Genomic DNA, 52,042 nt, shown 5'->3' with positions numbered 1-52,042 from the left:
ACGGCTACACGGCGAGATCGGACTCGTCCCACCCGTCGAGTTCGAAGAAGAGCACTACCGGCTCAACCCCGCGCCGACTACCGTCGACGCGTCAGTTCAGAGTCTCTACTGAACCCGGCACGCAACAACGACTTGGATTCACCGAGAACCCCGACGACCACGACCACGACCACGACCGGGGTCACCTCCAGTGACCACCCAACAGACTCCGGACGCCGAACCGGTGCCGATGATCTCCCCGTTCCCGGTCCCTGGCAAGTTGGTTCGACTGGCCTACCGCGAGCTGCATGTTGCAGTCAACGGCACCCCCGAACAGCAGGCGGCGCTCGGCAACCATGCCCTGCTTCCGCGGCCGTGGGAACCCGCCAGCTGTGGCGACCCCGGGCTGCGGCACGAGCTGTGGCGGTGGCTGGATACCGTGGTGATCTGGCTCAACCACGACTACACCTGGGACGCTCAGCAAGGCGGCATGATCCCCGCCTACTGGCCGCAGCACCCCCACCTGGTTCACGAGATCGCCGTGCTGGCTGATCAGCGTCGCCGCGCGGGTCTCGCCAAGACCTCCGACGCTCTCGAGGAGTGGCACCGCTACTGCCTGCCGTCATTCACCGACCGTATCCGGGCACGACTCCGCTCCCACTGCGACGATGACCATTCCCCGTGGCCAGCCCGACCCCGACACAACGAGCACACCAGCCAGGAACAGACCCGCCGCCGCGAGGACGCTTTCCTCGCCGACGTCAACGCCCTCCCCGAACGTCGACGAGCGCGCCAAAGCCCACCCACCGGGCCGCGGCTCGGCGTGGTGGATCTGGAGACCGGGGAACTGCGCAACCCCGATGAGCACTTCCCGCGCACCCGCACCCCGAAGGGGCCACGCACATGATCGCCACGAAGGAACGCGCCGCAGCTATGTCGCGTGCCCGCCGCGCCGTCAAGCTGCTGACCGAACACGCCCGCCCCGACGCACCAGGACGTCGGCGCCGCCCGCGACCGACTCAGCGAGTGCAACAACCTGCCTGAGCCCACCCAAGTCTGGGAAGCCGTCGACCGGCTCGAAGACACCGCCGCCCAGACATATGGCGTCCCCGACGTCGATCAGGCCCACGTCGCCGAACTGCAGTCGCCACCCCCAACAGTGGATCGATGCCGTGGGATGGGCCAGCGTGGAGCGGTGGCTGCCCGCGGACCTGATCGGCGCGTCTTTGCGGTTTCGCTCTGCCGCTGGCCGGGAACCGTCGGGGCGTGTCGGAGTGGGTGACCTACCAGCAGGCGGCGCTCATCCTGGGCTGCCATGTCTCGAACGTCCCCAAGCTTGTCGCGAGGGGCGAACTGATCTCCACAGGCAGACGCGGTCGATCCTTCTCCCGCGCGTAAGTTGAGGGACCTCGCGCGTCGCCGGGCCGCAGAGAACGAGGCGCGCACGGCTCGTCCACCCCGCAGATACCAGCGAGTGGACCACCGCCCGGACTTGGAGCACGAGTGGCTCGCGATCAGTCAGGTGGCCGCGCTCCTCGGGGTCACGAGGCCCGCCGTGGTCGGGCGTATCAACCGTGATCGGTTGCCGGCGGTCCGAAACGGTGGGCGGCTATGGGTCCGGCGGGATTTGCTTGAGCAGATCGAGGCTGCTCGACTGGCGCGCAAGACCAGGCGGCCATGAGCGCGGAACCCCTGGGGATCCCCAGGCGACCCTCGGGACCCACGAGGTTGGCTGCGCCTTTCAAAGTGCGCACCGGCCAACGGAGACACCGCTAGGTGCTGTGAACCGGTGTTCTGTGGACAAGCGCCACCAGTCTGCTGGCCGGCACTCCCGTGTCCGTGTGGCAGACCGGTTCCTCACCCGCGAGCAGGTCGCCGAAGAGCTGGCGATCAGCACGGCCCAGGTGTATGCGCTGCTACGTGGCAAGGACCTCCGCGCCATGAAGATCGGGGGACGCGGCATCTGGCGTAACAGTCGCGAGGACCTCGAGAACTACATCGAGCGTACCTACGACGAGACCGCCCGCTGGATCGATGCGCACCCGCTCACCGAGGACGACGACGTCGATCCAAGCCGAAGTTGACAGCATTGCTGGTCGGCCGCTCAGCGTGCAACGCAGGAGCAGGCACTGAGGCCCCAAGGTGACACTTCGTGCAACGCCCTGCTTGCAGTCTCGCCCAACTGCGGTGGGGTGGCGCGGAACCAGGGTGGTGTCGGTCAGAGCGCCGGGCTCCGCCCGGTCTGTCCGTCCATCCGTGGGCTCGGGGTGCGGCAGTCTTTCGCGGTGGAGTGGACGCAGCCTCTCGCGGCCGGTCCGGTTAGACGGCGGCGGCGTAGGCGGTGAGGAAGTGGACGCCGCGGCGGTCGAGGTTGCCTCGGGCGCGGTCGTAGTGCTCAGTGGTCCGTGGGTCGGCGTGATGAGCAAGGATCTGGGCGTCGCGAAGTGGGACGCCGGCGTCCAGGGCGTTGGTGATCGCGGCATGCCGCAGAGAGTGCGGGCTGGTGTGGCGGGATGCGGGCTGCTTTCGCGATTCGCAGAACCATCCGGTAGACGTCGCGGCGGTCGATCGGTCGATCTGAGAGCGGCCGGAGGAGCAGCGGTCCGGTAGTGCGTTCGCCCCGGCAAGCCTCCCGAACCCGTGACTGGGACAGTCAACGGCATGGTGGCGGGCTGGTCACCCTTCCCGACCAGGTGCAGGACGCGGTGGCCCCTCGGGGTCTCTGCGTACTCATCGATCCGGACCGCGGCGGCCTTTGACGCACGAAGGGCATTAATGCCCAGCAAGTAGGCCAGAGCGCCGTGGTGAACGGTGATGGTCTGGGCGACCTGGAGGAAGCGGATCAGCTCGAGTCGATCTAACCTTTGGGTTCGGGACTCGTCGCTATGGATCTTAGGTAACCGGGCGTAGACGGCCGGGTCGGCGGGGATCAGGCCATCGATGTGGGCGAACCGGAAGAAGCCGCGGACGCCGTGCATCATCGTGTTGGTCGAGGACGCCAGGAGACCGGCCTCGCCCAGGCTGCGGATGTAAAGCTCGACGTGAGCTCGCTGGATCCCGACCAGCGGGTCCAGGCCATTGGCCTCGCACCATTCGAACCAGCGGCGCAGTTGGTAGGAGTACAGCTCGTGGGTGTGCCCGGCGTACCGGGCTAGAAACGAGACTGCGGCCAATTATGCGGTGGTCATCGACATCGGCTGGAACGGCAAGAGCCGCGTTGGGTTGAACATGAAGCACCTCACGCGACGACGAGCACAAGGCCAGGCCGTGCTCGCCGCGGGCACAGCGAGGCACTCGAACACCTGACGCAAGCTCGAGCTACCGCCAGCTCGACGCCGACGCCGCACGGGCACCTGGCACGGGCCCGGGAGGGCACTGCGGGGCGACTCAAGAATTCCAGGGACTTGACCCAGCGCGGCCGACCTACCCCCGCACATCGACACTTCGGATCAGCCACTTCCCGGACCCGCGAAATCGTCGATACAACCCACCGCGCATCACCGGAAGACGACGAACTCGAGAGCCCTCGCATCCACCCCTTAACGACAGAGGGGCGCCGGTATGCAGCATCCCGAGCTGGCCCACAATGGTGGTGGTTGGACGTCGACACGGGCGACCGGGCTTGCCTTCCCGAGGTGGGAAGGCTCCGCGGGCGACAGCACCCCGAGTGCGCCGCGCGAAGCTGTGGCCGGAAAACTGGCGGAAGTCGGGCCGGCAGCCCTAGAGTCCCAGGTGACCACATTGCATCCACCGCCCCATAAATCCGTCGGCTTATGCCTACACACGTTCGCATCCTGCACCTGCCGCCAGCCAGCGCATCGTCCCTGACCCGCAGATCTCTGACCTGTGGGTTCTTGCGTTTCTAGGAGATGGTGAGGCGCCCGGTGAGGTGACCCCCCTGCCGCCAACTTCGAATCCTGGGCACCAGGTTTCACCTGACAACATGCGATACGGAGCGTGCAAGTCGCTGTAGGCACCCACGGCCGATGCCCTGACACGCGCACGGCCCCCTGAGCGCAAGCGCCCCTGAGACCAACAAATTGACACAGCTTGCCCCCCGCCATCACCCACCGACAGCCTCACAGCGACGAAGGCCGGGCGCACGTATGAGGCAAGCATCGAGTCATTGACGTGTGCAGCGCCGCCGCCTAGCCTGATCACCGTTCACCTAGCCCTTCGGCCCATCGGCCAGCCCGGTACCGGTGCGAGTCCCCAGGAGCAGTTGTGACCCCGCTTGGCCAGGAACGATTCAACCAACTCGCGATGGCCGTCCTCGAAGGGCAACCTGCGGGCGCGGACGATGCGCTCGCGGTGCTGCGAACGCCCGACGACGAGCTGCTGGGTCTCGTGGCCGCCGCCGGGCGGCTGCGCCGCGAGTACTTCGGCAACACGGTCAAGGTGAACTACCTGGTGAACCTCAAGTCCGGCCTGTGCGCCGAGAACTGCAACTACTGCTCGCAGGCGCTGGGGTCGACGGCGGAGATCCTTAAATACACCTGGTTGAAGCCCGACGAGGCGTTGGCGCAGGCCACGGCCGGGCTCCGGGGCGGCGCGTCGCGGGTGTGCATGGTCTCCAGCGGTCGGGGCCCGACGAACCACGATGTCGAGCGCGTCGCCGACATGGTGGGAGCGATCAAGTCCGCCCACCCCGGCGCGGAGATCTGCGCGTGCCTCGGCCTGCTCAAGGACGGCCAGGCCGAGCGGCTGCGAGCGGCCGGGGTCGATGCGTACAACCACAACATCAACACCGCCGAGTCCCACCACGAGAACGTCGTGCAGACCCACACGTACGCCGACCGGGTCGACACCGTCGGCAAGGTCAAGGAAGCCGGCCTATCTCCGTGCAGCGGCCTGATCGCGGGGCTGGGCGAGACGGACGAGCAGCTCGTGGAGGCGTTGTTCGCGCTGCGTGACCTCGGGTCCGACTCGATCCCGATCAACTTCCTGATGCCGTTCGACGGCACGCCGTACGAGAACACCTGGGAGCTGTCGCCGGCGCGGTGCCTCAAGATCTTGGCGATGGCGCGTTTCGTGTGCCCGGACCGGGAGATCCGCATCGCCGCCGGCCGCGAGATGCACCTGCGTTCGCTGCAGGGTCTGGCGCTGCACGTGGCCAACTCGCTGTTCCTGGGCGACTACCTCACCTCCGAAGGCCAGGACGCGGAGGCCGACCTCGCGCTGATCCGCGACAACGGCTTCGTGGTGCTCGGCTCACAGGAAGACCTGACCGCCGCGGGCGATGCATCACACAACCCGGCAGCACGCCGTCGGGGTGCCGGCACGGCCGTGCTGCCCAACGCCTGACCGTGGTCGAGGCGAGCGTCGAAGCCGAGCTCCTCGCGTGGGACCGCGAACACCTGTGGCATCCCTACACCTCGATGACCGATCCGACGCCGGTCCGGCTCGTCACCGCGGCGAACGGCGTACACCTGACCTTCGCCGACGGCTCCCGCATCATCGACGCGATGGCATCGTGGTGGTCGGCGATCCACGGCTACAACCACCCGGCGCTGAACCGGGCCGCGACCCGTCAGCTCGACTCGATGGCGCACGTCATGTTCGGCGGGCTCACGCACGAGCCGGCCATCCAGCTCGGGCAACGGCTCGTCGATCTGACGCCCGACGGTCTGGAGCACGTGTTCCTTGCCGACAGCGGTTCGGTGAGCGTCGAGGTCGCACTCAAGATGGTGCTGCAGCACCAGCGCGGCCTGGGGCGACCCGAGCGCACCCGGATGCTCACCGTGCTCGGCGGCTACCACGGCGACACCTGTGGCTGCATGGGCGTGTGCGATCCCGAGGGTGGCATGCACTCGATGTTCCGAGGTTCTGTGCCCGAGCACGTCTTCGCTCCCCGCCCTCCTGCTCTCGGCGCCGACATCGATGAGTGGGCCGCGTCGTTCCGCTCGGTCGCGGCCGCGAACGTCGATCAGCTCGCAGGCATCATCATCGAGCCGCTGCTGCAGGGTGCGGGTGGCATGTGGCCCTATCCGGCTGCCTGCCTGCGGGTGCTGCGCGAGGTCGCCGACGAGCACGACCTGGTGCTGGTTTTCGACGAGATCGCGACCGGCTTCGGTCGCACCGGCGCCATGTTCGCCGCCGACGCCGCCGGTGTCACCCCCGACATCATGTGTGTCGGCAAGGCTCTGACCGGCGGGTACCTGACCCTGGCCGCGGTGCTGTGCACCTCAGCCATCGCCCGCGGCCTCTCCCGCTCGGAAGCGGGTGTGCTGATGCACGGGCCGACCTACATGGGCAACCCGCTCGCGTGCGCGGTCGCGCTGGCCAACCTCGACCTGCTCACCTCGATCGACTGGGCCGCCAACATCGAGCGCATCTCCGGCCGGCTCTCCGACGGCCTCGCCGCCGCCCGCGACCTGCCAGGTGTGGTCGACATACGGATCCTCGGCGCCGTGGGCGTCATCCAGCTCGACCGACCGGTGGACGTGGTCGTAGCGACCGATGCAGCCCTCGCCTCCGGGGTGTGGATCCGGCCCTTCCGCGACCTGATCTACACGATGCCGCCGTACATCAGCACCGACGCAGAGCTCGATGCGATTGGGACTGCGCTGTGCGCCGCGGCGGTGGCCAGATGAGCCGTTGGGAGCAGTGGTTCGCGGAGCAGGCGACCGAGCGTGCCGCGGCCGGCCTGGCTCGCACGCTGCGCCCCCGGGGCCCCGACGACGACGTGATCGACCTGGCCGGCAACGACTACCTCGGCCTCTCGCGGCACCCGGCGGTCACGGCGGCCGCGGCCCAGGCGGCCCTTCTCTGGGGCGCCGGCTCCGGAGCGTCCCGATTGGTGACCGGGACGCTGGCGCTGCACACCACCCTCGAGGAGGAGCTCGCCTCGTTCCTGGGGATGCCCGCCGCGCTCGCGATGTCGACGGGCTACCAAGCGAACCTCGCGGTCGTCACCGCCCTGGCCGACCCTGACACCCTCGTCGTCTCCGACGCCCACATCCACGCCTCCCTCATCGACGCCGCCCGGCTCTCCCACGCGAGGATCGCTGTGGTGCCGCACAACGACGTCGCCGCCGTGGACACCGCGCTCGCGGCCGACCGCGGACGGCGAGCGCTGGTCCTGGCCGAGTCGGTCTGCTCGGTCCTCGGCGACGCCGCACCCCTTCTCGAGCTCGCCGAGGTGTGCGCGGCGCACGACGCGCTCCTCGTCGTCGACGAGGCGCACGGTCTCGGCGTCGCCGGCTCGAACGGGCACGGCCTGGTCCGAGACCTCGGTCTGGCCGGCCACCCTCACCTCGTGCTCACCGCGACGCTCTCGAAGTCCCTGGGCGCGCAGGGCGGGGCGGTGCTCGGCACCCCGGCCCTGATCGATCACCTCGTCAACCACGCACGGCCGTTCATCTTCGACACTGCCCTGGCACCGGCCTCCGCCGCCGGCGCACTGGCGGCCCTGCGCGTGCTGCGCCAGGACCCCGACCTGCCTTGGCGGGTACGGCGCCGCGTGACCGACCTGGCGTCCCTCCTCGGCGTGGCCGTCCCGGCCGGCGCGGTCATCTCCGTGCCGATGCCCTCACCACGCGTCGCACTCCAGGCCCAGGGCGAGTGCCTGGCTCGCCGGGTGCGGGTCGGCTGCTTCCGCCCACCCTCGGTACCGGACGGCATCTCCCGACTGCGGATCACCACGAACGCCGGCGTGCCCGACGATGACTGGCAGTTCACCACCGAGGTGCTGGCCAAGGTCATCGAGTCCCACCGATGACCGGCCGCATCGTCGTCGTCACCGGGACCGGGACCGGCGTCGGCAAGACCATCGCAACCGCCGCGCTGGCCGTCCTGGCCTCCGACCTCGGGACGGTGATCATCGTCAAGCCCGTGCAGACCGGCATGGGCACCGAGCACGGAGAGACGGCCGACGTAGAGGTCATCCATTCGCTCACCGGGTGCGAGGTACGCCAGCTCACCACCCTCGACGATCCGCTCGCCCCCGACACCGCCGCCCGCCTCCGCGACGTACGCATCCCGACAGTCGCCGACCACGCCCGCCAGATCCTGGCGCTCGCCGAGCGGCACGACCGGGTCCTCGTCGAGGGAGCCGGTGGCCTGCTCGTCCGCCTCGACACCAACGGCGGGACCCTGCTCGACCTCGCCACGGAGCTCGGCGCCGAGGTCGTCGTCGTGGTCTCGGCCGAACTCGGCACGCTCAACCATACCGAGCTGACCGTCGGAGCCCTCCGCACCCGGGGCATAGAACCCACCGGCCTGGTCATCGGATCCTGGCCGCCGGAGCCGGGGCTGGCCGAGACCTGCAACCGCGACGACCTACCCCGGGTGAGCGGCGTGCCTCTCCTCGCCGCCCTCCCCGCCGGCGCGTCAACACTGGATAGCAGCCGGTTCAGACGACTCGCGCCGACCTGGTTTAACTGACCGGGCGGCGGTCACCCATCAGCGCTACAAAGTCACCCATTGGCCACGGAATGTGCGCATCGCCGGGTAGTGGTTCCGGAAGAAACTTCATTGGTCAGGAGTGCACGTTGCCCCCGGCTGCTGGGTCGGCTCATGACCGGTCCGTGTCTCTGTTCGCGATCCACAGGCCACCGTCGGTTCGGTTGTTCGCGATGAGGAGGAACCTGGCCACGCTCGAACCGGTCGTCCTAACGGTGGGGGCCAGTGCGTTGGTGTTCGGGTGTTGGGTGCGGGTGGCGGTGGTCGGCTCCAGCGTCCTTGTTGCCGCTCAGCCGCTGCGTTGCGGGCGCCGTCGGCAGGCTTTCGTCGACGTCTGCGGTGACGTCGAGGCTCGCGCCGATCCGGTACCGCAGATCGCGGGCCGGACTGCCACCCAGTGTCGCGTCGGTGACCATGGCACGGGTCGCGGCCGGGATGTCGTGGCCGGCTTCGTGGGCCTGCTGCAGCATCGTGGCGGTGGCAGGCCAGTCTGGCTCGTGGACCAGCCGCGCATCCAGCTCGTCGGCGAGTGCTGCCCACCGCTGTGCTGGCGGCAGTTCGGCAGCGGCCTCGAGTCGCGCCCGGACGACGCCGGCAGAAGCGGCCTTGTCCGCGGCCACTGTCCTCGGGTCCGCATCCCAGGTCTCGACGGTGTCGCGCAGGAACCGGGCGGCGACCTCGTCGCCCACGTAGAGTCGCCTACCCAGCTGCTGGACTCCGTGCTCCCAAGCGGTGGGACGCCGAGCGGCTAGGACCTGGACCGCCTCCAATAGCGCTGCGGCGGGGTCCATGTTGCTAATCCGCTCTTCCAGCAGCACCTGGCCCAGGGATGCGGCGGAGTCGAGGGCGGCGACGAGCGCATTCGGACCGCGTTGGGTGAGGACATCAGCAGGGTCCAACCCTTGGGGGAACCGGGCGTGCGTGGGGTCGAGGCCGTGCGGGGTCAGCAGCCAGTAGTCGCGCTCGGCTGCGACCTGGCCCGCGACGTCGGGGTCGGTGGCCACGATCGGGTCGCGGTTGATCCTTGCCAGTTGCGCAGCCTGTTGTTTCGTGAGTGAGGTGCCCAGCGTCGCGGCGCCGGCGTAGCGGCCTTCTCCGGCCAGGGTGACGGCGTAGGCGTCCATCGGGCCCTCCACCAGCACCGGTGTCGCGCCGTCCTTGAGCAGCCGTGGGTCGGCGACGAACAGCTGGTCACCCTTGTGGAAGAGGGCGGTGCTGGCGGTGTTTAGGTACTTCGGTCCGCCCTTGTCGTCGTCGCCCAACTCCGGGCGGCGACGCCCGACAAAGCCGATCACGTCGCCGTGGTGCTCGATAGGGAACATCACGCGGTCGCGGAACCGGTCGATCAGCCGGCCGGTGCGGGCGCGGGTGGCGACCCCGGCGGCCAGCATCTCCTCTTCGCTGATCCCGTGCCCTCGCAGGTGGGCGACGAGGTTTGTCCAGCCGGCGGGGGCTCGCCCGGCCGGGATGTACGGCTGGTCGGTGGGGCCGTCACCGAATCGGTCGGCCAGGTGCAACTGGGCCCACGACCCCGCCAGGTGGGCCTGGAAGAACCGGTGCGTGAGGGTGTTGACCTCGATCAGACGCTCCCGGGTGACCGGGCAGTCGTCCCATTCCTTGGCGCGCTGGTAGGCGGATCGCAGCTGCGCCCCGGTCGGTTCCAGTTCGACGGCCGCGCTGGGGCGGCGCAGACGCGCCAGGAGCAGGTCGCGCTCGACGGTGGCCGGGTCGAACCGGTCTGGTTGAGTCTCCGGCACGTCCATCTCATCGAGGTCGTCGGGATCGGCCGCCGGCGCCGGGTCGGGGCTCCAGGCGTGTTCGATGTACGCGCGGTTCTGTGGCTCGACGCCGTCCCACAGGTCCTCGGGGGGCTCTTGGTTGGGGTCCGGGTACTCGAGCGCGTCGGGGATGGGATCGAGGGCGACAGAGGTTCGCCATACCAGCGCCAGACACTCCTCGATTTCCTGACCGACCTGACCGACCTGACCGCCCCCATTGGTGTCGGCTGACGGAGGGGACCCGGCCAGGAGGAGATCCTCGAGCTGCCAGCCGCGCTGTAGAGCGTGCTCGAGGTTGCTGACCAGCGCGGGCCACCAGGTGCTGGCCTTGAGCTGTGTCGCCTGGTATTGGCCCAGGAGGGCGGCCAGCTGGGCGGTCCATGTGGCGGTGATGGTCTGGCCGTGTGAACCGTTGCCGATCTGGGTGGCCAGGGCTGGGGTGAGGTGGCGCGACATGCGCCACCACAGCGCGGCGGCCGCGTGGTCGTCGGGCAGAGGTCCGGCTGCGGCCGCGCCACGGAGCAGCTGGTGGGTGGCAAGGCCGGCGCGTGTCATCGCTGCCAGCCGTTCGGCCAGCAGGGGAGTAAACTCGTCGGTGCGGACCTGCGGGGCGACATCGAGAAGCAGGTGGCGCCATTCGGTCAGCGCCGGAGTGTGGTCACCGGCCAGGCGCCGGTTCAGATCTCGCTGCCAGCGTGCGGTCGCCTTCTGTGCTCGTGGTGGGCCGGTGGGACGTCGGTCGGTGGCTTCGACGCCCATGGCGGCTCGCCACACCTCGACGTCGGCGATCGTGTTCGCATCGGGCCGCAGTCCGTTCTCGGCCCAGCCGGGCAGCCGCCCGGCCTGGGTTGACGTGGTGGCGTCCTGGTGGACACGGCCAGCGAGGTCGGCCACCAGGTCGGCTCGCTGGCTGAGGTAGTTGCCCCATTGAGGGTGCTCGGCCAAGGTGGTCGGAACTGCTGGCATCCATGGCAGCGGACCGGGCACCGTGTTGCGCATCCCGGAGGGGTCCAGTCGCCAGTCCAGCACCCCGGCGCGGTCGCCGGCGGTGTCGAGCTCCCGGTTGATGGCCGCTTCACGCAGTGCGGCTACCGGGTCGGCCCCACTTGTACCAAGGAGCATCAGGTGGGCGCGCAGAGCCGGCCAGGCCGGCTCGTCGGCGAGGCCGGGCAGCAGCGCCTCGGCCGTCACGTCCACGGCGGTGGCCACGGTGCTGCTGGCGACGTCCTCGGCAGCGACGTACAGGCTGTCGAGGTAGCGCCGGGCCGCGTGACCCAGCCGAGCCCGTGGGTTGGCCTGCTCGCGGATTCCGCTGGTCGCGGACTGCTGTGCGTCGTCTCGCGCCAGCATCGACTCCAAGATGTCGGTCGGGGTCAGCGGCCGGACCAGGGTGGGGTGGATCACCGAGTGCGGGTCCCCGTCGCCGACCACCTCGAGGTAGACGTGATTGGCCCGGGCACCGCGGGTCAACATCGTGTACAGCTCCTGCCGCGACTCGGTGCCGGCGGCCAGGCCATGCATGGTGTCCGCGGTGACGCCCTGGGCGGTGTGCACGGTGCAGGCGTAACCCAGCTCGCTGGACTGCTCGACGTACTGCGCCGGGAGGCGGACGATGCGGCCGTGGCGCAGGTGCTGCACGGTCAACGCCCCGTCCTCGTGCACCCCCAGCACCGACCACCGGTCACCGTTCTTGACCCAGTCCGTCGCGCTGGTGCGCAGCCGGCGGTCGTTCTCGCGGGTGATGACGAGCTCCCCGACCGAGGCCTCGTTGCCGTCGGCCAACCGCCGGGTCGGGCCGACCGCGCTCGGGTCGATGGTGTCCAACCCGCCGAGGCGATGAGCTCTCGCCTGCTGGTTCAGCTCGCTGACCAGGTCGCGCGTGGGGGCCAGCATCACCGAGTCCAGGCCCGCCGCCCGATCGGCCTGCCAGGCCCCGAAGAGGTCCTCGGTCATGGTAGCCAAGTCGCCCACGTGCACCCGCTGTCGGTCCAGGTAGAAGCCCAGCGCTTCGCCCTGGCCCTCGCGCAACGCCAATGACGCGGCACCCTCGGCCGGATCACGGAAACGCACCAGCTCGCTCAGCTGCACGGCACCTTGCTGGGATCGGATGTCGCGCAGGACGCCACCAGCACCGATGGCGGCGAGCTGCTGATCGTCCCCGACCAGCCGCACGCTGCCACCACGCGCCAGGACGAACTGCACCGCACTGTCCAGTCCCAGGGTGTCGGCCATCCCGGCCTCGTCGATCACCACAAGCGTGGAGGAGTCGATGCCGTACACCCAGGCCGGGAGCTTCCCGCTGCTCAGGGAGTGGGTGAGCTTGGCGAGCGTGTCGGTCTGGGTGCCGATCCGGGAGCCGATCGAGGATCTCAACGCATCGGCGGCGGCAGCTGAGGGGGCCAGACCGACGACCTTGCCGCCGCCGTCGGTCCACGCGCCGGCCAGGGCACGCATCGCGGTGGTCTTGCCGGACCCCGCGGGTGCGATCGCCAGCTGCAACCGTGCCCCGGAGGTGGCCATCTGGCGCACCAGCGTCGCCTGCCCGGCGTTCAGGGTGATGCCGTTCGCGGTGGATTCCAACAGCGACAGCTCGACGCAGGACTCCGGAACAATGAACCCATCGAACAGGCCCGCAGCGGCCACCAGACGCTCCTCGGCGGCGAGCACCGTCGCCGAGGTGAACAGGTGGACCCCAGCCACCACGTAGACCGACGAGCCGTCGACGCGGCGCAGCTGTACGGGCTCGGTGATGCTGTCGAGTGGCCGGGTGATGCGCACCGACCGGTTTTCGAGGACCTCATCGACCAGCAATCCGACCAGCTGGACTACGTGGTCGGTGGGTGTCTGCACGGCGCGGACCTGGCGCTGCGCCTCGGCGTAGACGTGCCAGTACTGCCACGTGGCCCGCGATCCCTCCATCGTGGCGACGATGCGGTCGGCGGCCGCGGCGACCCACGCCGAGTCGGGGGTCTGTGGCGCCCGACCCGGTCGTGGCTGCAGCGTCGAGCGGAGCATCTGGCCCAACCGCTGACGGCTGCCCATGACCTGGAGTGCCTCGGCGTGCCACGCCTCGCGCTGTTGGGCCAGCGTCCGCGGCTCGTGTTTGGCGTCCCGGGTCTCCAAGGTGGCCCGCTGGGCCAGGTGCAGCGTCTCCACCGGGGTGGCTGGGCGGCCATGGGTGCGCTGGAAGTCCGCAGCGAGCTCCTTGCGGCGGGCCTCGACACTGTGCCGGCGCTTGGAGAACCGGGCGTTCAGATCACCGTTAATCCCGACGATCTCGCGCACCGGCCGCTTGCGCGCATCGGCGTTCGGACGCTCCTCAAAACGCAGCCCCAACAGTTCGCTGAGGTGTCGTTCGAGCGCGGTGTTATAGGTCTCGGAGGCCGAGACCTTCGCTTTGAACATCAGGCGCCCGTCGATCGTGAGCCACTTGCCGCCCGCGCGGGTTTGCACCTTGTTGGCAACCGCCACGTGAGTGTGCAGATCGGGGTCGCCGGCGCGAGAGTCGCGGTGGGTGAAGGCCGTGGCCACCAGGCCGCGGACGTTGACCTGGCGGGCACCGTCGGTCCCTTCACGGGTGAATAGAGCCTTCGTCTCGATGAAGGCCAGAGCGTCGTCGATCGCGGCCCGGTGAGCCCTCTCAATCACCGCGGCGGTCGACGGATCGGACAGCGCCCACAGCACCGAGACACTCTTGACGGGAGAAAAGGTGAGGTCGTAACCGGCTACCGCCTGGGTCTTCGGCCGCGAGTGCTTTGCGATCGTGGCGGCCACCTCACGAGCGTCGACATGTTCGCGGCCGTGCTCGATGGTGAAGAACTCCCGGGCCACGTCAGTGCGAATCGAGGCCCGCTCCGCTGCCGGGACCGGCCAGTCAGCGGGCAACCCGGCGGCCTCGTTGAAGGCCGACATCCGCTTGGCGACCTCGACCCGGAACGCGCTCACGTCGTTCTTGTAGACCTTGTACGGGATCCCCAGCCGGGTCGCGGCCAAGTACTCCGCCTCGGTGGGAGAAGCCACCCCAGGGCGACCGATAAGTAGCTCGAACTCGCGGACCCGCTCGGCTGCCAGCGGGTGATGCCCCGACCCGAACAGGCTCTGCAAGTGATCGGCTGTGACGACGTCACCGGCCTCCAGGCCGTCGATCCCGGCCATGCCGGAGCCGATCCAGGTCCCGGGGGACTCGCCCTTCTCGGTGTAGTAGCTGGCCAGCCCGGTGTGACCCTTCTCCGTGGAGTCGAACGCCGCGACCTGTCGGGTCAGGTAGTCGTACCCCGACCCGGCAGTGAGCTTGTGCAGACTCATGGTCACGTACACCTAGGTCATTCCGGGGCCGCTGAGCGATCACGTACCGGCTAATACGGTGTCTCTTCGTTCTGCGCACGCGACCGGGAATGCACTAGGTGTGTAGCGCTTCGTCTGTCACGTCAGCGAGGGGGGTACGCCAGTCCATGCTCGCGAGTGGTCGAGACGTCGCGGTGAGGGGTTTTGGCGGGTCAGATCGAGAGGCGTTGGGAAGGTTCTTCGGCGGTGGTGATCGCTCGCGGTACGGGTTGTGTCCTTGGTGACTGTCAGGGAATCCATGTCGAGGCGAGTGAGGGATGAACCGGATGAGTCAGCAGACGATGCGGCAGAAGGCGCGACGCGACGCGCGGAGTGTCACGTCGAAACGCAGGGCTGTGCTCTTGGAGCGCGCCAGGCGGTTGGAAGACCTGGCGGTGCAGGTGATGACTGCGGTTGGGGAGCGAGACGCGGCGGTGGCCAAGGCGGAGGTGCGGGCTGGGGCAGCGCTGCGCGAGATGACGAAGGTCGAGGGCGTGACACTGCGCGCAGCCGTCGAGTGGTGCGGCGATCAGATCGGCGTGCGAGAGGCGACGCGGCTGCGACGGCTGGTCGAGAACAACCACGAGGACGGTGCTACGGCGCTGACCGCGACGGCCGCGGCCGTCGCGAGTGGGGGAGCAGGTGGCGGTACCGGGGGCAGCCCGCCGCCGACCGATCGGACCCGGTCGCTGAGGAGAGATCTGTGATGGACCACGACGACACCTCGTGACACGCGGCGTCGCCAAGCTTCACCTGAGGCGCCGGGTCGTTCTGGCACCCGCCGCGCACGCCCCGAACGGACGCATAGACGTCATCGACGAGCCCGGTCTCGGCCTTTTGCAGGGGTCCGAATGAGTAGCGCCCGCGACTTCGAGAACGCTGATGGGGAGCTCGGCCGATGGATCGACGCTCGGACCGTCGAGCTGCTTGAGGATCTCCAAGAGCACTGGGGAGGTCGTCACTTTGACGAGCCACGAGTCCGCGAACTGGTGACAGCGTTCCTGACGCTGCGCGGGTCGACCGCGGCCATGTCGGAGGAGGGTCGATTCGCCTTTCTCAGCGGTGCAGCTATGGCACTGCTCGGCGGGAAGTACCGACCGCCTTCACCGACGTCGGAGTTCATTGCCCCGGTCGACCTCAATGCGGGGTTCGACGCGTTGGCCTCGCCGAACATTGCCGCGTGTGACTGGTATCGACACCACGCTGAGGTCCCTGATGCTGAAGACTTTGAGGCGACCCCCCTTCAAGCCCACACCTGGATCGATGCAGTCGCCGACACGTGCTGCGAACTGGCCGCGCAGCTCGAACGGCGCATCGCGCGCGAACAAGGTGAGTTCGACGGTTCCGTGCTGGTCGCCGCCCAGGTAGCCACGACCAGCGCCGACCTCCTGGATTCCGTAGCGGGGGCATACCCGCGGATCGTGCCGAACGCGAATACCTCGAGGCGGATGGTTCGGATGACGAATGGGCAGCCGTAGCGGCAGTTTGTGCCACCCTGCGGACCAGCGTGGATGATCTGCGTCGGGCGACCGGAGTCGTAGAGGAACGCACCCGACTCTCAGCCCCATGTTCGGGATCAGCAGCCCAGCACCCGCCACGCCCATCAACGCGGCCACGACGCAGAGGGCGGGGACCGCACTCGTGGTCACCCTTCGTAAGCGGCCACCGTGCGCAAGCGGCGCGTCAGGCCGCTGCCACCCCCGCTGGCCCAGCGGCCATTACGCACGCTCCGATAGCAGTCGCCGACGGAAAATCCTTTCCTGCGCGGGTGATCGCTCGCAGCCTGCTCACTGTCCTTGGTGAATGCAGGGCACCAAAGCGTCCTGCCGTGACCAAGGAGGACCCATGTCGGCCAGCGTGAGATTCTCTCGCAACCTGATGGCTGAACCCGAGTTTTGCCTAGCCGCGACGGCAAACCGTTCGCGGGGTATGGCGTCGCGATCAGGCGACGCATCGAGATTGAGGCACCGGAGTGGGGCGATGGCGAGCTCACCGGGCAAAGCGTGACGACCGACCGCGCGGTCAACCACTTCGACCACTCCACCGAGCGGGTCGTGGTGAATGGACGGCTGCGCGATGCGGCTGGGCGCGACGGTGAGACCGGTGGGAAGCGCATCGAGGATGTCGTGAGCCTCAGCACTCGGTTCGGCGAGGTGGGCGTGTCGCTGAAGTACGACCGTGCTCGCCTGGAGCGGCAGACCGCCCTGGCTGTCACGACCGAGGTCTGAACGGGGGGCACGCGATGCAGACCATCACCATCCGTACACACCAGGATGCGATCGCCGCGGTGCCTCACCTGCTCGGGTTTCACCCGGCCGAGTCCCTGGTCTTGATGCCGTTCAGCTCGCAGCTCCCGGTGGTGCGTGTCGACATCCCCACGACCGTTGAGGACCGCGACTCCCTGTGGGACGAGAGCCTGCGGGACGCGCTGGGCCCACATGCGCTACGTACCGACGGGCGAGTGCGGATGGCGGCCATGTGCTTCACCGGTGACCGCAGCATTGCCGAGGTGACCAGTCGAGACATTGCTCAGCGGCTGGAAGGGATCGGCATCGGCGTCCCGGTGCGGCTGTGGACCAACGGCTTCGTGTGGTCGGAGTTCACCACTGGCGACTTGGGTCGCTGCAGCCAGGAGGCCACCGACCTTATGGCCGCGACTGGAGTAGTTGCGGGCCGGGTGCGGCCAGCCGAAAGCCGCGAGGTCATGGCCGCCACTCTGGTCGGGGACCGTGAGCCGGTCGCGGCCGAGCTCGAGAAGGCGTACGCAGTCGCCGACACACCCGCCATTGAGCGGGGATGGGCACTGAGCCGTCTCGAGAAGTTCCTCGATGACGGCACCCGGCTCACCGACCGCGACGCCGCTCGCCTGCTCGTGGCGGTGCAGACCATCAGCACCCGCGACGCGCTCTGGGAGGAGATGACCCTCGAGAGCTCGAATGCCCATCAGGCGCTGTGGGTCGACATGACCCGCCGCGCCCCAGACGAGGTCCGGGCTCCCGCAGCATCGATGGCCGCCTTTGCCGGCTGGCTGTGCGGCGACGGAGCGAAGGCGTGGTGTGCGCTCGACGAGGTGCCAACGGACCAGAACTACTCGATGGCCGCGATCGTCGCCGGGGTCCTCCACGGGGGGCTCCCGCCGAGCGAGTGGGAGGTCCAACGCAGCCTGGTGGCTGGCCTGGCCGCCGCTGACCCAGGGGCAAGAAGCAGGGACCTTGAAGACCTGGACGAGTCCTACACCCCTGAGCCCCCGAGCGTGCGTGCGCCGGATCGGCCCAGCTTCCCGAGCCAGCGGCCCCCGGGTCCGCGCTCCCCGGAGAGGTGAGCACGGTGACCCCGGACGATCCAGCCATCAGCAGCGACCAGCCATTCCCACGGTGGACGGGTCGGCTCGACGTCCCAGCGTTCCACCAGCGCGTCCATCACGAACTAGAGGTCACGCACCCGCGCACGTGGGTCGCCTGCCCACAAACCCTGGGAGGCTTGCCGTGCATGAACCATCGGCCGCATCCCGGCTTGGGCCGCGGGTGTGTGCACTACTCCAGCTCGGGGGTGCCGGATCGGCACGACTTGGGTGATGACGAGTGAGCAGTCACCTGCGTACCACCTGCAAGTGCCGAGTCGGACCCGCGGGCGCCAGCCTCGCCACCGTCGAGGACTCCGGCCTCGGTGAGGCCTGGAGTCGCTGACGACGCTCCAAGGACAACTGCTGACCGCTGCGGCCCAGCACCTTGAGCAGCGATCTGCCAAGCCCAGCGGCCACCACTTCGGCGTCACCGGCCGTCGTGGCTCGCGCCGCGAGGGCCTGGCTGGCGCCCGGCACCAGATAGGTCAGCGCGATCACCCCGGCTCCAAGTACCCCGGGCCAGGTGCGGCCCCCGGCCACCGACTGGACCAAGCAGACCACGCCCGCCACGCCACGTATCCGCCAGGCGGGGAAGCCCAGCGGCATCCAGGCCAATGCGCTTTCGACCCCGTGAAAGAGCCTGACGGCGATTCGCCAAGGCGTCTCTAACAATGCGATCGCTACCTCCGCTCGTCGAATGGCGATCACCTGGTGGTGGGCACGAGCGTGCACGACCAAAGCAGTCACCTCCTGAGTGCTCACCCGGCCGCTGTACAGGGCCTCGACCAGCGCCGCCGAGACCACTGTGAACGGGCCCATGATCACGACCGGGGCGGCGGTGTGCGCTGCGTTCCGGCACACCAGCACGTGAGTCCCGGCTAGGTCGGGGATGGGCGTGAGGACCTGCAACTCGCCATCGGTGGGCGCACTGGCTCGGGCAGTCAGGCGTACCGCCGGTCCCTCGAGCTTGCCTCCCGTGACCAGGGCAACGGCCACGATCATGCCCAGCAGCACGACGGAGCCCAGACCTGGCGGGAGCACGGCTGTTGGGACCAGGACGAGCAGCAGGCTCGCCACCACTGCGATCAGGTGAGTTACCGCCTTCAAAACCCCAGCAGGCACTCGCATCGCGATCTCCTCCTCATGCACGCACTAGTGCGAAGCGAATCAACTTCGGGCTGCGTGATCGCCCAACAGCCCATCGGCGTCCTGTTCATCCGTGACCAGTTTCCTCCCAAGAGCCGACACCCCCGGAGTTATCCACAGTCTCGAGCGGCCCGTCGGCGCGCTGCCGGGCCACGGTGGGTTGATGGAGCTCTGGACCGACCCCCTCTGGAAGGAACACTGCGATGAGTACCGCTGACGTCGCTGCTCACGAGCCTGACGAGTTGCTGGCCCAGGTGGCTGTGCTGCTCGACCGTGCGGCGCTGCTGGCGTGGGAGCACGCTGAGACCGCCGGCGCTGAGTCGCCGCTGCACGATCTGGGCCTAGGGGCCTACCTCGCTCGCGGCGCCGCCGCGCAACTGCTCACCGCCGACTGCCACGTCGATGGGCCCGAGGACATCGACGAGCGCAGCGTGCTCGAGCTGCTGATCGAGGCCGAGTCCCTTATCGGAGCGCGGACCGACTTCACCTTCAGCGGCCTCGCCGTCGAACTGTGCGACCTGATCCGGGAAGCCCGGGCCCATGGCTGCTGAGATTCTGGCGCTGTTCTCTGCCACCGATGAGGAGCTCTTTGACGCCGGGCGGATCGTGCACACACGCAGAGACATTCGCACGGTAGGCGAGATGCTGCACGACGCCGACCACCTGGCCCGGAATCTTTTGATCGACGTCACCGGGGAGGATGCCGGACACCTGCTGCGCAGTTGGCCAACGCTCGTCGACGCGGCCTCCCAGCTCTGGGAGGCCCTTCCGGGCCGGAGGCGCGACCCGGCCCAGCGTGATGGCTGCCTGAATCGTCTGGTTGCGACCACGAGCACGTTCCCTGATTTCCTCGCTCGCCCTGGCAGCTGGCCCGGTGACGGGCCAGCACACACCGGCGTCGGCCAGATCAGTGAGACGCTGCGCACCGTCGGCGCCCTGATTGGCCGCTACGGCACCGACGTCCCCACGCACCAGAGCCGCACCGCGCGCGACATCGACGCCACCCGAGCCCGGGTGATGCACACGCTCTATGTCACAGCCCACGCGATCACAGTGGCGCTGAACTCCCACGGCAGGGACCTCGTTCGTGATTCCCGCAGTCAGGGTCGCGCCATCCCGCTCTCGAGCATCCACACCCCCTACGCGGTGCCGCCCACCGTCGCGTGGATGCAGCGAGCGGCCAGATGCGAGAACCTCGCCCACAACTACCTGGAAGGACGCTTCGCCACCGCACCCCACGGTGAGGCCGTACGGTCAACCGAGGACCAGGACCGCATCCCCCGCGCACTCGCCCGGTGGGACATCCAGGCGCACCGCACGCTGGCCCACGACCCAAGTCCCGCCAACCTTGTCCTCATCACCCGCAGCCAGTCACTGATCACGGGAGCCAGCATCACCCTGTTTGACGCCGTCGTACACGACCGGCCCCACGACGTCGATGAGGCACCCCAGCTTGAGCGGGCGCGGCCGGCCATCAGCCGCGCAGCAGCATCCTGGAGCCAACTCGGCTCACGCTGGCATGACCTCACCAGACCCTCGGACAGGCTTGACCCAGCTCTCGCTGCGGCCGCGGCCGAGGTGCGCGCCGCCTATCGCGAACTCACCCGTGACGTCACCGCCCAGGCGAGCCCGGAAGCCATCGCGAAGCGTCCCGGTCTCGGCCGCGGGTTCGCCGCCAGCCTGGACTCGCTGGAGGCCGCGAGCGAACTCGCCCATGGGGTGGCAGAGCAAGCCGACCGCAGCGACCTCGCCGGACCGGCCCGCGCTCTATCCCACCGCGCGCACAAAGGCGTCGAAGCCGGCCAAGCCACGGCCGGCCTTGACCACGATCAGGCGTGGGTCTCGCCGGCGGACATCTTCGCCAAGCGCCTTGTGTCCCTGCCCTCGCCTGTCGCCGAAGGACTCTTGAGGGTCAGCGCGGAAGTCGCGCAGGCCGCTGCGTCGGCATCAGCCGTCGCTCGAACCAAATCCCAGAGCCAAGCCAGCAACATCGCGGAGCCTTCCTCGCGCGCCCAGAGACGGTTGTCGGAAGCAGTCGGTCTTGCGCGACCAGAAGCAATCCTCGAGCGCTCGTACTGACGTGCTCGCCTTCAAAGTGAGACGTGTCCCATCTCTATGCAGGGCGAGCCGAACGCACTCATTTCACCGCATAACTTAATGTGCCCGTCATCGAGCGTGGACGCCTGACGCGGGACGTCGGCTGCCCCAAGGATCGGCATCGACGTTGCCCGATGTTGAACGCGGCTTTGGGGCTCACTTATCGATGCCGAGCGAGGATGTGGCAGATGTCGGCGTCGGTGCAGTCGGAGGGATCAAGGCGGCGGCTGCGTGCGATGAGACCTTCGAGTTCTGCTTCGAGCGCGGAGAGGTCCCTGATGCGTGCACGCACGTTCGCGAGCTTGGTGTCGATGAGGGTCGCGACATGTGCGCAGGGGACGTTGCCGTCGTCGCGGAGGTCGATGATGCTGCCGATCTCGGCAAGGGTGAGCCGGCTGCCTGGGCGGTCTGAACGAAGTGCAACCGGGCGAGTGTGGCGGCGGCGTAGGTGCGGTAGCCGTTGGCACCGCGTTCGGGTTCGGGTAGGAGGCCCTTACGCTCGTAGAACCTGATGGTCTGGCTAGGTAGGCCAGCCGCGTCGGCGAGCTCTCCGATCAACATCTTTCGACTCTAACGCTTGACCTTGCACCATGGATCAAGGTTTACGGTCGCTGGCATGGACATCGCCCTGCTGTACTTCAACGACTGCCCGAACTGGAAGATCGCCGACGAGCGTCTTGCCGCGATCGCCGCCGAACGCCCCGACCTCACGGTGTCGCGTCATCTGGTCGACACGTTCGAGGAGGCCGAGCGAGTCGGCTTCCACGGCTCGCCGAGCATCCTGGTGGACGGCGTCGACGTCTTCGCCGAGCCAGACGCCGGGGTCGGGTTGTCGTGTCGGGTCTACCGCACACCCGACGGCCCGGCCGGCGCGCCCACGCTCGAGCAGCTCCGAGCAGCGTTCGCCGTGACAAACGGGGACATGCGATGACGCGCAGCTACGACTTGATCGTCATCGGCGCCGGCATGGCCGGTGTCTCTGCGGCCAACAAGTGCGCCTCGCAGGGCTGGCACGTCGCGATCGTCGACGCGCTTCCCTACGGCGGTACGTGCGCGCTGCGTGGCTGCGACCCGAAGAAGATCCTGCGCCGCGGCGCCGAGATCATCGACAGCGCCCGGCTGATGCGCGGCAAAGGCATCGACGATGCCGAGCTGTCGATCAACTGGGCCGACCTGATGAAACACAAGCACGGCTTCACCGACCCAGTCCCGCAGAACATGGAGACAAGCCTTACCGAGAACGGCATCGACACTCTTCACGGCGTTGCCCGGTTCATGGACAAGAACGCCATCGAGATCGGCGGCATCGCCTATGAGGCGAAGCATTTCCTGATCGCCACCGGGGCACGCCCACTCCCGCTGGACTTCCCCGGTCACGAGCACCTGGTCGACAGCACCGACTTCCTGGACCTCGATGTGCTCCCGCCGCGGATCTTGTTCGTCGGGGGTGGCTTCATCTCCTTCGAGTTCGCGCACATCTCGGCGCGTGCCGGCAGTACCCCGACCATCATCGACCGCGGATCGCGTCCTCTCAAGGGGTTCGACCCCGACCTCGTCGAGCTCCTGATCACCCGGGGCGCCGAGGCCGGCATCGAACTCCAGCGATCGACAACGATCACCGGGATCGAGAAGTCCGAGAGCGGCTACCAGGTCACCGTCGAGCGATCCGGCCAGCCCGAGACCCTGGAGTTCGACCTCGTCGTCCACGGCGCGGGCCGCACACCGGAGCTGTCCGGCCTGGACCTCGGCGCTGCCGGCGTCGAGTGGGACGAGCACGGGATACAGGTCGCCGCTCACCTGCAGAGCACCACCAACCCGGCGGTGTACGCCGCCGGTGACTCAGCCCACACCCCCGGGATGCCGCTGACCCCGGTCGCGGTCTTCGAGGGCAAGGTCGCCGCGTCCAACATGCTCAAGGGCACCACGACGGTCCCTGATTACGCCGGTGTCCCGACCGCGGTGTTCACGATCCCCGAGCTCGCCCGGGTGGGGTTGCTCGAACAAGAGGCCCACGACCAGGGCATCGAGGTCGATGTCCGCTACAGCGACACCAGTGGCTGGTACTCCAACTATCGGATCGGTGAGACCACCGCCGCCGCCAAGATACTCATCGACCGGTCCAGCGACCGGGTCGTCGGCGCGCACCTGCTGGGCCCCGAGTACGGCGAACTCATCAACTTCCTCGCCCTCGCCATCAAGCTCGACCTGACCAGCCGTCAGCTGAAGTCCATGACCGCTGCCTACCCCACGGTCGGCTCAGATCTTGGCTCCATGCTCTGAGCGCGGTCCAGACCGCGAAGCAGGAGGGTGACGCCATGGGTGGGACCGGAGATGCCGGGTGCACGCGCGGTCGCTAGCTGGGGTGACTCGCACGCCAGCCTCGCACCAGGGCATGGACCACGGACACGCATCGAGAACAGAGATCTGAGTTGAGCGCCAGTGGGACCACCCCCCGGCCGGGACTTCGCGAGGTGTTTGCGGATCCGGGGTACCGCCGGTTGTGGTCGGCCCGGACGGTGTCGCAGTGGGGGGACACCTTCAACTTCGTTGCCCTGGCGCTGCTGGTCTACGACCTGACGGGTTCTGGGCTCGGTGTCAGCGGGGTCGTGGTCGCTGAGATCCTGCCAGTGCTGATGCTCGCGCCCTTCGCGGGCCCGTGGGTGGACCGGTGGCCCCGGGTGCGGGTGATGGTCGGCTCAGACCTGTTCCGACTGGTCCTGGCGGTCGTCTTGGCGGTGTGGCACGACGCCCCGGTCGGGGTGTACGCGGTCGCGTTCGGGATGTCCGTCGGCGCGGTCTTCTTCAACCCCGCCGCGTCCTCGGTCCTGCCGGCGCTGGTGAAGAAGGACGCACTGGTCGCCGCGAACAGTGGCATCTGGACCGCCGCGGTCCTATCGCAGGTCGTGCTCGCGCCGTTCGCGGGTCTTCTGGTCGTGGCGCTCGGCTACGGTCCAGCCTTCGCCGTCAACGCCCTCTCCTACGCGATCAGCGCCGTGGTGCTTCGCGGCCTACGAGTGCCGGGGCCTCTGGGACAGGTGCAGCGGCGCCGGTTGCTGGCCGAGGCCCGGGAAGGTGTCGCCGTCCACGTGCGCCATCGCCTGCTTCGTGCCCTCGCGGTGGGGCAGTTTCTCGCCGCGCTCTCGGCGGGCGCGACCAGTGCGTTGCTGGTCGTCCTCGCCGAGGAACAGCTCGATCTCCGAGGACGCGGCTACGGGCTGCTCGTCGCCGCGATCGGGGTCGGAGCGGCCCTGGGCCCGCTCGTCCTGCTCCGGTGCGTCCGTAACCCGGCCCGCCCACTTTTCGTATTCGGCCCGTACGGCCTCCGAGGGGTCGTCGACCTGGCGCTCGCCTCGGTCACCGCCGTGCCCGTAGCGGCTGGCGCGCTGGCCCTTTACGGGGTCGGCACCTCCACCGGCGCGGTGACGTTCAACTCTGTGCTCCAGGCCGAGACGCCCGAGCAGGTCCGTGGACGCGTGTTCGCGGCCATGGATGTCCTCTGGCAGGGCGGCAGGTTCCTATCCCTAGCGGTCGGGGGCACGCTGGCGGACCTGTACGGCATCGAGGCGGTCTACTTCCTCGGCGGTGCGCTCCTGCTGGCCGCCGCGGCCGCAGGACTGGTCGCGAACCGGGGCGATCCCACCACGTGAGAGCGACGGACTCACAGCACAACCGGCGGACTCACCGCCCGCAGGACCCGACACCGGTGCCTACTACTATGTTACTTCGTACCCAGGGATGTCGTCCCCGTCGCACTGCGGGACGCAGATTGAGAAGGGCTAGACATTGGCCAAGAAGGCAGAGGCCCGCGAAAGCCATAGGGCGCGCGTGGACCAGCTACGAAAGGATCAGCAGAGGGCGGAGCGCAGACGCACGATCCTGGTCGTGGCGGCCTGTGTTGTGGTGGGAGCCGCGATCATCGGATCGGCGGCGTATCCATTGGTCAAGCGAAGTCGGGCCCAGAGTCAGTTCAATGGCAAGGCCCTGGATCAGATCGGTGCGGCAGCCTCCTCTGCAGGTTGCCAGCCTGTCGCGACGCAAGACGCGACCGGTAGCACGGATCATCGGCAGGTTGGTACGGCGATCACGTACTCCACTGCCCCGCCGGCTTCTGGTCCTCACTGGGCGGTGCCCGCACCTTTCTCGCAGAAGTTCTACACCGGGCAGGACCGGCCCGCAGTCCCGACGCTGGTGCACAACCTGGAGCACGGCTACACGATCCTGTGGTACGACGAGCGTGTCGCCAAGGACACGGAACAGGTCGCTGAGGTTCGGGCGATTGCGAGGGTTTACGAGAAGGACGGTGGCGGCGCCGGCAAGTTCATCGCCGCTCCCTGGACTGCCAAGGACGGCGACCCGTTCCCTGGCCGCGCGCATGTTGCCTTGAGCCACTGGTCTGCGGGCACGGGCGGTTCAGCGGCCCAGGCCGGGGTTCTGCGGTACTGCTCGAGGGTTAGCGGCGAGACGGTCAGCACCTTCGTCAAGCGGTATCCCTTCTCGGACTCGCCGGAACCGACCGCTGGTTGATCGTGTCTTTGATGAGGACCCTGAGCCGACACCATTGTGCCCAGCGTCCACCTCGCGAACTCGCATACCGACTCGTTCGGCTCCTGGGGCGACTGGCGCCGGCTCTGGGGCTGGCAGTATTGGTGCTGGTCGCAGTTCCCGCAGCTCCCGCGTCTGCGCACGCGACGCTCCTGTTCACCACCCCCACGGTGGACGGAGCGGTGCCGCATTCGCCGGGTCAGATCCAGCTGGTCTTTGACCAGCCAGTCATCCCCTCGGCCTCTGGCATTCAGTTGACCGACGTTCATGGGGCCAAGTTGCGGGTCGGGATGCCGACGGCGAAGGGTCAGACGTTGACGGCTCGGGTGCTGGCGACCCTGCCGGTGGGCGAGTACACCGTGCATTGGCAGGGGATCGCGCGCGACGGTGACGCGATGCTGGGTGAGTTTCACTTCGCTGTCGGTTCGGACTCCGGTCTGACCGTCGGTGCCGGCGCGACCTCAGGGACTCAGGGTCTGGGGGTCACAGCACTGTTGAGGTGGATGTTGTTCGCGGGCTTAGCGCTGGGCCTGGGTGGACTTGTTGGCGACGTAATCGCCCGCCGCGACGCTGAGCTCCGCTCGGTGTCGAGGACGATTCGACCGTGGCTGGTAGGGGGCACGGGTGTCGGGCTGGTAGCCACGCTGGGGCTTCTCGTCGCCCTTGCGGGGAATGGCTCAGTGCTGCGGGGTCTCGGGAGCCCCGATCTCGGACACTTGTTGACCACCGTGCCCGGACGGGTTGCAGCCGTCGAAGTGCTGGCGTTCGCTATTGCCGCCGTGTTGTTCGTCACCCGACAACGGTTGCTCGGTGGCGTGGTTCTGAGCCTCGTCGCCGTCGCCGAGGGGTTCCGCGCCCATCCGCAGGCCGTCGTCCCCGGACTGGGCGCGGTCCTGACCGGGGTGCATCTGCTGGCAGCAGCCGTCTGGGTGGGCGCCCTGGTGCACGTGCTGCGGGTGGGGTACGCCGCGCGGCGGCGTGGGCTGCGGGCGGCGCCCATTGTGGCCGCGTATGCGCGGCTGGCTGTCTGGTTGTTCCTGGCGGTGGTGGTGTCGGGCACCGTCTCTGCCGTGCTGCTAATACCTGGCGACACCTGGGTGCATACGTTGTTCGGCACCGGATACGGCCTGTCGCTGGTGGTCAAGCTGGTCATGGTGGCGGCCGTCGCAGCGTTGGCTGTTTCTGCCCGACGCAACCTGCGAGCACGCCCCGACCGAGCGCAGCCCGGCGCCGCAGCCCGGTACGAGGCGGTCGGTCTGGTGGTTGTCTTGGGGTTGTCCGGGCTGCTCACGGCGCTTGCCCCTCCGGTCCGGGAGAACGGTCCGCTGCCGTTCCCACCACCACCGGTGGGGCCAACCGAATCCCTGGGTGCACGAGCCGGGTGGATCGGCATCGGGACGACCCTCAGCAAGGGACAGCTCGTGGTCCGCCTGACCACCCCTGACCTGAACAAGTCCGTGTTGCAGGGCAGTGACGCCCACTACGAGCTGGTCGGCAACGTCGCTGGGCCACGAGGTGGCGAGCCGAGCGAACTGTCCTTCCGGGCATGCGGGGCGGGATGCTTCGTGGCTCCCGCCGGCTGGGCGCGGGGTTCGAGCACACTCACGCTGAAGGCGTCTTCGGACCGGTGGCAGGGCGGAAGCACCGCGATCCCGATCAGCTGGCCCGGTCGACCCGCCCCGGGACGCCTGCGGGACCTCGTCACCACGATGCGTCGGGTTCCCGCGTTCACCTTGCACGAGCAGGTCACGAGCAACACGAACCAGGGCGCGGGCCGACTCAACCGGCTACCGATGTCAGGTGAGGACTTCCTCAGCCGAGAGCCCTACGGAAGTGGATCAGCGCCCACGGTGGTGCTGCTCGAGGAGCGTGCTGGCGAGACGACCTTGGCGCTCGCCTACCCGGGGGAGGGCACCTACGTTCGTCTCACGGTCGATCGGGATGGGCGGATTCTGCGGGAGACGTTGTCGGCCGCCAACCACCTCACCTCGCGCACCTTCGTCTACCCCGAAGGTGACGCCAGCGGGCACTGACCGGCTCAGGGATTGGCCACCCGGTCGAGCAAGGAGTCGAGGTCTCGCGCCGCGAAGGCGCCGATGTGACGTTCCACGACAGCGCCGTCGGCGCCGATGACCACGGTCACCGGCAGGCCCGGGATCCGTAGATGCTTGACCAGGGTCGCGTCTATATCCGACAGCTGGGGATAGGTGACGCCCACCTTGGTCAAGAACGCGGCGGCCACCTCGGCGCCGTCGGCGGTGTCCACCCCGATGAACTGGACCCGTTGGCCGTCCCGGGTGTGGGCGGCCTGCAGGATCGGCATCTCCTTGCGGCACGGCCCGCACCAGGACGCCCACAGGTTGACCAGGACGGGTTTCCCGTGCAGCCGCGACAGGTCCACCGATGGACCTCTGATCAGGCACGACAATGGCGTCGAGGGTAGGTCGGACTGGGGATTTGAGCGAGCGGGTAGCACAAGCCGGGGAAGCAGGCCGCACGACTCCACGCCCCGAATGCGAACAGGATCCTGCTTTCTCATGGGCTGCTCGGCCGAGTCGTAGTCGCGACCCGATACCGAGGAGTCGGGCGGTGCGGCGCATGCTGTCAACGTCACCAGCAGCGCCAACGGCAGGCATGCCAGTCGGAAGCGACGTCGCGAGCATGGCGGGTCGGCGTTGGCGCGATGAGAGCGTTGAAGATGGCTGCTGCGCATGTTCGTTTCGGACAGGGGGTCCGTCGCGACCCGCTTGGATGATGTGCCGTCTACGATACGGCATAGTAGGAGTGCGTCGGGGTTCAACCTCCCCGCTCTGTGCGTGATGGAAGCCGGGGAGGACACATGAGAGTCAATCAAGGGCGTGGTCGCGGCGCTGGTCTGGCCATCGTGGCCGTCGCGCTCCTGGCCTCTGCGTGCGGGGGTCCAGGGGGCTCCTCCCAGGACAAGGGGTACGTCGAGGGCGTCGGTGTGGTGCAACAGATCAAGCCCGTCGACCGGGTCAAGCTCCCTCTGGTTCAGGGGCGGACGCTGGAAGAAGGGCACTTCGAGAGTCGCGACCACCGAGGCAACGTGCTTGTCATCAACGTCTGGGGATCATGGTGCGCGCCGTGCCGCGCCGAGGCCCCCGTCCTGGGGTGGGTCTCCTCGGAGACCAAGGTGCAGGGCGTCCGGTTCGTTGGAATCGATGTGCGGGACAACGATGCTGCCGCCATCGCTTTCGAGCGCCGGTACAAGATCACCTACACCAGTATCGCCACGGCGGACGCTGGGCAAGCGATCCTGGCATTTGGCTCAATGCTTCCTCGCAATGCCATTCCCAGCACCTTGGTCGTCGACCGAGAAGGTCGGGTCGCGGCTCGAGTCGTCGGCCGAACCACGTACGCCACTCTGCATGCGCTCGTCTCGGACGCCGTGGCGGAAGGTCGGGGTGGCACGTCGAAACAATGATCCCGGGCGGAACGCGAACGGACGGGACAGCCATCTACGATGTAGAGTAGTAGTTACAGGAGAAGGCCTTCCGAGTGCCTTCCTCGACAGAAGGACGATCCCATGGCCCAGCTTCTCTACCCCCTCGCACTCCTCGCCTGCCCCGTCGGAATGGGCCTGATGATGTTGATGATGATGCGCGGCGGCAAGTCCACCGACACGGCCGCCCAGGACCCCGCCCGTACCAGTGCCGACGAACTGACGCGCCTGCGTGCTGAAGTCGACCAGCTGCGCGCAGAACAGCGGGGCAACAACGCCAGCTCGAGCACCTATTCGACGGGTGCCGGACCTGTGGATCGCGGCTAATGGAGACACTTCTCCCGGTCGGGGTTACCGCGGCCGCCCTCGTGCTCACCTACTTCACCTGCCTTCGGCCGATGCGACGCGGTCACTGCATGATGATGCCCAGCAGGCATGAGTCCGTCGAGAACTGCGCCGTCTCGGACGAGGCCGCACGGCTCCGCGCCGAGATCGCGGCCCTGCGAGGCGAGAACGTGGACGACGCCACCGCGGATCCAAGCCCTACGCGCTAGCAGTTGGTTTCGCGCGCGAGGCGCCTGGCAACCGTATCCATCACAGAAAGGAGCCGTCATGCGTCGGTTCCAGACTCCCTTACAAGTGCAGCTCGCCCCCTCCGGGCGTCTCGACCAGACGCCTATGCGCGCGAGCGGCAGCTACGGCCCCGCAGCCCCTGGGCGGAAGCGTTGAGCGACTTGAGTACGGCGAATGCCGGCGGGATGAATCAGTGGGTGGCCCGGACCGAGACCGTGTTGGCGGCCTTCCCGGCATGGTCTGCGGGGGTGCGCTGTCTGGATCTGACCGAGGAGTTGGGCGAGCTTGCTCGCGCGATCCTGATCGCGGAGGGCCGCAAATCGGCCACCGAGAGCGAAGAGCCTGTCGCACAGGCTCTCTGCGGGGTGTTGTTTGATGTCTTCGCTCTTGCCCAGCACTACGGGGTCGACCTGGACACCGAGTACGGCAATCAGGTGACTATGTTGGCCGCCCGGCGCGCGGCGAGCTGAGGAGGGGGCACCTCGTGACCCGTCTACGGCTCGTCCACAGCCGGAAGTCGCACCAGGAAGGACGCCCCCGCTGCGGGGCGGTTGTGTGCGCTGACCTCGCCTCCGTGCGCGTGCACCAGTGCGGCCGCCACAGCGAGTCCGATACCCGACCCGCCGGTCCGGACCTCGTGGCCCGGTAGAAGCGTCCAAAGACGTGCGGGAGGTCCGCTGCTGCGATCCCTGGGCCGTCGTCGTCCACGCCGAGCTCGACCCATCCGTTTGCGTGTCGCGTCAAGACGGTCACGGATCCCCCTTCGGGGACGAACTTCGCGGCGTTGGTCAGCAGTTTGGTGACGACCTACTGCAGTCCCACGTCGTCGCCTAGGACGACGGTCGGTTCCGTGGCTAGGACCAGGTTCAACCGCTGGTCCTCGAACCGGTGCCTGAGTCCTGAGGCGGCTCTTTCGACGATGTCGGCGAGATCGACGGTGACGCGGCGTAGATCGAACTTGACACGGTCGGCCGACGTCATCGTCTCCAGGTCAGCGGTGAGGCGACCAAGACGCAGCGTCTCGTCGTGCAAGGAGTCGAACACCGCCGGGCCCGGCTCGACGACACCGTCCTGCATCGCCTCGACTTGGCTACGAAGCACCGCCAACGGTGTCCGCAGCTCGTGTGCCACGTCCGCCGCGAACGCACGGCGTACTGCGTCCTCTCGTGCGACCGAATCGACGAGGTCGTTGCAGGCCCGGGCCAATTGTGAGACCTCGTCATCGCCGGGCACCTCGGCTCGTCGACTGCGGTCACCGGCTTGCAGGTCTCGAGCGGCGTGGGTGAGCTCGGTGATCGGTCGGACCGTGCGACGGGCGACCAGCACGCCGGCACCGACGCCGATGGTTCCTCCCATCAGTGCCCCGAGGGCCAGGAGCCAGTTGACGGAGCGACGAAATCCCTGATCGACCAGGGGGACCGTGCCTGTCGGCTGCGCGACCAGGAGTTCCCCGATCTCTCGTCCGCGCAATGTGAGGGGGATGTTCTTTTGAGGAAGGAGAGGGCCGGCCGCGGTCATCTCGCGATGCATTCGTGCCATCCCGGGTCCCATCGCGCTATCGGCCAGGGACCATACCGGCCTCCATGACGGGTCGACGAGGCGTACTTCGGCACCGGTCATCGCAATCGCCGGGGCCAGCTGGTCGAGCCGGGCGGCCTGCCATCCCCGCCCTGGCGTGTAGGCAGAGGTGAAGGCGCTGGCCAACTGGCTCTCACGAGCTGCGCGTTGCTGGCCCAGGTAGGTGTCGAACCGGCCACCGAACGCAAGGTTGATCAGGATCGCGGTCAGCAGTGCCGATCCGAAGCCGATCACGACGAACGCTGCGGTCAGCCGCCGCGCGAGGCTGCTAGTCATCGGCGGTCTGGTCGAACTTGTAACCGATGCCGGGCACGGTTCGGACGAACTGGGGGTGGCGGGGATCGTCGCCGAGCTTGCGTCTGAGGTTCTTGACGTGTGCGTCGACGGTCCGCTCGTAGCCGTCGTAGTCATCGCCTTGGAGGCGGGTGACGAGCTCGAACCGGGACCAGGCGCGCCCGGGGCGAGAGGTGAGCGCGGTGAGCAGATCGAACTCTGTTCGGGTGAGCTCGACCACCACGGTCTCCAGGGTCACTTCGCGGCTGTCCTGGTCCACGACCAACCGCCCCTGCCCGTAGGACACCTGAGCGGATCGGAAACCTCCCGCTCGACGCAGGACGGCCTCCACCCGAGCGACGAGCTCACGCGGGCTGAACGGCTTGGTGACGTAGTCGTCGGCACCGAGCTTGAGGCCCGCGACGCGATCTCCCTCGCTTGCCCGCGCGGTCAACATCACCACCGGCACATCGGAGGTGCGACGCACCGGCCGGAGAACCTCTTCTCCCGGCAGGTCTGGAAGTCCCAGGTCCAGCACGACGAGATCGGGCTGGAGCCGTCTGGTGATGTCGACGGCGCCATTCCCGGTCCCGCTGTCGAAGACCTGATCCCCCTCGCGCTCCAGGTAGGCGCGCACGAGGGATCTGATCTTCGGCTCGTCGTCGACGATGAGGATCGTTCCGGTGGCCATGCCGTGATTATCTCGTCGCTGAGGGCGTAGGGACCGACTCGTGGTGGTCGACAGAGCGATCCTGCAGCAGGTCGTCCCTGTCGGGTGTGGACGCTGCCCCGTCACCCGGCTGACGGCGGCCGGAGATCAGCAGGTAGGCGCCCACGGCCACTAGGACCAGGGACCACAGCTGCGGTTGGGTCATCCCCAGGATTACCTCGTTGTTGATGCGCACCTCCTCGACCAGGAACCGCGCGGCCCCGGACAGCACCGCGTATAGCCCGAAGACCGCCACCGGTGCGATGCGCTTGCGCACCCGCCACAGCAACCCGGCGAGCACGGACGCGAACGCCGCTTCGTACAGGGCGGTGGGGTGAACCGGGGCCAGCGTCGGCATCGTCCCGTTGGGGAAAGCCATCGCCCAGGGGAGGTTCGCGGGTTTGCCGTAGGTGCCGTCACCGGCCAGAAAGCATCCGATTCGTCCGATGCCGTAGGCCAGGGAGATCGGGGCCGCGACGATGCCGGCGAATTGCCCTAATGGGAGCTGGTAGCGCCTGGCCATCACGACCACGGTGGCGACGCCGGCGGTCAGGCCGCCGTACCAGGTGAACCCCGAGGAGCCGAAGTCGTGCCGGGTCAGATCCCCGGCGTGCTCGACCAAGTTGTAGAGCTTGCCGCCCGCGAAACCGAGCACGGTCGCGGCCAGCACCATGTTCCAGGCGCGCTCAGGGTCCCAGCCGAGCCGCCGGAACTCACGCCCCAGCAGGTAGGCCGCGACCAGAGCGGCCAGTGCTTTGCTGGCCCCCTAGCTGTCGATCGGGAAGCTGAAGATCTCGAACAGGACCGGTCTCACGTGGACCCTTTCCCGTGCCGCTGAGTCGTGACTACTTGGAGCCGGGCGTCATCGGTCGCATCCGGTGCATTCCCTAGTGACCGTGGGCCGGCATCGCGCCAGACATCCCACCCATCTTGGGCATGTCGCCCATCGCGTCCGACATGAGCGTGCGCATCTGCTTGCCCATCTTCGGGTCGTCCATCACCTTCGACATGGACTTGGTCATCTGCTCCTGGGACTGCTTGCTGCCCATCATCGAAGACATGCCGGATCGTGACGGGGAAGCGGTGTCGTGCGTGCCGGCGGTGGCCCAGGCAGGAATGCCCACCAAGGCAGCCCCTGCCAGTACCCCTGCTGCCACCTGTGCCAGTGAACGGCTCGCCATCTCAGTTTCCTTTTCATCACTTACGTGCGGCTCGGTTCGAGCTGCTTGACGTCTACGACCATGTCGCGCCGGTGTGAAGAAACGATGCGATTGCTGTGCGTTCCTAACGCCGCTTCCAGGAACCTGGACTCAGGTTCGCCAAGAACACGGGTCTGCCCGACCGGGGACGGCTTGGACGGGTCCCGGCCGCAGCAGTGCGGCCCAGGTCAGTGCAGCCTGTGTCCGCTCGCGCAGACGGCGTGGGAACGGTCAGGCGGCCAGAGAGACGGGGCAGTAGCCCGCAGAGACCACTGCGACCGCCGGCGCTGCCGCAACAAGGAGGGGCGTCATCACGATCAGAGCGACACCAGCCAGGGTAGCCAGTCTTCGCGGGTGGCTCAGCGGGGCCGCAGGGTCGGCAAGACGGCGGACGCGCCTCAGGGCGGTCGAGCCGCCGGCCCCTAGCGCACCGGCCGGAGTGGATCCCTCAGCCAACCGGACCAGAGCCGTAGCGAGCGTCAACCGGCCTACCGTGCGCGTAGCAGCATCATCCGCGGCCATCTCGGTGAGACGGGCGACCTCGTCCTCTGCATCGCGGAACGCTGGAACGAACGGGAACGCGGTCCGCAGTGAGGCCGCGCACTGGATCACCAGGTGATGCCGTCCGCGTAGGTGCGCGCGCTCGTGGGCGACCACGGCGGACATCTGCTCGGGGTCGAGAGCATCCTGGGCTGCGGTGGTGATGACGATACGAGCGGCACGACCGGGGACGCAGTAGGCCGCACAGGAGGCGTGGTCGAGGACAACCACATCCAGGCCGTCGTCAGGCCTAGCGATCAACGAGAGCTGGGTGCGCTGCCGGGCCCGTCCGGCACGGGCAGTGCGCCACGAGCCGACCAGGCACTGCGCAACTCGGCCGAGGACCGCGAGGGACAGCAGGAGCCCGGCCGTGCTCACCACAGCCCCGCCGGGGGTCGAGTACTGAGCGCGCAACAACATGACACACGTGTCGAGCAGACCGGCGAGGTCCGAGCTCACCAGCGAGACCGGCATCGCCAGGGAGAGGCCGGCCAACACCACCGAGGCGACTATTGACCCCGAGAGGGCCTGCCAGGCCACGATGCCCAGCCGGGGGGAACGCTCGGCCCACCGAGTCCGACGCAACAGCGACGCCCCGACGGTGCCGGCGAGCACCGCGTAGGCGATCAACACGAGGAACGCGATCATTGGGTCGGGTCTTTCTTGCGGCCCCGCCCCGAGATCACGGCCCGAAGGGTGGCGAGCTCCTCGGGGTCGATCTGTTGCACGAAGTGCATCAACGTCGCCGAGCGGTCGCCGCTGGAGGCCAGGACCTCCTCCATGAGCTCTGCAGTGTGCGCCTCGCGGGACTGGGCGGCGCTGTACCGGTAGGCACGGCCCTCGCGGTCCCGGACCAAGAGAGCCTTGCGGTGCAGGTTGTCCATCACCGTCATCACGGTGGTGTAGGCAATGGTGCGGTCCCGCTGCAGGTCCTCGAGGACCTCGCGCACCAGCACCGGGCGGCCCAACGACCACACCCGGTTCATGACCTCAGCCTCGAGCTGCCCTAGCTGACGCATAGATCCCCGCTCCTAATGCGCGGACCCGCGGCCGTGTCCGCAATTCCTATAGGCCATAGTAGATCATCTGGGTCGACCAGGCTCGCGATCGCCGTGATCGTCCCACGCCCTCTTCGTCAAGGTCACATTCTGTAGAGCGAGGTTGACACGTGATTGCGCTTGAGTCCATGGGTGCCGGCGCCCAGCAGGTTGTCCTGGACGGTCCGCTCATCCTTGCCGGCCTGATCGCGGTCGTGGCAGGCGCACTGTCGTTCTTCTCCCCGTGCTGCCTCCCGTTGGTTCCCGGCTACCTTTCCTACGTCGCTGGCCTCGCCGGGAGCGAGATCGCCGCCACGGGCAACGCAGATCCAGACCCGGCGTCGGGGGCGGTCGCGGTCAAGACCCGGGCATCGACGCGACGGCGAACGGTGTGGGGCGCCTGCCTGTTCGTCGCTGGTTTCGCCGCGGTCTTCACCAGCTACGGAGCCTTGTTCGGCTCCTTCGGTGGGTTGCTGATCACTCACCAGGAGACCCTCATTCGGGTCCTGGGCGTCGTCACCATCCTGGTTGGACTGGTCTTCACTGGCCTGCTGTGGCGACTGCCGCTGGCGGGTCGCACGTTCCGCCTCGCCTACCGACCCCGGGCCGGTCTCGCCGGCGCGCCCCTCGTCGGCGTCCTGTTCGGCCTGGGGTGGACCCCCTGCATTGGACCGACGCTCGCAGCTGTCCTCACCCTCGCCACCAGCTCGGCGGGCGCCGGACGCGGCGCCGCACTGTCATTCGCCTACAGCGCCGGCCTCGGCATCCCCTTCATCGTGGCCGCATTCTCGATGCACCGGTTCATGCGTTCCGTCGGGTGGGCACGCCGCAACGCCCGAGCCGTTACGCGCACCGGCGGCGCCTCACTCATCCTCCTCGGACTGCTTCAGCTCACTGGAGTCTGGACGGACCTGATCTCGCGCACGCAGGGGCTCATTTCCGGGTGGACCCTGCCGCTGTGAGGCCGAGCCCGACCTGTGAATGATTGGTTCGGGCCGCATTACTGACCACCGAACAAATTGCCACCAGAAGCGGCTGGTAAATGTATTCCGTTTTGGGTGTCCTGTGACGAATTCCACAGTTACAGTGGCCAGGACGACGCCCTGTGAGCCTGGGCCGCGTCGTGCTACATACCTTCGAAAGGAATTCTCCAATGCGCAAGGCACTTCGTACTTTGGTCCCCCTGGCGGCAGCCGCTGTCCCGTTTGCCTTGATGGTGTCCCCGGCCTCGGCCGCGGGTAACGACACCTACCAGGCCACGCTGAACCCGTTGAACCACTCGAACGCTTCGGGGATGGCCACGGTGACTCTGAACGGTGACTCCGCGAACATCCACGTCAGCTGGAGTGGGATGCCGGCGTCGTTCATGAATGCGCCCTACCCCCACGTGCAGCACATCCACATCGGGGCGATGGGCAAGTGCCCCACGACCTCTGCGGACAAGAACGGTGACGGGGTGATCAGCACGACCGAGGGCGCCCCGGCCTACGGCGCCATCGGCACGACCCTGTCGGTCAAGGGCGACACCAGCCCCAAGGCCGGCACCGACATCAAGATCGCGCCCTCGGGGAGCAGCACGAACTACAACCGCACGATCAAGCTGAGCTCGGCCACGCTGAGCTCGCTCAAGTCCGGCACCGGCGTGATCGTCGTGCACGGTCTGGACCCGGCGACGCTGTCGAAGAAGGCCCAGAACGAGAAGAGCGACCTCGTGCCCAGCCTGCCGCTGGCGGCGACCTCGCCCGCGCTGTGCGGGACGCTGAGCTCGATGCCTTCTGGTGGCGTGGCTACCGGCACCGGCACGACCGGTGGTCTGGAGGACACTGGTGTCCTGGCCGCGGGCGGTGGCCTGCTCGCCCTCGGCGGAGTCATGTTCGCCAGCCGTCGCCGCTTGACCATCAAGGCCTGAGCCAGACCTGACCGGACCGACCGCCGCCGGGGATGCACCCGTTCAGGTTCGTCATCCCCCCGCGGTGGTCGGTCTAGTCCCGGCCGACACGACCCGGTCAGGCACCGGGCAAACGGTCGCTCCCATCACGTGGACCGCGTTCGCACCTCGGGCCGTGATACCCCCTTCCCTCGGCCAGGAGAGGCACACATGCACCCCGCACCCATGTCGGCGGCAGCCCTCGCCGCGACCGCAGTCATCGCTCTGGTGACCCTCACCGGCTGCGGCGCCACCGCGAGCTCACCCGCAGCCGCCTCAGCCACGGCGCACCCGACGAGCCAGGTCTCCTCGCCCGCCACCTCAGCGAGCCCGAGCACGTCCGGGACGACCGGGCAGTCCCACGCCGGCATGATCATGATCAGCGGCTTCGCTTACCACGCGCCCACCCATGTCGCCCCCGGAGCCGTGGTCGTGGTGATGAACAGCGACGCCGCGGCCCACACTGTCACTGCCGATGGCGCAGGAGGTTTCGACGTCAAGGTCGATCCCGGCGCGACGGTCACGTTCAAGGCCCCCTCTACGCCCGGGAGCTACAAGTTCCACTGCACTTACCACGCGGCCATGCACGGCAGCCTCACGGTGGGTTGAGCCATGACCACCGTGACCAGGAGCCACGTGCGTCTGGTGCTGCGAGGGCTGATCGCTGCCTGCCTCGTCGTCGATGCCGTGGTGCACCTGCGGCTGGCCGGCGGCTACCAGCTCGCCCAGCCCCAGGGCATCGGTCAGGGCAACCTCTTCCGGATCGAGGCCGTTGTCGCCCTGTTCGCCGCGGCGTACGTGTCGCTGCGCTGGACCCGCACCTCCCTGCTGATCGCCATGGGCGTCGGTGCGAGCGCATTCCTCGCGGTCATGCTCTCGCGCTACGTCAACGTCCCTGCCCTGGGGCCGATCCCCTCGATGTACGAGCCGGTGTGGTTCTTCGAAAAAGCGCTCAGCGCCATCGCCGAAGCCCTAGCCACCCTCTTGGCGTTAGTCGCACTACGAACCCCGCAAGACGTCTAACCCTGGCCCCAGGCGCCCCCGAGGGGGGAAAGCTCCTCACGCAGATCGAGGGGTGTGGTGACGAGGAGGGCCTTGAGCGCGTTGATCCCAGCAACGCGGGCACCGGACCTCAGCCCTGACGGTCCGGTCCCGCGCGAGTAGGAGTGATCTGGATTATCACCCTCCGCTCGCGTTCCATCGCGGCTCGGTAGGCCTCCCAGTCCTCGGGCTCCCCTGAGATGCCCCGGTAGTACTCCACGAGCGCCTCCATCGCGTCTGGCAGCGACACCACCTCGGCCACTCCTTCGACGTAGACCCAGTCTCCGAAGAACCCGTCGTTCATCACGCACAACTGTGCCCACGCGTCGGCGCGGAGGTTCCTGGTCTTGAAAGCGGTCTCGCGGCTGCTGACAGTGAGCCATCCTACGTCGTCCACGCCGACCAGGACCGGGCTCTGCTGGATGCCGGAGGATGTGCGTGTGGCCAGCACCGCGCGGTGGTGGGTACGAACGAACTGGCGTGCGTCGTCGAGGTCCATGGCGACATTGTCGCCCAGCCGTCCAGAAGTGCCGTTACGCGCGCTCAGGACATCGCCCTCCCCGACCTGGCCACCTGCAAGCCGGTGTTGTTCAGGATCACGGGTGGCTCGGTCGCGAGCTGACCCCGAACACGGACCGGGGAGGGTCCAAGGAGCTGACCGGGCCATCGTCCTGACCTTGCCTTTCGCTTCGGGTCGCTTGGTGAGGTCGACCATCCCGGCCAGCTCTTGGGGCCCTCCCGTGAACACCGGCGCGGATCTCCTCACCGACAAGCCCAAGGACAGGCGTGTCGCGCTGCTCCTTGGCGACGAGCACGTGCAGGTCGAGGCGACCTGGGGGATCTACCAGCGGATGGTCGCCGCGTACCGCGAACCCGACCGCGTCATGGGTCGCGCACTGATGGTCAAGCTGATCGAGTCGATCAGCGGCGGTGTCCCGAAGGTGTTGTGCAAGGTGATCACGCTCGGGCGGACGCTGAAGCAACGCACCAATGACGTGCTCACCTACTTCGACCGGCCCGGCGCGTCGAACGGCCCGACCGAGGCGATTCAACGGACGCCTCGAACACCTCCGCGGGTCAGCGCCCGGGTTCCGCAGCCTGACCAACTACATCGCACGATCGGGGCTCGAGTCCGGCGGCTTCGGGCCCCGGTCAAACCCTGGATTGTGAGGAGCCGGAAAAGCCCCTGATCGGTCACGTGTAGAGGCTGAGACGATCGATCAGCGCTTCCTGGCTCGGATGGTGCACCGAGGTGATCGATGGGACCCCAGCGGATCAGGCTTGAAGGGCGAAGCGTTGTCTGGCCGCTGGCTTTGCGAGCTCAGCCAGAGCAGGAGTGCAGGCTGCCGGGGCCGAAGAAGTAGTTGATGCCGACGAAGTTGAACAGCAGGGACGCGAAGCCGACTAGGGCGGTGACCGAGGCGGCCTTGCCCTTCCAGCCAGCGGTGGCGCGGGCGTGCAGGTAGGCGGCGTAGATCACCCAGGTGATGAACGCCCATACCTCCTTGGGGTCCCAGTTCCAGTAGCTGCCCCAGGCGTACTCCGCCCAGATCGGCCCGGCGACCAGCGCGGCGAAGGTCCAGATCGGGAACCCGAACGCGTTGAGCCGGTAGCCCACCCGCTCGAGCGCCTCGAGCGAGGGCAGCCGGCTCAGGTAGCCGCCCGCACGGACCTTGCCGCGGCGCGTGGCGCGATCCTTGACCAGGAACAGGCCCAGCGCCAGGGCTCCGGTGGCGAACGCGCCGGAGGCGATGATTGCGGCGAGCACGTGGATCGCCAGCCAGTAGGAGTGCAGTGCGGGCACGAGCGGTCCGGCGTCCTGGTAGAGCACCAGCTGGTCGAGCATCAGCACCACGACGAGGGAGCCGGTGACCGCGACGCCCATCCAGCGTAGGTGGTAGCGCTTCATCAGCACCAGGTACATCAGGCTGACCCCAAACGTGCCGGCCAGCGTGAACTCATACATGTTGCCCCAGGGCACCCGGACCGGATCGCTGGCCAGCTCGCGGGACACCAGACCGGTGACGTGGAGCAGGCAGCCGAGCACTGCGAGCGCGAGACCGATGCGCCCCCAGAGCTCGAAGCGCCTCCGCGCTACTCGACCCGTCAACGGAGCCGTCAGCGGCCTGCCCAGTGGGGGCTGCGTCCCTACTGCTCGGGTCAGCGGTGGCACCGACCCCCACGAGCGCCGTAGCGCTCTGCTCGATCGGCAACGGGACCGAGCGGAGGAATACCCACTCCGTCAGGTGGGCCAGGAACGCCAGCACGTAGACGATCGAGGCGAACATGATGGCGTTGTCGCTGAAGTCGGCGAAGTTCGCGGCGCTCATGGCTGCTTCTGTGGGGGTTGGGAGGTCATGGGTTTCTCCTCGAGGCGTCGTTGTATCCGTGCGGTCAGGTCGTCGATGTCGCTTTGAAGGTCGTCTTGCCGACTGCGATCCAGCCCGGTGACCTCCAGGACTGTCCGGCCGTCTGAGGTCGAGGTACGCCCACACTCGGCGAGGGCGGATGTACAGGGAACCGAGCAGGCCTACGATGCCGATCAAGGCGCCTGCGAGGCCGATTCGTTTGCCGGGTGATTCGCTGACCTGGAGCTTGACCCAGCGGTCCACGCGGTCGAACGAGATGGTGCCTCCGCCGTTGGGCAGCTTCACCCTCTGTCCGAGGGTCAGGTCGACGCGGAAGCCTTTGCCGTCGGCCTTCTTGAATGGCCTCATGTTGGTCTTGTCCAGGTCGTAGACCGACTGGGGTCTTCCGTCGTCGATGCCGAGATTCCCGTGGCAGCTCAACAGCGTGAGCGCCGGGTTGAGGGCGTCGGGGAACGCCGAGTACGGGCCGGTCTGCGTGGTGAAGGCATAGGTCGGCAGGAACTGTCCTTCGAAGCCGAGCTGTTCGGGTTGCGCATCCGGCACCTTGATCACGCCATAGGAAGCAAAGGTGGCGTCCTGTGGGAGAAAGTTCACATGCCCCCTGGTAGGCGATGTCCCCGTTGCCGTCCCGAACGGTGACGAGGGGCGCATACCCGTGTCCGACCAGAAACACACTGGTCCCATTGACTGTCAGGGGGTGGTTCACCTCGAGCCTGTATGCCCGCGCCGGCGCGGGCCCCTTACCCCGGTAGCTCACGTCAGCGGCGAAGGAGAGCGGTTGCCCTGCCTGTGGGCCCTTCCGCAGGAACTTCACGCGGAAATCGTTGATGTCGAGGTTGAACGCCGTGAGCTTTGCCGGGTCGAACATGGCGCCCGGAACGAAATCGTCGTACTGACTGACCGAGTTGGTGAAGCTTTCGCCGGTCACCACGATGACACCACCGACGAACCCGAACATCTTCCCGTAGGCGAAGGCGACGAGAACGACGATCACCGAGGTGTGGAAGAGCAGATTTCCTGCTTCTAGGGGGTAGCCGCGCTGCGCGGAGATCGACATACCCTCGCCGTGAACCCGGAAGCGGCGCCGACGCAACTCATCCTTCGCGGCCCGGAGCGTGACGTCCGCGGCGGTGGGGACGGTGACCGAGCAGTAGGCGGGAAGTCGGGACAGATGTCGCGAAGCGCGCGGCGGTAGGGCCCGCATCGCTGCCCAGTACACCCGAAGCCGTGGCAGCACGCAGCCGACCAACGACACCATCAGCAGCAGGTAGATCGCGCTGAACCACACGGAGCGGTAGACCGCGAACAAGCCGAGTTTGTCGTAGACCGGGGGTGAGTCGGGGATGGGCGCTTTGCCAGCGCATCACGGCTGAGGGGTCGATGCTCGTCTGCGGGACGATCGAGCCGGGCACCGCCGCCAGGGCTAGGAGCAGCAGAAGCAAGAGAGCCGTGCGCATCGAGGTCAGTTGGCGCCACGCCCAGCGCGCGAGCGGCGAAGGTGACAGGGACGGAATCGCCTTCTGCGCCGCCCGTCGACTCGGGCTCGCATCGCGCTCAGATGCTGCCGTCTCGACGTCGACTGGCTGTGTCATCGCCCACTCCACCCTTGGGTCCTTGTCATCACGGCGCGGTTGAGTCAGCGTTCTACGTCGTGTGTGGTGGTGCGCCGCAGGAGTTCCCTGCGCAGGCGACGCTCGGACAGACGGCCGAAACCAAACGAGTGACCGTCCACCAAGACGCCCGGCGCGAACAAGATCCCGTGGGCCGCGGCCAAGCCTTGGCCCTCGGGGGTCTCCAGAGCGATCTCGCGCAGGTCGAGTGGGTAGTCGTCTGCGATCCGTGCCAGCACGTCCTTGGCGTGGTCGCACTGCGCGCAGTCGGATTGGGTCAGCAACGTGACCTGAGTGGGGGAGGTCATCTGCGACCGGTCTTCAGCTGCGCGAGCAACCGGTCCACAGGGACATACATAGTGTAGTTAGGGGCGCCTCCGTAGTCGGCGCGCCACAGGATCTTCCCGTCCGGTCCGATGAGCAGGAACGAGTGGCCATCACGGGAATCGCCCATCATGCCGAACTGGTTCATCTGGTACTTCTTCGACACGGCCAGGTCGGTATCGGCGAGGGTGACCAACGCCAGCTTGTCGTCGCCCATCTTCTGCTTCAAGGCGTCGACCGGACCTGAGGTGATCGAAACGACCTCATCGATGCCGGCCGCCTTCAGCGCGGGCCGGTTGGCTTCCAGGCTGCGGATCTGGTCCCAGCACGGCTGGCAACCCAGCCCCTCATGCCAGTAGGTGAGCACGGTCCGGCCGGCAAAGTGGGAGGAGCTGACGGTGCCACCCTGCGTTGAGGGCAACGAGAAGGGTGGGGCCTGGTCACCGGGTCCGGGTCTACCGACCTGGTAGATGTACTTCCCCGTTCCGCCCGACGCCTCCGTACCTGCTGCGCCCGAATCCACTGCGGAAGTGCGGTAGATCGCGAACAAACCACCGACCACGACGAGGACCGCGCCGATCGCTGCTGCGCGGCTCACCAACCTTCGACGCCGGACAGAGGCAGAAGCGGGCTGGGCCTTGGACATCGCGCGCTCTTTCCGCTCGGCACGGGGGGAGTCAGCAGGCTCGGCTTCTGGTGTCACAGTCACATCTCCATCGGTGAGAAAGAACGAGAGGGCTCGGACGCCGGCGTCGAAGGGGCGTCGCCCGTGGCGGAGCGGGGTCCATTCGGTGGTCGAGTGCCGCGCCAGATCAACCAGGCGAGCGCTGCCAAGATCAGCAGTCCTGGGATCCAGGGCGGCATCCAGGACAGGTCGCGTTCCACGTTCAAGGCGACGTGCCCGAGCCACGCTGTGAGGCGCACCTGCCAGCCATCAGTGGGCATCGACGGGCCGCGTACCGCCAGGACGACGGTCAGTATCCCCATTGCGACCATCAGGCCGCCGGACAGGACGCTAGCCAGCGGCAGCTGCCGCTGGAGCCGGCCGAAGCCAAGCCTGATCTGGTGAGCTGACAGGAGCCTGCTGCTGCCCCAGTCGCGTCGATCCCAAACCAGCGCCAGCACGGTAAGGGGGGCGACCATCCCGAAGACGTAGGCCACCCCGACGATCAGGGAGGGTAGGAAGGAGGCCGTCGCCGCGGACAGCGCCACCACCCCAGCAAGAACGGGGGCACAGCACGAGCTCGCGATACCGGAGAAGACGCCCAGTGAGTACACCGAACCCACTGCGGTCCCGCCCCGCCCGCGCATGCCGGGAATCGGGAGCATGAACTTCCAGCCGGCCAGGATGGCCAATCCGCCCACGATCATCGCCGCGCCGCCGATGGAGAACACCACCGAGTGGTGTCCCGAGATGAGCCTGCTCAAGAAGGTGGCGCCCAACCCGATCGGGAGGATGACCGTGCCGAGGCCGGCTGCGAACACGAGTGTCATCGCGAGGATGTGCGTCCGGCTGCGGAAGCTGGACGCGAAGTAGGCCGGCAGCATCACCGAGACGCAGCACGGCGCCAGTAGTGCGACGACGCCCCCGAGAAACGATGCCAGGATCGTCGTAGAGAAGAGCAGGTCTCCCACGAGTGGCAACTCCTGACAGTCGAATGGATTCCGGATCGGTGCGACCAGGAACCAGCACGTACTATGCAGCATAGTATATCGGGATGGCTACCCATGCCGTTCGGCCCACGGGTACACGGGCACCGCCGCTCGGTCTCGCGATGTCCTGGGATGCTCGAAACAGATAGTGGTGGGTCGCCCGGTTAGCGGCCTCGGGCCTGCTGGCGGCTGGCTTGATGGCGCTCGTCGGCCTTCCTCTCGCGGACCTTTCACCCCCTAGGCCCATCGATGATGGTGTGACAGTTCAGACGGACAGCAACAACGCCGGCGTACCGAAAAGGGGGCGTAGTTGGTCTGGGCCGTGCAGAAAGCCCCAAGTAGTCATCGAAGGGGACGTGCGCGGACGACGCCCCAACGCTGCGCAGCGGGGTCGCCGGATGGCCGTCAGTGCTGGACATGTGTACGGGTGTACGGTCATCATCATGAATGAGTCGAAGTCGTACCGTGACCACAACGAGGCGGAAGACGTGCCAACCTGTTCGACGGGTGTGTATGGACGCGGGCGTTTTGTCCTGCGTGAGCTCAGGAGCCTCATTGGCGAGGTGGTGACTGCCCTTCTAAGCACGCGGTCGCAGCGAGCATTAGTTCGCGGCGACGGAGCACAGGTGTCGAAGCCAGGGGCAACCAGCACGACACCGGGGGAGGGCGGGCGGTGAGCGTTGTAAACACTGTTGGCAGCAGCCTGGCCGAGGGCTGGTGGATGTTCTACGACACGCTCTGGGCGCTGGTGCTGGGATTCGCGCTCTCTGGCGCGGTCCAGGCGTTCGTGTCGAGAACGGCGATGCAGCGCTCGCTGGGTGACCACCGACCGCAGACGATCGCGAAGGCGTCGTTCTTCGGAATGGTCAGCTCGTCCTGCTCCTACGCCGCGAGCGCGCTGGCCAAGAGCCTGTTCGCCCGGGGCGCCGACTTCACGGCATCGATGACGTTCATGTTCGCCAGCACCAACCTCGTCGTCGAGCTCGGCCTGGTGCTGTGGCTGCTCATCGGCTGGCAGTTCGCGCTCGCCGAGTTCGTCGGTGGGGCCGTGATGATCGTGCTGCTCGCACTCGTGCTGCCGCGGGTCCTGCCGCTGGAGGAGCTCGACCGCGCGCGGGAGCGACTCGGCGGAAACACGAACCCGTCCGAGCAGGATGATCCAGTCGAGGCGGACGCGTCGTCGGATGGGTCGTTGGGTCGCGCTCGCACGCGCGCCGGGTGGGCGGATGCTGCGGGGTACACAGTTAGCGACGTGACCATGTTGCGCAAGGAACTCGTCATCGGGTTCGTGGTCGCGGGCTTCGCCTCGATGGCGGTGCCCGTCAGTGTCTGGCAGGCGCTCTTCCTCACCGGCCACGGGCTCCTCTCCACGATCGAGAACGTCGTTGTCGCACCGGTCCTGGCCTTCATCAGCTTCGTCTGCTCGGTGGGCAACGTGCCGCTCGCGGCCGCGCTGTGGAAGGGAGGTATTAGCTTCGGCGGAGTGATCGCCTTCATCTTCGCCGACCTGCTCGCGCTCCCTCTGGTGCTGATCTACCGCAAGTTCTACGGCACCCGCCTCGCTGTGCGTCTCGCGCTGGTGTTCTGGGCGGTGATGAGCCTGGCGGGACTGATCACCGAGGAGATCTTCTTGCTGCTGTCGCTGACCCCGTCCCGACCGAGTGGTGAGATCGCCGCCACCCACGTCGGCCTCAACTACACCACGGTGCTCAACCTGATCGCGGTAGGTGCGTTCGGCTACCTGTACTGGCTGTACCGCAATCGTGAGCGCTTCGGCGGCGGGGACGGTCTTGCCAAGGACGTCGTGTGCGGCATGCAGGTGCGCACCTCCGACGCGCCGGCACAGGCTCTGCACCACAGGAAGACGTTCTACTTCTGCTCCGACGGCTGCCACGACCGGTTCGTCGCCGACCCGGAAAGGTTTGAACGCGAAAGCGATCGGTCCGATGTGGGCGCAGCAGTGGGCCACCCGCCTGAGGTCGGGAGTGGCGCAGACGCGGTTCTCACGACGGACCCGGTGTGCAGGATGAGCGTGGATGCCGCGAACCCGCCCGCGCGGGTGGAGTTCGAGGACCACCACGTCGGCTTCTGCTCTGACGGCTGCCGGGAGACCTTTCTGGCCGACCCCATGCGTTATGCCGCAGACGGGAGCAATCGATGACCACGAACAACGCTTCCACAGCCCCGCGTAAGCCTGGCCTGGACCCCGAGCGCGTGGCGAACGCGGCCTCCCGCGTTCCGTCCGCCGACGATATCGCTCGGCTGACGAGCTTGCTCTCGATGATGGCGGATCCGGTGAGGCTGCGGATCCTCTATGCGCTGGACGTTGCTGAGGAGCTCTGTGTCGGTGACCTCGCACTCGCCTTGGGAGTCAACGAAGACCAAGTGGGCTACGCCCTTCGCCTGTTGCGCACCGCTGGACTCGTGCACGCCCACAAGCAGGGTCGGGTCGTCCTGAACCGACTCGCAGACGACTTCCCCCAAGCCCTGCGCCAGCACTGCCTGCACCAGTTGATCCAGCTCTCCAGAGAGGCGACCGACGACGGCAACTGACATTCGTTGGATCTGAGTTCACGGAGGGGTAACCCCCCCCTGTCGCCGCTGGCGACCGCGCTCAGTGAGGGCCCCGGTGATCGGCGGCCCTCGGGAGCGCCACGGCCGCACCTGTGCGGTGCGAACAGATCCTGCCCGGAAGCGTCAGGTCTGGTCGACCTCCACGCCTCTCCAGAAGGCGACCCTTCCCTTGACTCTGCGGGCCAGCGGTAGTGGGTGCCGGTAGGTCCAGGCACCGTCAGGGATGACCTGGTCGTCGACGTGGACGTCGTAGTAGCTGGCGATGCCCTTCCAGGGGCAGACGCTGGTGGTGCGGCTGGGTTGTAACACGTCTGCTGCCACGCTGGCGAGGGGGAAGTAGGGGTTGCCCTCGACGAACACGACGTCCGGGGACGACGCGAGGAGCTGTGTGCCGAGCCGGGCTGACGCGGTCGTCGTACGCCGCAGAGCGCGGACCACTCCTACCAGGGTCGCGGTCAGTGCGCCGGTGCCCGTGAGCAGAAGAGCCTCGCCCACGGGTGTGCCGGCGCCGGTCCAAGTGGGCCCCTGGAGGCGACCGGCGAGTGCCAGCAGCGCGGTGAGGGCGATACCGGCTGCCAGGCCCCCGGCGCCAGCGACCAGCACCCGTCGGCGTGACGTGGGGTCACCGGCACAGAGATCCTGACCGACCACCCACGGCCACGCGGCGGCCACCAGCAGCGGCGCGAGGTGCCACGTCGTGGTGGGGCGCCAGGCGACGAGCGCGACCCAAGCCACTGCGACCGCGAGCGTCCAAAGAGGTCCTGCGTTGCGCGAGGACCGGACGCCGGAGGCCTCGGGCCGGAGCTCGTCGCCTGGGGGAGTCGCCTGGTGAGCCGGGTCGGCGGCTCCGATGGCGGCCATGACCTGGTCGACCGAGGGGTTCACGAGAGCACGGGGTCCGACGAAGACGGTCGGCACCGTCTCATCACCCCCGGTAGCAGCTCGAACCCGGGTCGCGGCGTCCACGGAGGAGGTGATGTCGTGCTCGACCGTCACCACGCCCGCACGCCGGAGCCCCCGGCGCAGCGGACCGCAGAAAGGACATCCCGGGCGCCACATGATCTCGACCTGGGGCGTGGTCGGGGATGACTGCGTCATGGACTCTCCAGTAGGTGGTCGGCGCCTGGGGCGGTGTGGATAAGGCGATCTGGTGAGGGAACCCGCTGGGGATGCCGAGGGCTTCCCGGCTGTCGAGACGTGTCATCGCGGCTGCTCGCCTGCGAGACGTACGTCACCGTGCGGAATGGACCGTCGACCGCGGCGGGTTGTGAGGGGGTACGACGTCATCGATACAAGGAGAGCACCATGCCCCGAATCCCCGTGCACACCGTGGAGTCCGCACCCGAGGACAGCCGCGTAGAGCTCAAGGAGCTGGAGTCGAAGTTCGGCAAGGTCCTCAACATCCACGGCGAGATGGCCCACTCCCCGGTGGTCCTGCAGTCCTACATCGCGCTGCAGCAGGTGATCGCGGACTACGGAAGCTTCGACGGCCGCACACGTGAGGCCATCGCTCTGGCGGTGGGAAACGTCGATGAGTGCTCGTACTGCCAGGCAGCCCACACAGCCGGCGGCAAGGCCGCAGGCCTGACCGGTGAGGAGATGGTGCAGGTCCGTCGAGACGAGGTCGGGTTCGACACCAAGCTTGGCGCCCTGCTGACGCTCGCGCGCGAGATGACGGCCCACAAGGGCACCGTCGCCGACACGTCGTGGAACCGGGCGCTGGAAGCAGGATGGTCCGACACCCAGCTCACCGAGCTGAGCACACACGTGACGCTCAACCTGTTCACGAACTACTTCAACCACCTGGTCGACACCGAGCTCGACCTGCCCGCAGCCCCCGCGCTGTGACAGCCTGAGATGAGCCGGGGGGGCCGGCCCTGGCCGGCCCCTCCCTCATGTCCCGCGGATCTCCGCCCACATCCGCAACGCGTTGGTGTCAGGCAGGCCCGGGCACCAGTTGACGTGCCAGATCCAGCACCGAGGACGCTTCGAGGTCAGGCTGGGCGAAGTAGTTCGGGTAGCTCGCCCCCGACCGGTTGATCCACGCTGTGCGAAGGCCAGCGTGGTGCGCACCTTCGATGTCCCAGGGGTGCACCGCTACCAGCATGGCCTCACTCGGCGTGTCGAGAGCACATACATCCAAGGCGTGACGGTACGCCTCCTGGGCCGGTTTCCACCGGGCCGCGTCCTGCACCGTGAGCAACTGCTCGAACCGGTCGGAAATACCGGCTGCGTCGAACAGCGCCTGCGCCACCGCGGTGGCGCCGTTGCTCAACGTCACGAGCCGCCGGCCCTGCTCGGCCAAGGCCGTGATCCCCTCGACCACGTCCTCGTGCACACCGAGCCCGCCCAATCCCTCGAGGATGTGGAGCACGGCGCTCTCGAGCCAGTCCGGCGCCACCTTGCCGGCGAGTGAGACCTCGAGCGACCCACGGGCCAAGCCCGGCGAACGACGGGTTCGTGCCGGTGACTGTCAAGGCGAATCCGTCACGCAACAGGGTCGCGAACCAGGTGGTCGCCTCGCCTGGATCCAGTCCGACCGCCTCGAAACGCTGCTGGAGCGGTGACATGTCCTACAGCGTCTCGTTGACGTCGAAGACGATGAGCGTGGGCTGGGGGATGGGCATGTGGCAGTCCTTAAGTGTGTCGTGGTGGGTCAGAGGGTTCCGACGCGCACCTGGACATGTCCGCCCCGCAGGCTCCAGGTCTGCACGTCCGTTGCTGTGGCTTCGAGAGCGGTCCATGGTCGAGCGTGGATGTCGGCTCCGCCCATCGAACAGGCCAGCCGGGCAGCCGGATCGAAGATCCGCGCCCATCGGTGCGGTGGCTCCATGTCGACGATCGCTGCGCGGCCGCCAGTTCGGACCAGCGACGACGCCCGGTTCCATGCGCCCCTCCAGTCCTTCATCAGCGACAGCGAGTAGGTGAAGAGCACTGCGTCGAAGAACACGGCAGACCCACCCGGTCCCGAGATGGCGAGTCGGTCCAGCCGCTCGGCGTCCGCCTCGACAAGGACGACATTGCCAGGTGGCCGACGGACCGCTTTGCGCCGCGCCACCTCCAGCATCTCGGGGCTGCGGTCGACTCCGACGACCTGACCGCTCTTCCCGACGGCCTCGAGCAGGAGCGGGAAGTTGAGCCCGGTCCCACAGCCGACGTCCAGCACCCGGGACCCCTCCTGCAGGCCCAGGGCGGGGATGGCGTGCGTGCGGCCCACCCCATAAATTGGCTCGGCCGAGAGCGCGTCGTACCAGGGGGCAGAGTAGGTATAGCGCGACATGAAATCCTTGCGGCTCGGGGCGGACCACGCGCCTCGGGTCTACCCGATGCGCCAAATCCTGGGGAGAGCGAATGCTGTCAGGCCCAACGGTGCCAGTACCCACAGGTCCAGCCCCACCCTGGGAGGCGGGAAGGATCCGTCCTCCCCATCGGGTTTCCACGTCGTGACCGCCGCCCGACCGTCGGATGACGCTACCCGGAAGTCCTCCTTCCGAGAGCTGGTCGAGCCCGAGATCGAGGTCCTGCTGCGAGTCGGACTCACCATCACCTCGCACCGGGCCGATGCCGAGGACCTGGTGCAGGAGACCTTGCTGCGCGCTTACCGGGCCATCGACCGCTTCGACAGCCGCCATCCCCGAGCCTGGCTGCTGACAATCTTGCGCAACACGAACGCCAACATGCACCGACGCCAGCGACCGGGCACGATCGGTGACTGGGAGCTCATCCGGACCGCTAGGCCAGCCTTCGGCAGAGCGGAGCTGCCCAGTGCCGAGGACAGCTACGTGCATCAGGAGCTGCACGCTGATCTCGACGCCGCCGTGCGTGCCCTGGACCCCCGCTTCCGGGCCGCGCTCATCCTTGTCGACGTGCACGACCTGAGCTACACCGAGGCAGCCGCAGTCATGGGAGTCCCCGTCGGGACGGTGATGTCCCGGCTTAGTCGCGCCCGTGACCGGGTCCGCAAGTCGCTCCAACTCAGCCCACTCACCCGAGGAGACCTGTCATGACTGGGACTCTGCGTCAGATGCTGACCTGCCACTGGTCCGCACGTCGCATCCAGCGCTACCTCGACGCTGATCCTGCGGCCCGGCTGACTCCCGGAGAGATCTCCCGACTCGAGGGGCACCTGGCGACGTGTGAGAAGTGCACCCAGGTCGCCGCCGAGCACCGTGCCCTGCACCGGGCGCTGTCGCTGTGGTTAGGCGGGACGGGCGTCGACCCCCGATCCGTGGACCGGGTCCGCGACTTCTTGTCCACCATCAACGACATGGACACTGCGTGAGCCTCGCCCAACCCACCGCCATCCCAACAGTCCGCTCTCCGGGCGAGCCGTGGGATCTCCTGGTCGTCGGTGGCGGGACGGCCGGGATCGTGGGCGCCAAGACCGCCGCACGTCTGGGTGCCCGGGTTCTCCTCGTGGAACGCGAGCGCACCGGTGGTGACTGCCTGTGGACCGGCTGCGTCCCCTCCAAGGCACTTCTGGCTGCTGCCGGTGTCGCGGCCAGCGCGCGCAACGGGCACCGGTTGGGCGTCGACGTCGGCGAGGTCTCGGTCGACTTCACGCGGGTGATGGATCATGTGCGGGCCTCCATCCAGCACATCGCGCCGGTCGATTCCGTCGAGGCGCTCGAGCAGGCGTCGGTCGCGGTGCGCACCGGCACCGCGCGTTTCACCGGGACGGACTCGGCCGAGATCGACGGAACGCCCGTGAGGTTTCGACAGGCACTCATCGCGACGGGTGCTTCGCCGGCGGTGCCTCCCATTCCCGGCTTGGGCGAGGTCGACTACCTGACCAGCGACACCGTCTGGGGGCTGAGCGAACTGCCCGATGACCTGGTGGTCCTGGGCGGTGGGAGCATCGGATGCGAGCTGGCACAGGCCTTCGCCCGACTCGGTAGCAGGGTCTCTGTCGTCGAGGGCACGCCCTCGATCCTGCCCCGCGAGGACCTTCGTGCCGCGACCCAGCTCGCCCGGGCCCTGGTCCACGACGGCGTCGAGCTCCACACCGGCTCGGGAGTCGCCAGGGTCGAGCCCACGGCGCCCGGCTCCGGGGTGGTCCACCTCGAGTGCGGCGATCAGGTGCCCTTCTCGCGCCTTCTGGTCGCCGTCGGAAGAGCCCCACGGACGCGCGGCATCGGGTTGGCGGCAGCGGGTGTCGAGGTGGACGACCGCGGGTTCGTGGTGGTCGACGACCTCCTGCGCACGACCAACCCACGGATCTGGGCTGCCGGCGACCTCACCGGCCACCCGCAGTTCACCCACACCGCGGGCGTACACGGGAGCCTGGCCGCCTCGAACGCCATCCTCGGGGCACGCCGCAAGGTCGACCTGACCGCAGTCCCCCGGGTGACCTTCACCGACCCCGAAATCGCCGCGGTCGGCCTGCCGACGGAGCGGCCCCGCCTACCGCTGCGCACCATCGACTGGTCGCACGCCCATGTCGACCGGGCGGTCGCGGAGGGCGCGTACGGCGGTTTCGTGCGGCTTGTCGTCGACAAGCGCGGCCATGTCCTGGGGGCCACGGTGGTCGGGCCGCGGGCGGGGGAGACCCTGGGCGAGCT

At 67.9% G+C, this 52,042-nt stretch carries 51 protein-coding genes and 6 pseudogenes; 32 read left to right on the top strand and 25 right to left on the bottom strand.

Features of this window, described 5'->3' with window-relative positions; genetic code table 11:
* Nucleotides 1-190 precede the first annotated feature (190 nt).
* From ACYVDA_RS19995 to ACYVDA_RS19985, 3 genes are all read left to right on the top strand, one after another.
* On the top strand, nucleotides 191-886 hold the full coding sequence (locus tag ACYVDA_RS19995; RefSeq protein ID WP_460820280.1) for a hypothetical protein: 696 nt from the start codon (nucleotides 191-193) through the stop codon (nucleotides 884-886).
* Nucleotides 887-1,453: 567 nt separating this feature from the next.
* Nucleotides 1,454-1,660, top strand: a complete 207-nt coding sequence (locus tag ACYVDA_RS19990) for a helix-turn-helix domain-containing protein (protein WP_460820279.1) — start codon at nucleotides 1,454-1,456, stop codon at nucleotides 1,658-1,660.
* Between the two features lie 160 nt (nucleotides 1,661-1,820).
* Nucleotides 1,821-2,063 carry a helix-turn-helix domain-containing protein gene (locus ACYVDA_RS19985; protein WP_460820284.1) on the top strand — a complete coding sequence of 81 codons (243 nt, stop codon included), beginning with the start codon at nucleotides 1,821-1,823 and terminating at the stop codon, nucleotides 2,061-2,063.
* Between the two features lie 235 nt (nucleotides 2,064-2,298).
* On the opposite strand, the gene ACYVDA_RS19980 is transcribed toward ACYVDA_RS19985, so the two are convergent.
* Nucleotides 2,299-2,556 carry a site-specific integrase gene (locus ACYVDA_RS19980; protein WP_460820283.1) on the bottom strand — a complete coding sequence of 86 codons (258 nt, stop codon included), beginning with the start codon at nucleotides 2,554-2,556 and terminating at the stop codon, nucleotides 2,299-2,301.
* Nucleotides 2,557-2,936: 380 nt separating this feature from the next.
* Nucleotides 2,937-3,152 (bottom strand): annotated as a pseudogene (locus ACYVDA_RS19975) (site-specific integrase); the annotation flags it as partial.
* Between the two features lie 1,090 nt (nucleotides 3,153-4,242).
* On the opposite strand from ACYVDA_RS19975, the gene bioB reads away from it, so the two are divergent.
* The 4 genes from bioB to bioD are packed head-to-tail and all read left to right on the top strand — an operon-like array spanning nucleotide 4,243 to nucleotide 8,364.
* Nucleotides 4,243-5,283, top strand: a complete 1,041-nt coding sequence (gene bioB / locus ACYVDA_RS19970) for a biotin synthase BioB (protein WP_460820277.1) — start codon at nucleotides 4,243-4,245, stop codon at nucleotides 5,281-5,283.
* A gap of 2 nt (nucleotides 5,284-5,285) precedes the next feature.
* Entirely contained in the window at nucleotides 5,286-6,572 is a 1,287-nt protein-coding gene (locus tag ACYVDA_RS19965) for an adenosylmethionine--8-amino-7-oxononanoate transaminase (RefSeq protein ID WP_460820276.1), read from the top strand.
* Nucleotides 6,569-7,699 (top strand): 8-amino-7-oxononanoate synthase, encoded by a 1,131-nt coding sequence (locus tag ACYVDA_RS19960; RefSeq protein ID WP_460820274.1) that lies wholly within the window; start codon nucleotides 6,569-6,571, stop codon nucleotides 7,697-7,699. The genes ACYVDA_RS19965 and ACYVDA_RS19960 overlap by 4 nt, the downstream gene beginning before the upstream one ends.
* Nucleotides 7,696-8,364 (top strand): dethiobiotin synthase, encoded by a 669-nt coding sequence (gene bioD / locus ACYVDA_RS19955; protein WP_460820273.1) that lies wholly within the window; start codon nucleotides 7,696-7,698, stop codon nucleotides 8,362-8,364. Before ACYVDA_RS19960 ends, bioD begins: the two co-directional genes overlap by 4 nt.
* Nucleotides 8,365-8,591: 227 nt before the next feature.
* On the opposite strand, the gene mobF is transcribed toward bioD, so the two are convergent.
* Entirely contained in the window at nucleotides 8,592-14,465 is a 5,874-nt protein-coding gene (gene mobF, locus ACYVDA_RS19950; RefSeq protein WP_460820271.1) for a MobF family relaxase, read from the bottom strand.
* A gap of 305 nt (nucleotides 14,466-14,770) precedes the next feature.
* Here mobF and ACYVDA_RS19945 point away from each other — a divergent pair, with 305 nt between their 5' ends.
* The 4 genes from ACYVDA_RS19945 to ACYVDA_RS19930 all read left to right on the top strand — a co-directional run bounded on the left by ACYVDA_RS19945 (nucleotide 14,771) and on the right by ACYVDA_RS19930 (nucleotide 17,805).
* Nucleotides 14,771-15,190 (top strand): hypothetical protein, encoded by a 420-nt coding sequence (locus ACYVDA_RS19945; RefSeq protein WP_460820270.1) that lies wholly within the window; start codon nucleotides 14,771-14,773, stop codon nucleotides 15,188-15,190.
* 144 nt (nucleotides 15,191-15,334) lie between these two features.
* Entirely contained in the window at nucleotides 15,335-15,961 is a 627-nt protein-coding gene (locus ACYVDA_RS19940) for a hypothetical protein (RefSeq protein ID WP_460820269.1), read from the top strand.
* Nucleotides 15,962-16,378: 417 nt separating this feature from the next.
* On the top strand, nucleotides 16,379-16,711 hold the full coding sequence (locus ACYVDA_RS19935) for a hypothetical protein (protein ID WP_460820267.1): 333 nt from the start codon (nucleotides 16,379-16,381) through the stop codon (nucleotides 16,709-16,711).
* Between the two features lie 14 nt (nucleotides 16,712-16,725).
* Complete coding sequence (locus tag ACYVDA_RS19930; RefSeq protein WP_460820266.1) at nucleotides 16,726-17,805, top strand: DUF4192 domain-containing protein; 1,080 nt, start codon at nucleotides 16,726-16,728, stop codon at nucleotides 17,803-17,805.
* 267 nt (nucleotides 17,806-18,072) lie between these two features.
* On the opposite strand, the gene ACYVDA_RS19925 is transcribed toward ACYVDA_RS19930, so the two are convergent.
* Nucleotides 18,073-18,975 carry a hypothetical protein gene (locus ACYVDA_RS19925; RefSeq protein WP_460820264.1) on the bottom strand — a complete coding sequence of 301 codons (903 nt, stop codon included), beginning with the start codon at nucleotides 18,973-18,975 and terminating at the stop codon, nucleotides 18,073-18,075.
* A gap of 200 nt (nucleotides 18,976-19,175) precedes the next feature.
* Here ACYVDA_RS19925 and ACYVDA_RS19920 point away from each other — a divergent pair, with 200 nt between their 5' ends.
* Complete coding sequence (locus tag ACYVDA_RS19920) at nucleotides 19,176-19,523, top strand: hypothetical protein (protein WP_460820263.1); 348 nt, start codon at nucleotides 19,176-19,178, stop codon at nucleotides 19,521-19,523.
* Nucleotides 19,513-21,051 carry a hypothetical protein gene (locus ACYVDA_RS19915; protein ID WP_460820262.1) on the top strand — a complete coding sequence of 513 codons (1,539 nt, stop codon included), beginning with the start codon at nucleotides 19,513-19,515 and terminating at the stop codon, nucleotides 21,049-21,051. The genes ACYVDA_RS19920 and ACYVDA_RS19915 overlap by 11 nt, the downstream gene beginning before the upstream one ends.
* Nucleotides 21,052-21,229: 178 nt before the next feature.
* On the opposite strand, the gene ACYVDA_RS19910 is transcribed toward ACYVDA_RS19915, so the two are convergent.
* Nucleotides 21,230-21,433, bottom strand: coding sequence for a MerR family DNA-binding protein (locus ACYVDA_RS19910; protein ID WP_460820282.1), 204 nt, complete (start codon nucleotides 21,431-21,433; stop codon nucleotides 21,230-21,232).
* A 74-nt stretch (nucleotides 21,434-21,507) separates the two neighbouring features.
* Nucleotides 21,508-21,630: pseudogene (locus tag ACYVDA_RS19905) on the bottom strand (MerR family DNA-binding transcriptional regulator); the annotation flags it as partial.
* Nucleotides 21,631-21,685: 55 nt separating this feature from the next.
* On the opposite strand from ACYVDA_RS19905, the gene ACYVDA_RS19900 reads away from it, so the two are divergent.
* The 5 genes from ACYVDA_RS19900 to ACYVDA_RS19880 all read left to right on the top strand — a co-directional run bounded on the left by ACYVDA_RS19900 (nucleotide 21,686) and on the right by ACYVDA_RS19880 (nucleotide 27,644).
* Nucleotides 21,686-22,000 (top strand): thioredoxin family protein, encoded by a 315-nt coding sequence (locus tag ACYVDA_RS19900; RefSeq protein WP_460820261.1) that lies wholly within the window; start codon nucleotides 21,686-21,688, stop codon nucleotides 21,998-22,000.
* A complete protein-coding gene (locus ACYVDA_RS19895) occupies nucleotides 21,997-23,349 on the top strand; it encodes a dihydrolipoyl dehydrogenase family protein (RefSeq protein ID WP_460820260.1) in 1,353 nt (450 codons plus the stop codon). Before ACYVDA_RS19900 ends, ACYVDA_RS19895 begins: the two co-directional genes overlap by 4 nt.
* Before the next feature lie 149 nt (nucleotides 23,350-23,498).
* Entirely contained in the window at nucleotides 23,499-24,716 is a 1,218-nt protein-coding gene (locus ACYVDA_RS19890; RefSeq protein WP_460820259.1) for an MFS transporter, read from the top strand.
* Nucleotides 24,717-24,852: 136 nt separating this feature from the next.
* Nucleotides 24,853-25,593 carry a DUF3105 domain-containing protein gene (locus ACYVDA_RS19885; RefSeq protein ID WP_460820258.1) on the top strand — a complete coding sequence of 247 codons (741 nt, stop codon included), beginning with the start codon at nucleotides 24,853-24,855 and terminating at the stop codon, nucleotides 25,591-25,593.
* 11 nt (nucleotides 25,594-25,604) lie between these two features.
* Nucleotides 25,605-27,644 carry a copper resistance CopC/CopD family protein gene (locus tag ACYVDA_RS19880; protein ID WP_460820257.1) on the top strand — a complete coding sequence of 680 codons (2,040 nt, stop codon included), beginning with the start codon at nucleotides 25,605-25,607 and terminating at the stop codon, nucleotides 27,642-27,644.
* A gap of 5 nt (nucleotides 27,645-27,649) precedes the next feature.
* Here the strand turns inward: ACYVDA_RS19880 and ACYVDA_RS19875 are convergent, their stop codons facing one another.
* The gene (locus ACYVDA_RS19875; protein WP_460820255.1) at nucleotides 27,650-28,012 is read right to left on the bottom strand and encodes a TlpA family protein disulfide reductase; all 363 of its coding nucleotides are present in this window, start codon (nucleotides 28,010-28,012) and stop codon (nucleotides 27,650-27,652) included.
* Nucleotides 28,013-28,579: 567 nt separating this feature from the next.
* Between ACYVDA_RS19875 and ACYVDA_RS19870 the strand changes: the two genes are divergently transcribed.
* From ACYVDA_RS19870 to ACYVDA_RS19860, 3 genes are all read left to right on the top strand, one after another.
* Nucleotides 28,580-29,056, top strand: a complete 477-nt coding sequence (locus ACYVDA_RS19870) for a TlpA family protein disulfide reductase (RefSeq protein ID WP_460820254.1) — start codon at nucleotides 28,580-28,582, stop codon at nucleotides 29,054-29,056.
* A 102-nt stretch (nucleotides 29,057-29,158) separates the two neighbouring features.
* On the top strand, nucleotides 29,159-29,401 hold the full coding sequence (locus tag ACYVDA_RS19865; RefSeq protein ID WP_460820253.1) for a hypothetical protein: 243 nt from the start codon (nucleotides 29,159-29,161) through the stop codon (nucleotides 29,399-29,401).
* 398 nt (nucleotides 29,402-29,799) lie between these two features.
* Nucleotides 29,800-30,117 (top strand): hypothetical protein, encoded by a 318-nt coding sequence (locus tag ACYVDA_RS19860; protein ID WP_460820252.1) that lies wholly within the window; start codon nucleotides 29,800-29,802, stop codon nucleotides 30,115-30,117.
* 23 nt (nucleotides 30,118-30,140) lie between these two features.
* On the opposite strand, the pseudogene ACYVDA_RS19855 reads toward ACYVDA_RS19860, so the two are convergent.
* The 7 genes and pseudogenes from ACYVDA_RS19855 to ACYVDA_RS19825 all read right to left on the bottom strand — a co-directional run bounded on the left by ACYVDA_RS19855 (nucleotide 30,141) and on the right by ACYVDA_RS19825 (nucleotide 34,965).
* Nucleotides 30,141-30,442, bottom strand: a pseudogene (locus ACYVDA_RS19855) (sensor histidine kinase).
* 12 nt (nucleotides 30,443-30,454) lie between these two features.
* Nucleotides 30,455-31,501 (bottom strand): HAMP domain-containing protein, encoded by a 1,047-nt coding sequence (locus tag ACYVDA_RS19850; RefSeq protein ID WP_460820251.1) that lies wholly within the window; start codon nucleotides 31,499-31,501, stop codon nucleotides 30,455-30,457.
* Nucleotides 31,494-32,189 carry a response regulator transcription factor gene (locus tag ACYVDA_RS19845; RefSeq protein WP_460820250.1) on the bottom strand — a complete coding sequence of 232 codons (696 nt, stop codon included), beginning with the start codon at nucleotides 32,187-32,189 and terminating at the stop codon, nucleotides 31,494-31,496. The genes ACYVDA_RS19850 and ACYVDA_RS19845 overlap by 8 nt, the downstream gene beginning before the upstream one ends.
* A 7-nt stretch (nucleotides 32,190-32,196) precedes the next feature.
* Nucleotides 32,197-32,958 (bottom strand): prolipoprotein diacylglyceryl transferase, encoded by a 762-nt coding sequence (locus ACYVDA_RS19840; RefSeq protein ID WP_460820281.1) that lies wholly within the window; start codon nucleotides 32,956-32,958, stop codon nucleotides 32,197-32,199.
* A gap of 136 nt (nucleotides 32,959-33,094) precedes the next feature.
* Nucleotides 33,095-33,268, bottom strand: a complete 174-nt coding sequence (locus tag ACYVDA_RS19835; RefSeq protein ID WP_460820249.1) for a hypothetical protein — start codon at nucleotides 33,266-33,268, stop codon at nucleotides 33,095-33,097.
* Between the two features lie 369 nt (nucleotides 33,269-33,637).
* A complete protein-coding gene (locus ACYVDA_RS19830; protein ID WP_460820248.1) occupies nucleotides 33,638-34,594 on the bottom strand; it encodes a M56 family metallopeptidase in 957 nt (318 codons plus the stop codon).
* Nucleotides 34,591-34,965 carry a BlaI/MecI/CopY family transcriptional regulator gene (locus ACYVDA_RS19825; RefSeq protein WP_460820246.1) on the bottom strand — a complete coding sequence of 125 codons (375 nt, stop codon included), beginning with the start codon at nucleotides 34,963-34,965 and terminating at the stop codon, nucleotides 34,591-34,593. Before ACYVDA_RS19825 ends, ACYVDA_RS19830 begins: the two co-directional genes overlap by 4 nt.
* A gap of 167 nt (nucleotides 34,966-35,132) precedes the next feature.
* Here ACYVDA_RS19825 and ACYVDA_RS19820 point away from each other — a divergent pair, with 167 nt between their 5' ends.
* The 4 genes from ACYVDA_RS19820 (at nucleotide 35,133) to ACYVDA_RS19805 (ending at nucleotide 37,933) form a co-directional block, all read left to right on the top strand.
* Nucleotides 35,133-35,945 carry a cytochrome c biogenesis CcdA family protein gene (locus ACYVDA_RS19820; RefSeq protein WP_460820245.1) on the top strand — a complete coding sequence of 271 codons (813 nt, stop codon included), beginning with the start codon at nucleotides 35,133-35,135 and terminating at the stop codon, nucleotides 35,943-35,945.
* 332 nt (nucleotides 35,946-36,277) lie between these two features.
* The gene (locus ACYVDA_RS19815) at nucleotides 36,278-36,892 is read left to right on the top strand and encodes a hypothetical protein (protein WP_460820244.1); all 615 of its coding nucleotides are present in this window, start codon (nucleotides 36,278-36,280) and stop codon (nucleotides 36,890-36,892) included.
* A gap of 189 nt (nucleotides 36,893-37,081) precedes the next feature.
* Entirely contained in the window at nucleotides 37,082-37,519 is a 438-nt protein-coding gene (locus tag ACYVDA_RS19810) for a cupredoxin domain-containing protein (RefSeq protein ID WP_460820243.1), read from the top strand.
* A 3-nt stretch (nucleotides 37,520-37,522) separates the two neighbouring features.
* Nucleotides 37,523-37,933, top strand: coding sequence for a hypothetical protein (locus ACYVDA_RS19805; RefSeq protein WP_460820242.1), 411 nt, complete (start codon nucleotides 37,523-37,525; stop codon nucleotides 37,931-37,933).
* Nucleotides 37,934-38,042: 109 nt separating this feature from the next.
* On the opposite strand, the gene ACYVDA_RS19800 is transcribed toward ACYVDA_RS19805, so the two are convergent.
* Nucleotides 38,043-38,450, bottom strand: a complete 408-nt coding sequence (locus ACYVDA_RS19800) for a PPOX class F420-dependent oxidoreductase (protein WP_460820241.1) — start codon at nucleotides 38,448-38,450, stop codon at nucleotides 38,043-38,045.
* 241 nt (nucleotides 38,451-38,691) lie between these two features.
* On the opposite strand from ACYVDA_RS19800, the pseudogene ACYVDA_RS19795 reads away from it, so the two are divergent.
* Nucleotides 38,692-39,121: pseudogene (locus ACYVDA_RS19795) on the top strand (transposase); the annotation flags it as partial.
* A 151-nt stretch (nucleotides 39,122-39,272) separates the two neighbouring features.
* Here ACYVDA_RS19795 and ccsB read toward each other — a convergent pair.
* The 7 genes and pseudogenes from ccsB to ACYVDA_RS19760 all read right to left on the bottom strand — a co-directional run bounded on the left by ccsB (nucleotide 39,273) and on the right by ACYVDA_RS19760 (nucleotide 43,889).
* Nucleotides 39,273-39,965, bottom strand: a complete 693-nt coding sequence (ccsB, locus tag ACYVDA_RS19790) for a c-type cytochrome biogenesis protein CcsB (RefSeq protein ID WP_460820240.1) — start codon at nucleotides 39,963-39,965, stop codon at nucleotides 39,273-39,275.
* Nucleotides 39,910-40,914, bottom strand: a complete 1,005-nt coding sequence (locus tag ACYVDA_RS19785) for a cytochrome c biogenesis protein ResB (RefSeq protein ID WP_460820238.1) — start codon at nucleotides 40,912-40,914, stop codon at nucleotides 39,910-39,912. The genes ccsB and ACYVDA_RS19785 overlap by 56 nt, the downstream gene beginning before the upstream one ends.
* 67 nt (nucleotides 40,915-40,981) lie before the next feature.
* Nucleotides 40,982-41,608, bottom strand: a pseudogene (locus tag ACYVDA_RS19780) (cytochrome c biogenesis protein ResB); the annotation flags it as partial.
* 106 nt (nucleotides 41,609-41,714) lie between these two features.
* Nucleotides 41,715-41,777: pseudogene (locus ACYVDA_RS19775) on the bottom strand (hypothetical protein); the annotation flags it as partial.
* A 179-nt stretch (nucleotides 41,778-41,956) separates the two neighbouring features.
* Complete coding sequence (locus ACYVDA_RS19770; RefSeq protein WP_460820237.1) at nucleotides 41,957-42,238, bottom strand: hypothetical protein; 282 nt, start codon at nucleotides 42,236-42,238, stop codon at nucleotides 41,957-41,959.
* Complete coding sequence (locus tag ACYVDA_RS19765) at nucleotides 42,235-42,900, bottom strand: peroxiredoxin family protein (RefSeq protein ID WP_460820235.1); 666 nt, start codon at nucleotides 42,898-42,900, stop codon at nucleotides 42,235-42,237. Before ACYVDA_RS19765 ends, ACYVDA_RS19770 begins: the two co-directional genes overlap by 4 nt.
* A gap of 59 nt (nucleotides 42,901-42,959) precedes the next feature.
* Nucleotides 42,960-43,889, bottom strand: a complete 930-nt coding sequence (locus ACYVDA_RS19760) for a cytochrome c biogenesis CcdA family protein (protein WP_460820233.1) — start codon at nucleotides 43,887-43,889, stop codon at nucleotides 42,960-42,962.
* A gap of 691 nt (nucleotides 43,890-44,580) precedes the next feature.
* Here ACYVDA_RS19760 and ACYVDA_RS19755 point away from each other — a divergent pair.
* Both ACYVDA_RS19755 and ACYVDA_RS19750 read left to right on the top strand, forming a co-directional pair.
* The gene (locus ACYVDA_RS19755; protein WP_460820232.1) at nucleotides 44,581-46,068 is read left to right on the top strand and encodes a permease; all 1,488 of its coding nucleotides are present in this window, start codon (nucleotides 44,581-44,583) and stop codon (nucleotides 46,066-46,068) included.
* Nucleotides 46,065-46,460: an ArsR/SmtB family transcription factor gene (locus ACYVDA_RS19750; RefSeq protein WP_460820231.1), complete on the top strand. Its 396-nt coding sequence runs from the start codon at nucleotides 46,065-46,067 to the stop codon at nucleotides 46,458-46,460. The genes ACYVDA_RS19755 and ACYVDA_RS19750 overlap by 4 nt, the downstream gene beginning before the upstream one ends.
* Nucleotides 46,461-46,604: 144 nt before the next feature.
* Here the strand turns inward: ACYVDA_RS19750 and ACYVDA_RS19745 are convergent, their stop codons facing one another.
* On the bottom strand, nucleotides 46,605-47,579 hold the full coding sequence (locus ACYVDA_RS19745) for a DUF427 domain-containing protein (protein ID WP_460820230.1): 975 nt from the start codon (nucleotides 47,577-47,579) through the stop codon (nucleotides 46,605-46,607).
* A gap of 207 nt (nucleotides 47,580-47,786) precedes the next feature.
* Between ACYVDA_RS19745 and ACYVDA_RS19740 the strand changes: the two genes are divergently transcribed.
* Nucleotides 47,787-48,329, top strand: a complete 543-nt coding sequence (locus ACYVDA_RS19740; protein WP_460820229.1) for a carboxymuconolactone decarboxylase family protein — start codon at nucleotides 47,787-47,789, stop codon at nucleotides 48,327-48,329.
* Between the two features lie 88 nt (nucleotides 48,330-48,417).
* Here the strand turns inward: ACYVDA_RS19740 and ACYVDA_RS19735 are convergent, their stop codons facing one another.
* Both ACYVDA_RS19735 and ACYVDA_RS19730 read right to left on the bottom strand, forming a co-directional pair.
* Nucleotides 48,418-48,855, bottom strand: a complete 438-nt coding sequence (locus ACYVDA_RS19735; protein ID WP_460820228.1) for an HAD family hydrolase — start codon at nucleotides 48,853-48,855, stop codon at nucleotides 48,418-48,420.
* A gap of 282 nt (nucleotides 48,856-49,137) precedes the next feature.
* Nucleotides 49,138-49,761 (bottom strand): class I SAM-dependent methyltransferase, encoded by a 624-nt coding sequence (locus ACYVDA_RS19730; protein ID WP_460820227.1) that lies wholly within the window; start codon nucleotides 49,759-49,761, stop codon nucleotides 49,138-49,140.
* Nucleotides 49,762-49,924: 163 nt separating this feature from the next.
* Between ACYVDA_RS19730 and ACYVDA_RS19725 the strand changes: the two genes are divergently transcribed.
* The 3 genes from ACYVDA_RS19725 to ACYVDA_RS19715 all read left to right on the top strand — a co-directional run.
* A complete protein-coding gene (locus ACYVDA_RS19725; RefSeq protein WP_460820226.1) occupies nucleotides 49,925-50,488 on the top strand; it encodes an RNA polymerase sigma factor in 564 nt (187 codons plus the stop codon).
* Nucleotides 50,485-50,763 (top strand): zf-HC2 domain-containing protein, encoded by a 279-nt coding sequence (locus ACYVDA_RS19720; RefSeq protein WP_460820225.1) that lies wholly within the window; start codon nucleotides 50,485-50,487, stop codon nucleotides 50,761-50,763. The genes ACYVDA_RS19725 and ACYVDA_RS19720 overlap by 4 nt, the downstream gene beginning before the upstream one ends.
* Nucleotides 50,760-52,042, top strand: a 1,283-nt coding sequence (locus ACYVDA_RS19715) for a dihydrolipoyl dehydrogenase family protein (RefSeq protein WP_460820224.1), incomplete at its 3' end; no start/stop codon positions are given. The genes ACYVDA_RS19720 and ACYVDA_RS19715, both read left to right, overlap by 4 nt.

Source organism: Nocardioides korecus, assembly GCF_054778395.1.
Note: the sequence above shows the minus strand (reverse complement) of the source record. Positions and strands in the feature narration are given on the sequence as shown.

Excerpts from the sequence above, each read along its gene's own strand:
- ACYVDA_RS19850 (WP_460820251.1), bottom strand. The coding sequence starts at position 31,501 with ATGACTAGCAGCCTCGCGCGGCGGCTGACCGCAGCGTTCGTCGTGATC.
- ACYVDA_RS19960 (WP_460820274.1), top strand. The coding sequence starts at position 6,569 with ATGAGCCGTTGGGAGCAGTGGTTCGCGGAGCAGGCGACCGAGCGTGCC.
- ACYVDA_RS19945 (WP_460820270.1), top strand. The coding sequence starts at position 14,771 with ATGAGTCAGCAGACGATGCGGCAGAAGGCGCGACGCGACGCGCGGAGT.
- ACYVDA_RS19830 (WP_460820248.1), bottom strand. The coding sequence starts at position 34,594 with ATGATCGCGTTCCTCGTGTTGATCGCCTACGCGGTGCTCGCCGGCACC.
- ACYVDA_RS19750 (WP_460820231.1), top strand. The coding sequence starts at position 46,065 with ATGACCACGAACAACGCTTCCACAGCCCCGCGTAAGCCTGGCCTGGAC.
- ACYVDA_RS19815 (WP_460820244.1), top strand. The coding sequence starts at position 36,278 with ATGGCCACGGTGACTCTGAACGGTGACTCCGCGAACATCCACGTCAGC.
- ACYVDA_RS19900 (WP_460820261.1), top strand. The coding sequence starts at position 21,686 with ATGGACATCGCCCTGCTGTACTTCAACGACTGCCCGAACTGGAAGATC.
- ACYVDA_RS19895 (WP_460820260.1), top strand. The coding sequence starts at position 21,997 with ATGACGCGCAGCTACGACTTGATCGTCATCGGCGCCGGCATGGCCGGT.
- ACYVDA_RS19920 (WP_460820263.1), top strand. The coding sequence starts at position 19,176 with ATGAGTACCGCTGACGTCGCTGCTCACGAGCCTGACGAGTTGCTGGCC.
- ACYVDA_RS19805 (WP_460820242.1), top strand. The coding sequence starts at position 37,523 with ATGACCACCGTGACCAGGAGCCACGTGCGTCTGGTGCTGCGAGGGCTG.
- ACYVDA_RS19720 (WP_460820225.1), top strand. The coding sequence starts at position 50,485 with ATGACTGGGACTCTGCGTCAGATGCTGACCTGCCACTGGTCCGCACGT.
- ACYVDA_RS19820 (WP_460820245.1), top strand. The coding sequence starts at position 35,133 with ATGGGTGCCGGCGCCCAGCAGGTTGTCCTGGACGGTCCGCTCATCCTT.
- mobF (WP_460820271.1), bottom strand. The coding sequence starts at position 14,465 with ATGAGTCTGCACAAGCTCACTGCCGGGTCGGGGTACGACTACCTGACC.
- bioD (WP_460820273.1), top strand. The coding sequence starts at position 7,696 with ATGACCGGCCGCATCGTCGTCGTCACCGGGACCGGGACCGGCGTCGGC.
- ACYVDA_RS19930 (WP_460820266.1), top strand. The coding sequence starts at position 16,726 with ATGCAGACCATCACCATCCGTACACACCAGGATGCGATCGCCGCGGTG.
- bioB (WP_460820277.1), top strand. The coding sequence starts at position 4,243 with ATGGCCGTCCTCGAAGGGCAACCTGCGGGCGCGGACGATGCGCTCGCG.
- ACYVDA_RS19765 (WP_460820235.1), bottom strand. The coding sequence starts at position 42,900 with ATGTCCAAGGCCCAGCCCGCTTCTGCCTCTGTCCGGCGTCGAAGGTTG.
- ACYVDA_RS19865 (WP_460820253.1), top strand. The coding sequence starts at position 29,159 with ATGGCCCAGCTTCTCTACCCCCTCGCACTCCTCGCCTGCCCCGTCGGA.
- ACYVDA_RS19915 (WP_460820262.1), top strand. The coding sequence starts at position 19,513 with ATGGCTGCTGAGATTCTGGCGCTGTTCTCTGCCACCGATGAGGAGCTC.
- ACYVDA_RS19810 (WP_460820243.1), top strand. The coding sequence starts at position 37,082 with ATGCACCCCGCACCCATGTCGGCGGCAGCCCTCGCCGCGACCGCAGTC.
- ACYVDA_RS19730 (WP_460820227.1), bottom strand. The coding sequence starts at position 49,761 with ATGTCGCGCTATACCTACTCTGCCCCCTGGTACGACGCGCTCTCGGCC.
- ACYVDA_RS19740 (WP_460820229.1), top strand. The coding sequence starts at position 47,787 with ATGCCCCGAATCCCCGTGCACACCGTGGAGTCCGCACCCGAGGACAGC.
- ACYVDA_RS19880 (WP_460820257.1), top strand. The coding sequence starts at position 25,605 with ATGAGGACCCTGAGCCGACACCATTGTGCCCAGCGTCCACCTCGCGAA.
- ACYVDA_RS19770 (WP_460820237.1), bottom strand. The coding sequence starts at position 42,238 with ATGACCTCCCCCACTCAGGTCACGTTGCTGACCCAATCCGACTGCGCG.
- ACYVDA_RS19835 (WP_460820249.1), bottom strand. The coding sequence starts at position 33,268 with ATGTCTTCGATGATGGGCAGCAAGCAGTCCCAGGAGCAGATGACCAAG.
- ACYVDA_RS19825 (WP_460820246.1), bottom strand. The coding sequence starts at position 34,965 with ATGCGTCAGCTAGGGCAGCTCGAGGCTGAGGTCATGAACCGGGTGTGG.
- ACYVDA_RS19800 (WP_460820241.1), bottom strand. The coding sequence starts at position 38,450 with ATGGACCTCGACGACGCACGCCAGTTCGTTCGTACCCACCACCGCGCG.
- ACYVDA_RS19845 (WP_460820250.1), bottom strand. The coding sequence starts at position 32,189 with ATGGCCACCGGAACGATCCTCATCGTCGACGACGAGCCGAAGATCAGA.
- ACYVDA_RS19745 (WP_460820230.1), bottom strand. The coding sequence starts at position 47,579 with ATGACGCAGTCATCCCCGACCACGCCCCAGGTCGAGATCATGTGGCGC.
- ACYVDA_RS19940 (WP_460820269.1), top strand. The coding sequence starts at position 15,335 with ATGAGTAGCGCCCGCGACTTCGAGAACGCTGATGGGGAGCTCGGCCGA.